The organism is Flammeovirgaceae bacterium, assembly GCA_015180985.1.
Classification (GTDB): Bacteria; Bacteroidota; Bacteroidia; order Cytophagales; family Cyclobacteriaceae; genus UBA2336.
The window spans coordinates 807,401-864,933 of sequence record CP054185.1; the positions used below are offsets into that span (position 1 = coordinate 807,401).

60 protein-coding genes and 1 pseudogene (2 of these 61 running past the window's edge) are annotated in these 57,533 nt (G+C 46.1%); 28 read left to right on the forward strand and 33 right to left on the reverse strand.

Features of this window, described 5'->3' with window-relative positions; translation table 11 throughout:
• The 9 genes in view from HRU69_03860 to recG are tightly spaced (at most 36 nt apart) and all read right to left on the reverse strand, a layout consistent with a single transcriptional unit that may run on beyond the window.
• On the reverse strand, window positions 1–389 hold the start of the coding sequence (locus HRU69_03860) for an N-formylglutamate amidohydrolase (GenBank protein ID QOI96675.1). Its footprint begins 415 nt before the window's first position; only the first 389 of its 804 coding nucleotides appear in the window; it begins with the start codon at window positions 387–389; its stop codon lies beyond the left edge, outside the window.
• Between the two features lie 2 nt (window positions 390–391).
• Window positions 392–667, reverse strand: a complete 276-nt coding sequence (locus HRU69_03865) for a hypothetical protein (GenBank protein QOI96676.1) — start codon at window positions 665–667, stop codon at window positions 392–394.
• A gap of 7 nt (window positions 668–674) precedes the next feature.
• The gene (locus HRU69_03870) at window positions 675–929 is read right to left on the reverse strand and encodes a hypothetical protein (GenBank protein ID QOI96677.1); all 255 of its coding nucleotides are present in this window, start codon (window positions 927–929) and stop codon (window positions 675–677) included.
• Between the two features lie 8 nt (window positions 930–937).
• Window positions 938–1,228 (reverse strand): hypothetical protein, encoded by a 291-nt coding sequence (locus tag HRU69_03875; protein QOI96678.1) that lies wholly within the window; start codon window positions 1,226–1,228, stop codon window positions 938–940.
• Window positions 1,225–2,454, reverse strand: a complete 1,230-nt coding sequence (locus HRU69_03880; GenBank protein QOI96679.1) for a glycoside hydrolase family 3 protein — start codon at window positions 2,452–2,454, stop codon at window positions 1,225–1,227. The genes HRU69_03875 and HRU69_03880 overlap by 4 nt, the downstream gene beginning before the upstream one ends.
• Window positions 2,454–3,749 (reverse strand): D-alanyl-D-alanine carboxypeptidase, encoded by a 1,296-nt coding sequence (locus tag HRU69_03885; protein ID QOI96680.1) that lies wholly within the window; start codon window positions 3,747–3,749, stop codon window positions 2,454–2,456. The genes HRU69_03880 and HRU69_03885 overlap by 1 nt, the downstream gene beginning before the upstream one ends.
• Window positions 3,746–4,261, reverse strand: coding sequence for a DinB family protein (locus HRU69_03890; protein ID QOI96681.1), 516 nt, complete (start codon window positions 4,259–4,261; stop codon window positions 3,746–3,748). Before HRU69_03890 ends, HRU69_03885 begins: the two co-directional genes overlap by 4 nt.
• 36 nt (window positions 4,262–4,297) lie before the next feature.
• Window positions 4,298–6,946, reverse strand: a complete 2,649-nt coding sequence (locus HRU69_03895; protein ID QOI96682.1) for a hypothetical protein — start codon at window positions 6,944–6,946, stop codon at window positions 4,298–4,300.
• Between the two features lie 29 nt (window positions 6,947–6,975).
• Window positions 6,976–9,081, reverse strand: a complete 2,106-nt coding sequence (recG, locus tag HRU69_03900; GenBank protein QOI96683.1) for an ATP-dependent DNA helicase RecG — start codon at window positions 9,079–9,081, stop codon at window positions 6,976–6,978.
• 107 nt (window positions 9,082–9,188) lie between these two features.
• On the opposite strand from recG, the gene HRU69_03905 reads away from it, so the two are divergent.
• On the forward strand, window positions 9,189–9,461 hold the full coding sequence (locus HRU69_03905) for a hypothetical protein (GenBank protein QOI96684.1): 273 nt from the start codon (window positions 9,189–9,191) through the stop codon (window positions 9,459–9,461).
• On the opposite strand, the gene HRU69_03910 is transcribed toward HRU69_03905, so the two are convergent.
• Complete coding sequence (locus HRU69_03910; protein ID QOI96685.1) at window positions 9,458–9,853, reverse strand: VOC family protein; 396 nt, start codon at window positions 9,851–9,853, stop codon at window positions 9,458–9,460. The two genes, HRU69_03905 and HRU69_03910, sit on opposite strands and share 4 nt — an antisense overlap.
• Entirely contained in the window at window positions 9,850–10,809 is a 960-nt protein-coding gene (locus HRU69_03915; protein ID QOI96686.1) for a nitronate monooxygenase, read from the reverse strand. The genes HRU69_03910 and HRU69_03915 overlap by 4 nt, the downstream gene beginning before the upstream one ends.
• Before the next feature lie 353 nt (window positions 10,810–11,162).
• Between HRU69_03915 and HRU69_03920 the strand changes: the two genes are divergently transcribed.
• The 9 genes and pseudogenes from HRU69_03920 to HRU69_03960 all read left to right on the forward strand — a co-directional run bounded on the left by HRU69_03920 (window position 11,163) and on the right by HRU69_03960 (window position 21,134).
• A complete protein-coding gene (locus tag HRU69_03920) occupies window positions 11,163–11,636 on the forward strand; it encodes a TlpA family protein disulfide reductase (protein ID QOI96687.1) in 474 nt (157 codons plus the stop codon).
• Window positions 11,637–11,662: 26 nt separating this feature from the next.
• Window positions 11,663–12,271 (forward strand): thioredoxin family protein, encoded by a 609-nt coding sequence (locus tag HRU69_03925; protein ID QOI96688.1) that lies wholly within the window; start codon window positions 11,663–11,665, stop codon window positions 12,269–12,271.
• Window positions 12,272–12,306: 35 nt separating this feature from the next.
• Entirely contained in the window at window positions 12,307–12,729 is a 423-nt protein-coding gene (locus tag HRU69_03930; GenBank protein ID QOI96689.1) for a hypothetical protein, read from the forward strand.
• Window positions 12,730–12,795: 66 nt separating this feature from the next.
• A complete protein-coding gene (locus HRU69_03935) occupies window positions 12,796–14,559 on the forward strand; it encodes a DUF4153 domain-containing protein (GenBank protein QOI96690.1) in 1,764 nt (587 codons plus the stop codon).
• Window positions 14,560–14,642: 83 nt separating this feature from the next.
• Entirely contained in the window at window positions 14,643–16,172 is a 1,530-nt protein-coding gene (locus tag HRU69_03940; protein QOI96691.1) for an alkaline phosphatase D family protein, read from the forward strand.
• A gap of 39 nt (window positions 16,173–16,211) precedes the next feature.
• A complete protein-coding gene (gene polA, locus HRU69_03945; protein ID QOI96692.1) occupies window positions 16,212–18,926 on the forward strand; it encodes a DNA polymerase I in 2,715 nt (904 codons plus the stop codon).
• A 48-nt stretch (window positions 18,927–18,974) separates the two neighbouring features.
• Window positions 18,975–19,043 (forward strand): annotated as a pseudogene (locus tag HRU69_03950) (pentapeptide repeat-containing protein).
• On the forward strand, window positions 19,040–20,197 hold the full coding sequence (locus HRU69_03955; protein QOI96693.1) for an ATP-binding protein: 1,158 nt from the start codon (window positions 19,040–19,042) through the stop codon (window positions 20,195–20,197). Before HRU69_03950 ends, HRU69_03955 begins: the two are co-directional and overlap by 4 nt.
• Window positions 20,175–21,134, forward strand: a complete 960-nt coding sequence (locus tag HRU69_03960) for a pyridoxal-phosphate dependent enzyme (protein QOI96694.1) — start codon at window positions 20,175–20,177, stop codon at window positions 21,132–21,134. The genes HRU69_03955 and HRU69_03960 overlap by 23 nt, the downstream gene beginning before the upstream one ends.
• Here the strand turns inward: HRU69_03960 and HRU69_03965 are convergent.
• From HRU69_03965 to HRU69_03990, 6 genes are all read right to left on the reverse strand, one after another.
• Complete coding sequence (locus HRU69_03965) at window positions 21,131–21,541, reverse strand: hypothetical protein (GenBank protein QOI96695.1); 411 nt, start codon at window positions 21,539–21,541, stop codon at window positions 21,131–21,133. The two genes, HRU69_03960 and HRU69_03965, sit on opposite strands and share 4 nt — an antisense overlap.
• A 146-nt stretch (window positions 21,542–21,687) precedes the next feature.
• On the reverse strand, window positions 21,688–22,413 hold the full coding sequence (locus HRU69_03970; protein QOI96696.1) for a hypothetical protein: 726 nt from the start codon (window positions 22,411–22,413) through the stop codon (window positions 21,688–21,690).
• Window positions 22,414–22,436: 23 nt separating this feature from the next.
• Window positions 22,437–23,624, reverse strand: a complete 1,188-nt coding sequence (locus HRU69_03975; GenBank protein ID QOI96697.1) for a hypothetical protein — start codon at window positions 23,622–23,624, stop codon at window positions 22,437–22,439.
• 160 nt (window positions 23,625–23,784) lie between these two features.
• Entirely contained in the window at window positions 23,785–26,004 is a 2,220-nt protein-coding gene (locus HRU69_03980; GenBank protein QOI96698.1) for a M1 family peptidase, read from the reverse strand.
• A 51-nt stretch (window positions 26,005–26,055) separates the two neighbouring features.
• Window positions 26,056–28,278 carry a M1 family metallopeptidase gene (locus HRU69_03985; protein ID QOI96699.1) on the reverse strand — a complete coding sequence of 741 codons (2,223 nt, stop codon included), beginning with the start codon at window positions 28,276–28,278 and terminating at the stop codon, window positions 26,056–26,058.
• Window positions 28,279–28,297: 19 nt separating this feature from the next.
• Window positions 28,298–28,885 carry a HupE/UreJ family protein gene (locus tag HRU69_03990; GenBank protein ID QOI96700.1) on the reverse strand — a complete coding sequence of 196 codons (588 nt, stop codon included), beginning with the start codon at window positions 28,883–28,885 and terminating at the stop codon, window positions 28,298–28,300.
• Window positions 28,886–28,985: 100 nt separating this feature from the next.
• Here HRU69_03990 and HRU69_03995 point away from each other — a divergent pair, with 100 nt between their 5' ends.
• Entirely contained in the window at window positions 28,986–29,462 is a 477-nt protein-coding gene (locus tag HRU69_03995; GenBank protein QOI96701.1) for a hypothetical protein, read from the forward strand.
• Window positions 29,463–29,468: 6 nt separating this feature from the next.
• On the opposite strand, the gene HRU69_04000 is transcribed toward HRU69_03995, so the two are convergent.
• The 7 genes from HRU69_04000 to HRU69_04030 all read right to left on the reverse strand — a co-directional run bounded on the left by HRU69_04000 (window position 29,469) and on the right by HRU69_04030 (window position 33,907).
• Window positions 29,469–30,509, reverse strand: coding sequence for a hypothetical protein (locus HRU69_04000; protein QOI96702.1), 1,041 nt, complete (start codon window positions 30,507–30,509; stop codon window positions 29,469–29,471).
• Complete coding sequence (locus HRU69_04005) at window positions 30,510–31,028, reverse strand: hypothetical protein (protein ID QOI96703.1); 519 nt, start codon at window positions 31,026–31,028, stop codon at window positions 30,510–30,512. It abuts the gene before it with no gap.
• A 78-nt stretch (window positions 31,029–31,106) separates the two neighbouring features.
• Complete coding sequence (locus HRU69_04010; GenBank protein QOI96704.1) at window positions 31,107–31,562, reverse strand: YHS domain protein; 456 nt, start codon at window positions 31,560–31,562, stop codon at window positions 31,107–31,109.
• Window positions 31,563–31,634: 72 nt separating this feature from the next.
• Window positions 31,635–32,102, reverse strand: coding sequence for a RecX family transcriptional regulator (locus HRU69_04015; GenBank protein QOI96705.1), 468 nt, complete (start codon window positions 32,100–32,102; stop codon window positions 31,635–31,637).
• Window positions 32,103–32,125: 23 nt separating this feature from the next.
• Window positions 32,126–32,602, reverse strand: coding sequence for a YcxB family protein (locus HRU69_04020; protein QOI96706.1), 477 nt, complete (start codon window positions 32,600–32,602; stop codon window positions 32,126–32,128).
• Between the two features lie 19 nt (window positions 32,603–32,621).
• Complete coding sequence (gene nadC / locus HRU69_04025) at window positions 32,622–33,482, reverse strand: carboxylating nicotinate-nucleotide diphosphorylase (GenBank protein ID QOI96707.1); 861 nt, start codon at window positions 33,480–33,482, stop codon at window positions 32,622–32,624.
• A gap of 32 nt (window positions 33,483–33,514) precedes the next feature.
• Entirely contained in the window at window positions 33,515–33,907 is a 393-nt protein-coding gene (locus HRU69_04030) for a DUF4783 domain-containing protein (protein ID QOI96708.1), read from the reverse strand.
• 368 nt (window positions 33,908–34,275) lie between these two features.
• Between HRU69_04030 and HRU69_04035 the strand changes: the two genes are divergently transcribed.
• From HRU69_04035 to HRU69_04055, 5 genes are all read left to right on the forward strand, one after another.
• The gene (locus tag HRU69_04035) at window positions 34,276–35,802 is read left to right on the forward strand and encodes a 2,3-bisphosphoglycerate-independent phosphoglycerate mutase (GenBank protein QOI96709.1); all 1,527 of its coding nucleotides are present in this window, start codon (window positions 34,276–34,278) and stop codon (window positions 35,800–35,802) included.
• Between the two features lie 7 nt (window positions 35,803–35,809).
• Window positions 35,810–36,403 (forward strand): hypothetical protein, encoded by a 594-nt coding sequence (locus HRU69_04040; protein ID QOI96710.1) that lies wholly within the window; start codon window positions 35,810–35,812, stop codon window positions 36,401–36,403.
• A complete protein-coding gene (locus tag HRU69_04045; protein QOI96711.1) occupies window positions 36,376–38,172 on the forward strand; it encodes an ATP-binding cassette domain-containing protein in 1,797 nt (598 codons plus the stop codon). The genes HRU69_04040 and HRU69_04045 overlap by 28 nt, the downstream gene beginning before the upstream one ends.
• The gene (locus HRU69_04050) at window positions 38,169–38,579 is read left to right on the forward strand and encodes a transcriptional repressor (protein ID QOI96712.1); all 411 of its coding nucleotides are present in this window, start codon (window positions 38,169–38,171) and stop codon (window positions 38,577–38,579) included. Before HRU69_04045 ends, HRU69_04050 begins: the two co-directional genes overlap by 4 nt.
• A 179-nt stretch (window positions 38,580–38,758) precedes the next feature.
• Window positions 38,759–39,721, forward strand: coding sequence for a TerC/Alx family metal homeostasis membrane protein (locus HRU69_04055; protein QOI98817.1), 963 nt, complete (start codon window positions 38,759–38,761; stop codon window positions 39,719–39,721).
• Here HRU69_04055 and HRU69_04060 read toward each other — a convergent pair whose 3' ends face one another.
• The 3 genes from HRU69_04060 to HRU69_04070 are packed head-to-tail and all read right to left on the reverse strand — an operon-like array spanning window position 39,722 to window position 42,664.
• Window positions 39,722–40,981: a TerB family tellurite resistance protein gene (locus HRU69_04060; GenBank protein QOI96713.1), complete on the reverse strand. Its 1,260-nt coding sequence runs from the start codon at window positions 40,979–40,981 to the stop codon at window positions 39,722–39,724.
• A gap of 34 nt (window positions 40,982–41,015) precedes the next feature.
• Entirely contained in the window at window positions 41,016–41,528 is a 513-nt protein-coding gene (gene purE / locus HRU69_04065; protein QOI96714.1) for a 5-(carboxyamino)imidazole ribonucleotide mutase, read from the reverse strand.
• Window positions 41,525–42,664, reverse strand: coding sequence for a 5-(carboxyamino)imidazole ribonucleotide synthase (locus tag HRU69_04070; GenBank protein ID QOI96715.1), 1,140 nt, complete (start codon window positions 42,662–42,664; stop codon window positions 41,525–41,527). Before HRU69_04070 ends, purE begins: the two co-directional genes overlap by 4 nt.
• 102 nt (window positions 42,665–42,766) lie before the next feature.
• Between HRU69_04070 and HRU69_04075 the strand changes: the two genes are divergently transcribed.
• On the forward strand, window positions 42,767–43,309 hold the full coding sequence (locus HRU69_04075; protein ID QOI96716.1) for a hypothetical protein: 543 nt from the start codon (window positions 42,767–42,769) through the stop codon (window positions 43,307–43,309).
• Window positions 43,310–43,316: 7 nt separating this feature from the next.
• Window positions 43,317–44,021, forward strand: a complete 705-nt coding sequence (locus tag HRU69_04080) for a PrsW family intramembrane metalloprotease (protein QOI96717.1) — start codon at window positions 43,317–43,319, stop codon at window positions 44,019–44,021.
• 8 nt (window positions 44,022–44,029) lie between these two features.
• Here the strand turns inward: HRU69_04080 and HRU69_04085 are convergent, their stop codons facing one another.
• From HRU69_04085 to HRU69_04095, 3 genes are all read right to left on the reverse strand, one after another.
• Window positions 44,030–45,583 (reverse strand): Rne/Rng family ribonuclease, encoded by a 1,554-nt coding sequence (locus HRU69_04085; protein ID QOI96718.1) that lies wholly within the window; start codon window positions 45,581–45,583, stop codon window positions 44,030–44,032.
• Window positions 45,584–45,794: 211 nt separating this feature from the next.
• Window positions 45,795–46,598, reverse strand: a complete 804-nt coding sequence (locus tag HRU69_04090) for a tetratricopeptide repeat protein (protein ID QOI96719.1) — start codon at window positions 46,596–46,598, stop codon at window positions 45,795–45,797.
• A 21-nt stretch (window positions 46,599–46,619) separates the two neighbouring features.
• The gene (locus tag HRU69_04095) at window positions 46,620–46,928 is read right to left on the reverse strand and encodes an integration host factor subunit beta (GenBank protein QOI96720.1); all 309 of its coding nucleotides are present in this window, start codon (window positions 46,926–46,928) and stop codon (window positions 46,620–46,622) included.
• 96 nt (window positions 46,929–47,024) lie between these two features.
• On the opposite strand from HRU69_04095, the gene mutY reads away from it, so the two are divergent.
• The 5 genes from mutY (at window position 47,025) to HRU69_04120 (ending at window position 51,727) form a co-directional block, all read left to right on the forward strand.
• Window positions 47,025–48,080 (forward strand): A/G-specific adenine glycosylase, encoded by a 1,056-nt coding sequence (gene mutY, locus HRU69_04100; protein ID QOI98818.1) that lies wholly within the window; start codon window positions 47,025–47,027, stop codon window positions 48,078–48,080.
• Window positions 48,081–48,192: 112 nt separating this feature from the next.
• Window positions 48,193–48,639 carry a single-stranded DNA-binding protein gene (gene ssb, locus HRU69_04105; GenBank protein ID QOI96721.1) on the forward strand — a complete coding sequence of 149 codons (447 nt, stop codon included), beginning with the start codon at window positions 48,193–48,195 and terminating at the stop codon, window positions 48,637–48,639.
• Between the two features lie 24 nt (window positions 48,640–48,663).
• A complete protein-coding gene (gldE, locus tag HRU69_04110) occupies window positions 48,664–49,977 on the forward strand; it encodes a gliding motility-associated protein GldE (GenBank protein ID QOI96722.1) in 1,314 nt (437 codons plus the stop codon).
• 4 nt (window positions 49,978–49,981) lie between these two features.
• A complete protein-coding gene (gene gldD / locus HRU69_04115; protein ID QOI96723.1) occupies window positions 49,982–50,572 on the forward strand; it encodes a gliding motility lipoprotein GldD in 591 nt (196 codons plus the stop codon).
• A complete protein-coding gene (locus tag HRU69_04120) occupies window positions 50,573–51,727 on the forward strand; it encodes an aminotransferase class V-fold PLP-dependent enzyme (GenBank protein QOI96724.1) in 1,155 nt (384 codons plus the stop codon).
• On the opposite strand, the gene HRU69_04125 is transcribed toward HRU69_04120, so the two are convergent.
• A complete protein-coding gene (locus tag HRU69_04125; protein QOI96725.1) occupies window positions 51,720–52,289 on the reverse strand; it encodes a 2'-5' RNA ligase family protein in 570 nt (189 codons plus the stop codon). The genes HRU69_04120 and HRU69_04125 overlap by 8 nt on opposite strands.
• A gap of 116 nt (window positions 52,290–52,405) precedes the next feature.
• Between HRU69_04125 and HRU69_04130 the strand changes: the two genes are divergently transcribed.
• Window positions 52,406–52,633, forward strand: coding sequence for a hypothetical protein (locus HRU69_04130; GenBank protein ID QOI96726.1), 228 nt, complete (start codon window positions 52,406–52,408; stop codon window positions 52,631–52,633).
• Window positions 52,617–53,099, forward strand: coding sequence for a hypothetical protein (locus HRU69_04135; GenBank protein QOI96727.1), 483 nt, complete (start codon window positions 52,617–52,619; stop codon window positions 53,097–53,099). The genes HRU69_04130 and HRU69_04135 overlap by 17 nt, the downstream gene beginning before the upstream one ends.
• A gap of 5 nt (window positions 53,100–53,104) precedes the next feature.
• Here the strand turns inward: HRU69_04135 and HRU69_04140 are convergent, their stop codons facing one another.
• Entirely contained in the window at window positions 53,105–55,267 is a 2,163-nt protein-coding gene (locus tag HRU69_04140) for a S9 family peptidase (GenBank protein ID QOI96728.1), read from the reverse strand.
• Window positions 55,268–55,474: 207 nt separating this feature from the next.
• Here HRU69_04140 and HRU69_04145 point away from each other — a divergent pair, with 207 nt between their 5' ends.
• Window positions 55,475–55,888, forward strand: coding sequence for a DUF1801 domain-containing protein (locus HRU69_04145; GenBank protein ID QOI96729.1), 414 nt, complete (start codon window positions 55,475–55,477; stop codon window positions 55,886–55,888).
• On the opposite strand, the gene HRU69_04150 is transcribed toward HRU69_04145, so the two are convergent.
• Complete coding sequence (locus HRU69_04150; GenBank protein ID QOI96730.1) at window positions 55,885–56,439, reverse strand: DUF2911 domain-containing protein; 555 nt, start codon at window positions 56,437–56,439, stop codon at window positions 55,885–55,887. The genes HRU69_04145 and HRU69_04150 overlap by 4 nt on opposite strands.
• Before the next feature lie 254 nt (window positions 56,440–56,693).
• Here HRU69_04150 and HRU69_04155 point away from each other — a divergent pair, with 254 nt between their 5' ends.
• Window positions 56,694–57,230: a TIGR00730 family Rossman fold protein gene (locus HRU69_04155; GenBank protein QOI96731.1), complete on the forward strand. Its 537-nt coding sequence runs from the start codon at window positions 56,694–56,696 to the stop codon at window positions 57,228–57,230.
• A 40-nt stretch (window positions 57,231–57,270) separates the two neighbouring features.
• Window positions 57,271–57,533, forward strand: the 5' portion of a protein-coding gene (locus HRU69_04160; GenBank protein ID QOI96732.1) for an aspartyl protease family protein. Its footprint extends 973 nt past the window's final position; the window shows 263 of its 1,236 coding nt (coding positions 1–263); its start codon is at window positions 57,271–57,273; its stop codon lies off the right edge, out of view.

Sequence of the window (57,533 nt, forward strand, 5' to 3'; positions counted from 1 at the left end):
TATGGGCGATAATACGCCTCTATCCGCCTCCTTATCTCCTTATCCTCTACAACTTTTCGGTCATCCCTGTAAATTGGCTCACCGAAAAAAGTTGTGGTGGGGCACAGCGTGGTAATGATTCTCCCATCGGAGTAAAGTGGTTTGTCGTTCGGGTTGCGGTTTAAATCAATAACCCAGCGGCTATACACAGCATGGATAAGCGTAATGCCCATGGCCGGGGCAAAATTATACAAGCGGTGAACAAACCAGTCGGTATCGTCAGGGGCGAAAGCAAGTTTTGGGTTGAATTCATTCTTTAATTCATCCGGAAATGCCGTTCCGCAGTGCGGTACGCTAAGCAGGATGGGCACACGCCCGGATGCAGGTTCAATAACCTGATAAGAACTCATGGCTATCTCCCCGATTTCTTTTTCTGCGCTTCTTCCAGCGCTTTTATGGCTACATCGCGTTGTCGATTCGCTTCCTGTAGTGCCCTCTCTAAGGCCTCCTTCATTTTTTCGATGCGCTCACCGGCTTCCTCAGCATCCACAATGGCTTCTTCGTATTTTGCTTTCCATTCCGCGGTTTCACGTTCAAGTTTGCTGGCCTTGCTGTAACTGTATATACCGAAAGCAAGTGAAAGGATGGTAACGCCTGCCAATATGGTGGTAACGAATTTTGAATTCATAGAAGTATTATTTCTTTGTTGATTTCTTTTGAACTTCCTCAATAGCCTGTTGTGCAGTTGCCTTTTCCTTTTCAAGCGCTGCCCTCAGTTTGGCTGCCTCCATGCGGGCGGCTTCGGCTTCCTGTTGCAGTGTTTTAATTTGGCGGTACAGGTCTTCCACTTTTGCCCGCTGCACTTCGGCCTCGTGCCTTTGCGAGTAGCCATAATAAATGCACAGCCCTGCAATCAAAAACATAACAATAGCCCTGATTTTATCTTTCATAGCGTTGACTATTTTAATTTTTTGGCTTCGGCTGCTTCAAGCCTTTCAACAGCCTTCCGGTAATTTTCTTCAACCCGCTGGCGTTCGGCCTCGGCAATACCTTGCTGCAGGGCTGCCTCTTTTTTCAATACCTCAAGTTGCATTTCTAATTGATTAACCCGAACACGCATTGCATCAGCCTCATTTTTTTTGATAATAGCATATACGAGCATCAAAAGAGAAAATACCGTTGCCAACCCAAAAGCAAGTGCAGTAGCACGTGCCCTCCGTAACTGAACTTTTGCTGGTTCGCCCTTCACTTTTTCCGTTTCTTTTTGCTCTCCTGCTTCCCGGCCACCTCAATTAAAGCCTCTTCAGCTTGTCTCAATCTTTCCTGGTTAAATAGCAACAGGCTGTCCTTTTCAGCAAGTTGTGCCTGCAACTGCGCCAGTTCATCACCATAATAACGCTCAGCTTCTCCACCCAGCTTTCGCTTAAGTGTTACTATCCTCCTGAACGATTCATCAATCCGCGAAACGGGTATGGTTCCATCCAGAACGAAATTACGAATTATTGCATGCACTTTGTCAACCGTGTGCTCCCGGCTTCCATGGATGTTGTTGGTAAAACAAAGAATATCAACCCCGGCCAGTATGGCCAGTTTAATGGATTCCTCAAATGTATAATGTTTGGAAATGGCGTGCATCTGCATGTCGTCTGAAAACACAACCCCATCATACCGCAGCCCTCTGCGAAGCAACCCGTTAATAATTTTGGGCGACAACGTGGCCGGGAGTTTATCCTGATCCAACCGTCCGTTAACAATGTGGGCGGTCATCACGGCATCAACCATTCCGTTCTGAATCAGTTTGATATACGGAGTGAGTTCCTGTTCCATCCACGTGTTGGTAATGTCAGTCATGTCCAAATGGGTATCGGTTTTTGAACTGCCGTGTCCCGGAAAGTGCTTGAGCGCAGTGAACACCCCCAGCTTCCGGTGTTCACTGATGAATGCTTCGGCATATAGCGCAACCGAGTCGGCATTTTTTGAAAACGCACGCTCTACTTTGGCAATGATGGGGTTATCAGGGTTTGAGGCCAAATCCACCACCGGTGCAAAATTCATGTTTATGCCCAGGCCGGCCAGCGTGGCGGCAGTAATCTCACTATAAAACTTTACCGAATCGAGTTTTGATTTGCCCAGCGTTGCTGCTGATACCGAGCGTGGAAATCCGTACTTCTCTTTAAGCCGGTTAACGCGCCCGCCCTCCTGATCGATGGCAATGAATAACGGTATGGGTGCGGCCTGCTGATAGGTCCATGTGATTTTCTTCAGATTCAGATAAGAATTTTTTACCGGAATGTTTTTTTCAAAAATGATTACTGAGCCAACCTTTCCTTGCCGGACAGATTCAAGCAGTTGCGGATCTACCTCGGCTTTCGGAAAACCGGTTAAAATCATCTGCCCGATTTTTATATCGAGACTGTCTTGCGTGTAGGCAGTTGTACTCACGACTATGAGCAGAATGATCAACCGGTTTTTCATCAGTAATTATCGCGAATGCGTTTTAATATGCTTTCCATTTCCCTGCGCAACTCAGCAACAGGTGCCGTAAAGTTATTATTCATAAAACTGAAAATAAGCGTACGACCCTTTTTTGTGATAAGATAACCACTTAGCGAATGGTTATTGCTCAGTGTGCCGGTTTTCCCGTAAATGTAGGGTACATCGGCCTTGTACCAGTTTCGCAGCGTTCCGGTTCGGCCGCCAGCGGCCAGCAACCTAAAAAGTCGGTCGTGTTCTGCTTCCGCATAAATCTTTTCCCACAGCGTTACAATGCTTCGCGGGGTAAACAGGTTATACCGCGATAAGCCCGAACCATCAACCCATACCGGTTTGTCGGGCAGGTCTGTCAGCCGATTCTGTTTCATGTAACGAATGGTTATCTCCGGTTGGAGCGTATCGCTAAGAAGCTGCGAGCACATCAGCAGCAGTTGTTCAGCGATGAAGTTATCGCTCTGCTGCATCATCGTTTTCAGCAAACTATCCGTGGGCACCGAAAACAATGTTTTCATTTCGCCCGCATACGGCCGGGAAAGGATCCGAACCTGCCGTTTCAGCGTATCGCTCAATAAATCGGTTACCAATACTGCGCTGGATTTAAAGGGAACTTCCCACTTTTCGGTAGCGCGATGATTCCTGCCCGGAAAGTAGTCTATCCGGTTCGAGCCGATCTCACGCGAAATTTCTGATCGTTGCGTGCTGTCGGCCAGCCAGAAGTATTTTTTAAAGTAGGCCGGTGATACAGAAAGTTTTTTGCCGGCATCGCGACTCACTACAAAAAAATTGCCGTACACCGGAAAGGCCGATCGCTCCACCGAATAACTGTACAAATAATCGCTCCAGGCCCAGCCGGGGCCAAGTGGTGAGGTGTTGAAGAGGCTCTCCGAATAGTAAATGTCGTGCGGTGTGTTTTTCAGAAAATCGTAGGCAACGGAATTCGAGAACGTATAGGGATAGAGAAAGGAAGGATCGCCTGTGCCTGCTATTATTAATGAATCGCCTCGCTGGATGTACCGCAAACCCGGCACCGAATCACCCAATATTGAGAGTGTAGCATAAAAGGTAAAAATTTTGGTATTGGAGGCGGGAGTAAAGTAACGCTCACCGTTATAAGAAAACAAGGTTTTCTTCTTCGCGGGGTCATACAAAACAAACCCGGCATGATGCTGAAACTTTTGCTCCGTTGACCTGAATTTTCTGGTGAGTTGATTTTTTGAAACAGACGAACACCCTATTGCTACCCAGGCCATTACTGAAGTGATAATCAGTCTTCTCATTTCAAATAACGCTCAATAAGAATGTTCCGGTGGTGCACTTCGTGCCCGGCAATTACGTAACCCAGGTTGATAACGGATATCAGGTTGTTGTTGGCTTTGCCGGAGCGTCTAAGCATTTCGGGCGTAAAACTTTCGAATAAGTCAATTGTTGAAACGCGCAATCTTTTAAACTCATCGGCCATTTGGTTCAGTGTGCGGCTGTGGGCATTGGCATGCGGGGCATACTGCGCTTCATCAAACCCTGGCAACTCAGTCTGGTCGTTGCGCGCAAAGCGAAGCGCGCGGTAGGCAAAAATCCGTTCGGCATCAAGCATATGGCAAAGCAATTCTTTAATAGTCCACTTATCCGGTGCATACCGGTAATCGCCTTTTGCTTCGGGTATCGAGCGGATGAGTTTATCGGTGGCAGCAATCGTAGTACGCAGGGCGTCCATCACATCCAGGTTGCTGACATTGGCTACATAGCCCTGGTAAAATGGAGGCAGCGTTGCCGGGTCTGGTGAAGTCTTCATGCCGGAAATTATACAAAAACTCCATTCTCTGATATGTTATTCAGCTATTCTCTTTTCAATGGATCGCAGCATAAACCTCCGGAGAAAGCCTTCGACCGGAAGGATAACAAAGGCAATGCCTACCTGAACAACAAATTCAACAACCGGCCCGCCACCGGTAGCAAAGGTTGAACCGGCAATGGTTTGAATAAACTCGATGAGAATAATTATGGAAAGCAGCGAAAGCACACGGCTCACAAAACGATACCGGTTACTGAGCCGGAAGGACGCAAACACCAGCAGCGTAAACACGGCAAACTCCAACGCGTAAAACCAGGGGCGCTTCCAGTAAGGCGGCAATACGCGGATGCGCACCGGCTCCATGTCGGCAATCCTTCCAAATATGTCTTTCGATTGAACGGCTAATGAATAATCGCCCGGAGGAAGGTATGGAAAATCAATCCGGTTGTTTGAAACCGACCAGCCCGACCAGTCATCGTTCAGGCCATTCATCTGGTAGCGGTATTCCACAGCATGTCCGCCAATGTAATCGGGTTTAACCACCTCCACCCGAACGGAATTATTATCCTGATCAAGCCTTAGAAAACTGGCACGGGTAAACGAAGTGTTGTTTTGTTCGATCCACTTCAGCAGCAACGGATAAGTCGTTTCAACCGGCAGGATGCGGGCTGTGTTGAAGTGCACCAATTCGTTATTGCCGGTAATCAGCCAGAGGTTTTCACCGTTGGCATCGGTAGTCATGTACCGGATATCCTGAAGCAGGTTAAGCAGCCTTATTTTTTGCTGATCGGCACTGCCCAGCACGTACCAGTTGTGCTCATCGCGGAACCAAAGCTTGCTGCCGGCTGCAAAACTTACCAGCGGACGCTCCAGCGTGTCGATGTGAACCAGTTGTCGGCCTGGTTCATCAAAGCTGTAAAAGCCTGCAGATGTGGCAAACATAACCTGTCCCTGATTAACATTACCAAGCACCCAATCATATGCCGTCAACTCGAAATCCAATGCCAGGAGTGGGGCCTTACCCGAAAGTGAAACGCGATAAATCCGGTCGATACCGCAGAACCAAAGGGCCGCTCCGGGTTCTTCAAAAACGTAGCTTACCGGATTATCAATAGTGCTGATTAGACTATCTTCTTTCCATGTGTTCTTATCAAGGCCAATGCAGTGCAGTTTGTCATCGTAAGTAGAAACAATCAGCGAAGCAAGGTTATCGGATGCAAAAAGAAATCGAACCGGGTCTTCAATTATCGGCCGGACGGTTTTATCATTAATTTCAAAAGCCCCGCTAAGCCCCGAAGCAATAAGCCTTCCCTTCCACACTGCAAGGCCGGTAACTTTAGAGTCAATTCCTTCAACGCGTTTATACTGATAATGCGAAGCGCGCAAAATGCGCTTTACGCGCTTTTCCCTTTTATAGCGAACCTTTTGTGAGGCAGCCGGCCTTTGCTGATCGACTGGTTGCTGTACGGTTTCAGTTTGTGTTTTTTTCTTTCGCAGAAACCCGAATAATCCACCCTTTTCTTTCGGCTGCTGCTTTACTTCAACCGGACCAGGAGTTTTTTTTATCGCCTCCGATTTGCCCGTCTGCTTAACCGGAACATCTACGTAGTAAATCAGTTCCTCATAAAAATCTTCCCGCTCAAGGCTGTACAGCCCGAGTGACGTGCCCACATATACTTTTCCGTTAACACGTTTGGCGCACAACAAATTACCCTGTAAACCCTGGTAATACCGGAATGACCGGAAGGGAAGAAACGGTGCGATGCGCGTAAAGCCATAGGCATGCGCTACCCATATATTTTGGTTTTTGTCGCAGGCAATGGCATAAATTTCATTATCGGGTAAACCCGTTGAGTAATTAATAATTTGCTCGGTTGCACCTGTTTTTGGATTGATGAACAGCACTCCGCCACGCAGCGTTCCCAATGCAACCAGATCAGCAGTAACCCAGGTTGCATTTACAATTACACTGGCCGATGCGTATGCGGCATCGGCCAAAACAATCTCACGCGGTTTAAGATTTTTACCATACAGGTAAATGCGGCTATCGGATGTACCAAGCAAATACGTATCGCCAAAGCGTTTGGCAAAAATCAAGGTAATGCTATCGGTTTCAAAAATAGTTCGTGGTTCTACCCGGTTATCTGCCAACGTACCGGTTATTTCGGCATCTGAACTTACCAATACCTGGCCGAACACTTCATTGAGGGCAATCCACCCTGTGTTGGTTGAGGCAACCAGGTTTACAGAGTCATTCTGGTATCGAAAAATATTACGGTCATTCAAAAAATACAAGGTCTCATCTGCTGTGTTGACCTGAAAGGAGAAAGCCGCCTGGGGATCTTCATAAACCGGCTGATAGGTTTCCAGGCCCGGGTCGTTAAGGTTTATCCGGCCAAATCCTTTCGAACCCGCAACGTACAGCAAGTCATCGTTAACCAGAGCGAGTGAATAAGCGGCCCCATTGGTGCGAATCTGATCCCAACTCCGGCCATCAAAGCGGAGCACACCGCGCTGCGTGGCAAAATAAAACAGGCCACGCTTGTCCTGCACGATGTCATAGCAAACTGTATTGCTTCTGTCTTGTTCGGGAGAAAAATGCGAAAGAAAATAGCTGCCGGTTTGAGCCAGCGAGATGGCCGAAAAAAGAATACCCGCCAAAAAAAGCCACCGCTTCGTTACCATACAGAAAACCAAAGTTAAAAAATCCCGGATTAGCTGATTCGGCTCCAGTTGGTAGAGGCATGCTGAAACAAAGCGACCTGATTCCGAATCAGTCGGTTTTCGGGCTTTGTCAATTCAGGATCATGCTTTAAAACAGCAAGGGCTGTCTCCCGTGCGGTTTGTAACAGGTTGCCGTCTTTGCTTAAATCAGCTATCAGTAAATCAAGAATGCCGCTTTGCTGCGTGCCCATCAAGTCGCCTGGTCCGCGTAACTGCAAATCAACCTCGGCAATTTCAAAGCCGTTGTTGGTACGCACCATGGTGTCAATGCGCTTTTTCGATTCAGCTGTAAGTTTAAAGTCAGTCATCAGCAGGCAGTAGGATTGCTCAGCTCCCCTGCCCACCCGCCCGCGTAGTTGATGTAACTGCGATAGCCCAAACCGTTCGGCATTTTCAATCACCATAACCGAAGCATTGGGTACATCCACACCCACTTCTATTACCGTAGTGGCAACCATTATCTTCGTTTCGCCTTTTACAAACCGCCTCATTTCATACTCTTTGGCTTCCGGCTTCATTTTGCCATGCACAATACTTACGGCAACATCCGGAAACGCGCGGCATACGCTTTCATAGCCGTCCATCAGGTGCTTTAAGTCAAGTTTTTCCGATTCATCTATCAGCGGATAAACAATATATACCTGCCTGCCCTTATCCATTTGTTCTTTCAAAAATCCGTTTACCTGCAGCCGGTGCGAATCAAACCGATGAATTGTTTTGACGGGCTTTCTGCCGGCAGGCAATTCATCTATTACCGATACATCCAAATCGCCATACAACGTCATAGCCAGCGTTCGCGGAATAGGCGTGGCTGTCATCACGAGTACATGCGGAAGGATGTCCGCATTTTTTTCCCAGAGTTTTGATCGCTGGGCAACACCAAACCGATGCTGTTCATCCACAACGGCCAGGCCAAGTTTATTAAACCTCACTTCATCTTCAATAAGCGCATGAGTGCCAATCAGTATTTTCAATGATCCGCTTTCCAGGCCGGCATGGATAGATGTGCGATCGGATTTCTTTATTGAACCGGTAAGAAGCGCAATGCTGATTCCCATCCGGTCAGCATAGCGTTTCAGATTACTGAAGTGTTGCTGAGCAAGAATTTCAGTTGGAGCCATCAACGCACATTGCGCACCGCCACCAATGGCAATGAGCATGCACACAAACGCAACGATGGTTTTACCGCTGCCTACATCGCCTTGCAATAACCGGTTCATCTGCTTGCCGGATTTCATATCGGTATAGATTTCGCGGATTACTTTTTTTTGGGCATTGGTTAACGGAAACGGCAGGTACTCGTTATAAAAAAGGGTTACCAGGGCAGCATCATTAAACACATAGCCCCGCGATTTCTCCTGCCTGACCAACCTGAGCATTAACAATCTCAATTGAATGTAAAACAACTCTTCAAACTTGAGGCGGTGACTGGCCTGGGCGAGGAGATTATGATTTTGCGGAAAATGGATGTTGATTAACGCAGTGCGCTTATCCATCAGGTTATGCTGTTGCAGGAGTTTATCCGGAAGCGTTTCACGTATTTTATCTTTAGCCAGGATAAGAAGTTCACGTTGCAGTTTCGAAATGGCTTTACTGTCGAGATATTTTAACCGCAGCTTATCGGTAAGCGGGTAGACGGGTTGGAGGTACCCGGTTTTTGTGTTGGCTTCTGTTTGAGGCTCAAATTCAGGATGGGCGATACTGAATTTTTTTCCGTACCGCACGGGCGAACCAAATACCACGTATTTAACACCCGCTTTAATTTTCTCCTGAACCCACCGTATTCCCTGAAACCACACCAGCTCCATCTTTCCGGTTTCGTCTTCGGCATAGGCCACCAACCTGCGTTTGCCTCCGCCTCCAGCTATTTCCTTGCCGGTTATTTTAACAACCAATTGTACTGCGGGCATCTCTTCAGTAAGTTCTGCAACTTTGTAAAACCGGGTGCGGTCCTCATAGCGAAACGGGTAATGCTGAAGGAGATCGGCAAATGTAAAGATGGAGAGTTCTTTATTCAGCAGGGCTGCTCGTTGCGGACCTACGCCTTTCAGGTATTCAACCGGTGTTTCAAAAAACCTCCTGGGGTCAGCCTCCATGCTAATGAATTTAACGGAAAGTTAATGGAGCGCAGAGATTAAACCATTGTTGTGCTGTTCTGTCTATCTTACGGGTTACTATCTTTGGAGTTCAGTAATTCACGTCTATGAAAGTTGGCCCTCAATCGTATCGTGGAATTGAGTTTGTATGCCTGGACGATTTGCCTTCCAGTCAGCAAATGCTGTTAAGCAGTTCACCCGATTTCCCGGAGCGCATCAAAATCCTCATCGACAACAAGACCGTTGAGAATTGTATTCAGTACAAAGACTACGAACAGTGGTTTTATGCTGTGTATAAGCGTTCGGTTGCCCCGCCCGAAAGCCTGAACAGGCAAACGGCCAAGAGTATGGGGGTAAAACTTGCCTTTGATAAAGCTTAACCAGGCCAGATGCCCGTATCGGGAACTATTTCCAATACATTGCCTTCGGAGTCTTCAAAATAAAACGACTCTTTGCCGCTTTGCCATACCACTTTGTCGGTAATTGTTATTCCTTTCGAGACAATCCATGCCTTGGCGTGTTCATACTCCTGTTCGCTTACTTCAAACGCCACGTGTTGCTTGCCTCCGCCATAATGGGGTGGCGGACTGGATTTTGATTTTGAATCATCAGGATTGAACAGTAATAATACCGAAGTGCCGGCTTTAAAGAAGGCGTGTTTTCCGGGTATATACGTAATCAGTGGAAGTTGAAGCACCGACTCATAAAAACTCTTAGCCCGTTCCAGGTTAACAACATACAGGCAGGTCTCTTTTATCTGTTTAAAATTCATTGGCTGGCCGGCTTGCACAAGGTTTTTTTTAAGGTGAGATACTCAGTCCACATGGCGTTTAAAATTTCGGCTGCCGGCTTAATCTCCTTAATCGCAGCGGCCACCTGGCCTATTTCCAGTTCGCCCTCGTCCAGGTCGCCTTCAAACATGCCCTTTTTTGCGCGGGCACGACCCAAAAGTTTTTTTAATTCATCGGCCGATGCGCCCCGCTGTTCGGCTTCGGCCACCTGCTGGTAAAATTTATTTTTGATTAGCCGTACGGGCGTTATTTGCTTTAAGGTAAGGATGGTGTCGCCTTCGCCTGCTTCGACAATTTTTCGTTTAAAATTTTCATGAAGCGATGCTTCAACACTTGCAGCAAACCGGCTGCCCACCTGTACGCCCTCGGCACCCAGTGCTTCGGCCGCCAGTATACCGCGCCCATCAGCAATGCCTCCGGCAGCCAGCAGCGGTATGGAAACCGCATCGCGCACCAGCGGAATCAACACAAAGGTGGTTGTTTCCTCCCGGCCGTTGTGGCCTCCAGCTTCAAAACCCTCAGCAACAACCGCATCCACACCGGCCTGTTCGGCCTTACGTGCAAACTTTACACTTGAAACCACATGAACTACCGTAATGCCCTTGTCTTTCAAGTAGGAGGTCCAGGCTGCAGGATTGCCCGCGGAAGTAAAAACGATGCGTACTCCTTCTTCAATAATGATGGAAACCAGTTTATCAATATCAGGATACAGCAGGGGTACATTTACTCCAAAAGGTTTTGTGGTTGCCAACTTGCACTTCTGTATGTGCTCGCGAAGCACATCAGGGTACATCGATCCGGCTCCCAGCAAACCTAATCCGCCCGCATTGCTAACAGCCGAAGCCAACCTCCATCCGCTTGTCCATACCATACCGGCCTGGATTACGGGTACATCAATATTAAATAACTGTGTAACCCGGTTATTGTATTGCTCCATGTGGCTGAAAATACCAAAAGACCGCTGAAATGATGGTGTATCATTCTGAATATCTGAATCTTATTTAAACAAAGAGCCTTCAGATACCCGGATTTAGTTGTCCACAAAGAAATGATTGATTTTATGTTGTATAATTAACTGTAAATCAATTGTTTAACTGTAAACATTCCGGTAATGTGGACAACTGCTCTTTTTTGTGGATTTCTTTTTGGCAGATTTTACACCATTTCTAAGTACCTGAATTTTAGGCATTTTGCCGTTCATCAAATTGTGTGGAAATAACCCGGCCAAACATCAGCCTTGTCATTATTAAATTGGGAACAACTTTTGCCCAATAGCCGTTTTTGAACCTGATGAAAACCACCTTACTACCTCTACTGCTTACCGTAACACTGGCCGCCAGCGGCCAAAATGCCCCTCTTATTAAACTGCCTCAGTTGCAGCAAATGATGACCCGGAAGGGCGACCATATACAGGTTATTAATTTTTGGGCTACCTGGTGTGCCCCCTGTGTAAAGGAAATACCACTATTTGAAAAACTGGGGCAGGAACGCGCGGATGTTAAAATAACCCTGGTGAGTATGGACCTGGATCTGGATCCAAACCCGGAAAAAGTTTACCGGTTTATTGCCAGGAAAAAACTCCGGTCGGAAGTGGTGATACTGGACGAAAAAGACCCGAACAGCTACATTAACCAGATTGATAAGAACTGGTCGGGGGCTATTCCGGCCACCATCATCATCAACAGTCGTACCGGTAAAAGAAAATTTGTTGAAAAAGAACTTCACGAAGGAGAACTTGAAAAACTTATTGCTGAAGTAGAATAAACCGTTAAACCAAAAACCAAGTAGATATGATCAAAACATTGCTTACTGCCGTTGCTTGTGTAGCGCTGTTAACAGCCGGTGCCCCGGTTAAATCAGGATACGATGTTGGCGATAAAGTAGCCGACTTTAAACTGAAAAATGTGGATGGAAAGATGGTGGCGCTCTCCGATTACAAGAATGCCAAAGGTATTATTGTAATTTTTGATTGCAACACCTGCCCGTATTCACAAAAGTATAATGATAGAATTATAAACTTGAGCAGAATTTACTCGAAGAAAGACTTCAACCTCATAACAATACAGCCAAATGATCCCAAAATTTCTCCCGGAGATTCCTATGACAAAATGAAAGAGTTAGCAAATAGGAAAGATTATGATTTTCCATATTTGTTTGATGAAACCCAACAAGTAGCAAGAGCATTTGGTGCAACTAATACCCCCCAAGCCTTTATACTTAAACGTAGCGGTAATGATTTTATAGTAGCTTACATCGGAGCGATAGACGATAATGCTAAAGATGCTTCAGCAGTAACCAACAAGTACGTGGAAAATGCAGTCAATGCTTTGCTAACTGGAAAAGAACCAGAAGTAACCAAAACTAAGGTTTTAGGTTGCACTATTAAGTGGAGAGAATAAAGGTTTTAAATTTCGGACTTAAAACCTAACTGTATATGAGAAAATACTTGTTTATTTCTACATTAATCCTTTTATCATGTAATGATAATATTGAGCAGTTTAAAGACATTGAAATAATTAGAAATGCCGTGGTTGATGTTGATAAGTACTACAGTTCTAATGAAGCTAAGTCTGCAAGCATTGGCCAAATGCATTCTAAAATATACCAAATATCTCAAATTCACGATGTAAAAATCATACCATTAACATATGCTCAGTACCTAGATTTTTATTACAATTGGAATTCTCTTAGAGTCCAATCATGCAGCGGTCAGCCCGTTTCTATTGAGGTGGTCGATGAAGGAAATGGTTGCATAGGAATTGTACGGAAGTATTCTGATTATTCCGCATCAATAACAAGCTATTGTTTTAGTAATGGCTCCGTGTCAGCGATTGGAACAACTTGTTATTCTGAATAGGAAAATTGTTGACACATTAATACAAAACCCCGCTTAGGTTGCGGGGTTTTGTATTACCCTCTTGCTATGAAACTCCCTTCTTTTCAAACCCTGCTTGGCGGATTTTTTGTAGTTGCCAGGCGATTTCCCCTTGAACTGGCGGCCGCGCTGGCAGGTACGGTAAGCGCCATGTTACTTTTTGAAGAGGCTTATCCTGAAAATCAGGAACAACTCATCCTGTTGTTGTTATGCAGCAACCTGGCACTTACGCTGTTTTTATCGGTTTCTGTTTTTACGGAGTCGAGTCAGCTTGCCTCAGCCGGTCGATTAGCCTTAAAGCTCGCTGGTGTTGTTGTAATGATTATTATATTCTTTTCACTGGAGCCGATTTCAGATGAAACCAACATCTTTCGTATTGCATTTTTGGTTCTGGCTTTTCACCTCCTGGTGTCATTCGCACCAGTTGTTTTCAGGGGCTCAGTGGAAGGTTTCTGGGAGTATAATATGCGTATATTCATACGCATTCTTACAGCGGGGTTGTATAGCACTGTGCTTTATGCCGGCTTAGCGATAGCTTTACTTAGTGCGGATGCCTTGTTTGATCTTAAAATCAGGTCCGAAATTTACGGCCATTTATTTGCCATCATATTCGGACTATTCAACACGGCTTTTTTTCTGGCCGGCTTCCCTTCCGATTGGAAGAACCTGGAAGAGCCACAGCCTTATCCGAAAGGATTAAAAATCTTTACCCAGTATGTGCTTATACCACTGGCCACGGTTTACCTGGCAATTCTACTGGCCTACGAGGGGAAACTGGTAATAGAATGGTCACTACCAAAAGGATTGGTAGCAACACTGGTGTTGGGCTATGCCGTTTATGGCATGTTGTCCATCCTGCTGGTACACCCGGTACGGTTTGACCAGGGCAATCGGTGGATAATGACTTTTTCGAAATTTTTTTACCTTCTGCTCATCCCGCTGATTATCCTTTTAGGTTCAGCTGTATATCTTCGGGTTAATCAATACGGTGTAACTGAAAGCCGCTATGTTCTCATTGTGCTAAGCTTTTGGCTTACCGGTGTTACCCTCTATTTTCTTTCCAGCCGGTTGCAAAACATAAAGGTTATACCCGTTAGCCTGTTTGTGGTGGCATTACTGGCTGCCTGGGGGCCGCAAAGTGCTTCGGCTGTTTCCAAACAATCGCAACTGAAGCGCCTGTTTTCATTTTTTGAACAAAAAAGTTCAGTCATAAACGGTAAACTTGTACCGCTTACCAATACCTCCGGAAGCGGAGAGGCAACAGAAATACTCCGTTACCTGGTTAACCGGCACGGCCCCGGAGCGCTCCGCGGATATTTACAGGTAGATCCCGATTCACTTACCCGTTCGGCCGATACACTCAAGTATCGCTACGCGCGGGAGTATGAGCGCTTTGAACTGCTCAGACGGTACCTTAAACTGCAATACAGTTATGAAACGGCTGAAGAGATTCATTACTATTCAGCCGAGACCACTACTGGCGACAGTCTTTCTATTTCGGGCTATCGGCATTTGGTTAAGGTGCAATATCCTGTTTACTATACCGATGCTCCCTATACATGGAATGTTGATGAAACCCGGTTCAGCCTTAACGGAAAATCTTACCAGGCAACATTTGATCTTCGTCCTGTAGCCGAACAGGTTGTGAATAAATGTACAGGCGAGGTTCGCTACATCAAAGTGCCGGTGGGCGAACTTTATTGCATGGACGAAACAACCGGCCACCGGCTGATTATTGAGTACCTGAGTTTTCGGCTGGATAACGGGAAGCCCGAAATCCAGAATTTTAATGGTGTTCTGTTGCTGCGATAACAGTGTTGGAATTTAATTAAGTTTTAATCACCTCATAGTTTTGTGGCAACCTTGCTACATTAGCTTTCGGAAAATTAATTGTTATGCGTAACCTCACCAGCCTGGTCGTTTTAATTTTCATTTTTGGATGCTCCCCCAAAAAAGAAACCTATCCCGTATTAAAAGAATCCGTATCGGGCTTGTATGAACCTGCGCTGGCGCCCTTCTATCACGGTGTGGCATCAGGAGATCCGCTAGCCGATCGGGTAGTTATCTGGACGCGCGTAACGCCACCTGATTCATTACCAAAGATTTCGGTTACCTGGGAAGTTTCAACCGACAAGGAATTTGCATCAATTATTAAATCAGATACCCTTAGTACTTCACCCGCACGCGATTATACCGTAAAAGTTGATGTAACCGGTTTGACTCCCGATAGGTACTACTACTATCGCTTTAAAACATTAAATGCCACCTCGCCAACCGGGCGAACCAAAACCACACCAACGGGCACACGCGACAGCCTTGTGTTTGCCGTGGTGAGCTGCAGCAACTGGGAGTGGGGCTACTTCAACGCGTACGCCAGCATTGCCGATAAAAATGTGGATGCCGTATTACACCTGGGCGATTACATTTATGAATATGGCGTTGGGCGTTACGGTGATACAACCATTGGCCGTTTTAATTTACCACCATATGAAATTGTTTCATTGCAGGATTACCGCACCCGTCATTCACAATACCGGCTCGATGCCGGCCTACGCGCCATGAGTGCGGCCCATCCGCTCATCGCCATCTGGGATGACCATGAAGTTGCCAATAATTCTTATAAATCAGGCGCACAGAATCATCAACCCGATAAAGAAGGCGATTATCTTGCAAGAAGGGATGCTGCCCGCAAAGCATATTACGAATGGATACCCATCCGCGAAAGCGATAAACACTACCGGTCGTTTTCATTCGGCCAGCTGGCCAAACTGATTATGCTTGATGAACGCCTCGAAGGTCGCGATGAACCTCCGGCAACGCCCGAAGAAGCACAACAACAGCGATCCATGCTCGGAGAAGAACAACTACAGTGGCTGCTCGATAACCTGAAAACCGATGCCCACTGGAAAATAATCGGCAACCAGGTTATCTTTTCGGATGTTGATTTGCGGTCCGTCTATCCGAAAATGCCGCGCAATCTTGATTCGTGGGACGGCTACCTGACGGAAAAAGAACAAATCAAGAAATTTATTCTTGCCAATAAACTTAAGGACATCGTCTTTGTTACAGGCGATACGCATGCCGCCTGGGGTATAGAGGTGGCTACCGATGTAAGCAAAACCTATAACCCGAAAACTTCAGCTGGTGCTTTTGCGGTAGAGTTTGGCGCTACCAGTGTAACCTCGGCTAACGATAATGAATACAAAAGCACCGATACAGTAAAGATGATGGAGAGGGTTATGCTGGCCAATAATCCGCACATCAAATACCTCAACGATCGCGACCACGGCTACTTGCTGGTAACACTAAAACCGGATAAAGCAAAAGCAGAATACTATTTTATGGAAACGCTTCGCCAGCCCGATAAGCGCGAACGGCTTGAAAAAACACTGGAGGTGAAAAGCGGGGCTACCAAACTTAACTGAATCCTTCCTATTATGGCAGGGGTTTCCTAAGTTGCCCTCATGGCTGAAACGAAAAAACTTTTCCTTCTGGATGCGTATGCCCTTATTTACCGGGCTCATTTTGCCTTTACCAAAACCCCGCGCATCAATTCAAAAGGAATAAACACCTCGGTACCGTTTGGTTTCACCAATACGCTGCTGGAAGTCATCCAAAAACAAAAGCCCACCCATATTGGCGTTGCTTTCGATACGGCAGCCCCGACTTTCCGCGATGAAATTTTTGAAGACTACAAAGCTACCCGGCAGGAAACTCCGGAGGATATCCGGTACGGACTGCCAAAAGTAAAGGAGATCATCAGGGGTTTTAACATACCCATTCTTGAACTTGACGGTTATGAAGCCGATGATATCATCGGCACCCTGGCCAAGCAAGCTGCCAAAAAAGGCTTCGAGGTGTACATGATGACGCCTGACAAGGATTTCGGCCAGTTGGTTACCGACAAAATAAAACTGTACAAACCCGCGTACATGGGCAATGCGGTGGACGTGCTGGGACCGAAAGAAGTTTGCGAAAAATGGGACATCCGTGAGGTATCTCAGGTTATTGATATGCTGGGCTTGCAGGGCGACAGTTCCGATAACATTCCGGGTATTCCGGGTGTCGGGCCAAAAACTGCAGCAACCTTGCTGAAACAATACGGCAGTATCGAAAACATTTTAAAGCATACGCACGAACTGAAAGGCAGGCAAAATGAATTGTTTGAACAGTATGGCGAGCAGGCCCTGCTCTCGAAAAAACTGGCTACCATCATAACCGATGTGCCCGTAGAGTTCAACCCGAAAGAACTGGAGTACTCCGGGCCCAATCCTGAAATCCTCAAACCAATTTTCCAGGAACTGGAGTTTAAAACTATCATGGCCAGAGTGTTTAATGAGCCGGTTTCATCACCTGTTAAGCCGGTGGGCGCCCAGCTTTCCATGTTTGGTGGCAGGACAGCGCCAGCCGCTGAAGAAATGGATGACGAGTCCACTGTACACGAACCGGACTCAATAACAACAGGCACGATTGCCACTACAAGCGTTGAAGAAACAAGTAACACGAAATCCGTTGTTGATGCGCTTAAAAAAGCAAAAACTTTTTCGGTTGAAGCAATAACCAACAAGGATGAATTGCAGGCCCTTGCATTTTCGTGGCAGCAAGGCAAAGCTGTGGTTGTGCCAGTGGATGCTGACAAAACGCTCGCTACGCTGGAGTTAATACTTGGTGATTCAGCCTTGTTGAAATGCGGTCATAATCTGAAGGCCACCGTTTTGGCATTAAAATCGGCTGGTAAAAATTTAGCGGGCCCGCTTTTCGACACATTGATAGCCCATTACCTGGTTGAACCCGAATCGGCACACGATTTAGCTACACTTGCAGGGTTCTATCTCAAGACTCAACTTCATGACGAAACACAGGCAACGAACGAACAACTCGCTGCAGAAAGAACTGACATAACGTTACAACTTAAAAGCAAACTGGAGGCCGACCTGAAAGCACGCGGGCACACCAAACTGATGGAGGATGTTGAAATGCCGTTGCTTGAAGTATTGGCCTCCATGGAATACGAAGGTGTTAACCTGGATACCGATGCACTGGCCGTGATGTCGGATGAGTTGCGTAACGCCAGCGAAAAGTTGCAGATGGAGATTTACAAACTGGCCGGTGGTGAATTTAATATTAACTCACCAAAGCAGTTAGGTGAACTGCTGTTTGAAAAACTGAAACTTGGCGATAAGCCAAAAAAAACCAAAACAGGCCAATACGCAACCGGTGAAGATGTGCTGCTTAAACTGGCCGGTGAGCACGACATCGTGAAAAAGATACTCGACTTCCGCGAATACGAAAAACTTCGATCTACGTATGTGGATGCACTGCCTAAACTAATCAGCCCGCGTGACAGCCGCATTCACACCGATTACCGGCAGGCCGTGGCAGCAACAGGAAGGTTGAGTTCCAACAACCCCAACCTTCAGAATATTCCCATCCGCACAGAAAAAGGAAGGCAAATACGCAAGGCGTTTATTCCACGTGACAAAAATTACCTGTTCATGTCGGCCGATTATTCGCAGATTGAATTGCGCATTGCCGCTTCGTTTGCCAAAGACCAAACCATGATTGACGCCTTCCGCAACAAGCGCGACATCCACACCACTACGGCTGCAAAAGTTTTTAAAGTGCCCATTGAAAGCGTAACGCCCGATATGAGGCGCAAAGCCAAAGAGGTGAACTTCGGGATTTTATACGGCAGCACGGCCTTTGGCCTTTCGCAGAACCTGAACATACCGCGCTCGGAAGCCACCGAAATCATTCAGTCGTACTTCCATGAATTCCCGGCCATTAAGCAATACATGGACAACGCCATTCTGAAGGCCCGTGAACTGGAATATGTGGAAACCATTTTAGGCCGGAGGCGCTACCTGCGAGACATTAATTCACGCAATATCGCTACACGCGGCTTTGCCGAACGCAACGCCATCAACGCGCCCATACAGGGCAGCGCTGCCGATATCATTAAAGTGGCCATGGTGAACATCCACCGTTGGCTGCAAAAAGAAAAACTGAAAACGAAAATGATCATGCAGGTACACGATGAACTCGTGTTCGACCTGCATAAAGACGAGGTGGATGTGGTAAAAGAAAATGTGGTGGCGCTGATGAAAAATGCCGTTCAGTTGGAAGTGCCCATGGAAGTGGAGGTGGGCATCGGCAAAAACTGGCTGGAGGCGCATTAGGAGTTTCTTGTAAAGTAACCCCAAAAATCCGGTGAGGACCATAGACCCAACTTACAAAAATGTAACTTACAAGGTTGTAACTTACAATCTTGTAACTTATCTTTGGCCTGGCCATGAAAAAGACGCTTGTTCCGTTTGTCTATGGACGCATTGTAACGGGTTATGAGTTTGTAAACCGCGAAAGTGAGGTAGAACGACTAAGGTTAAACCTGACTTCAGGGCAGAATACCATTCTCATCTCCCCGAGGCGCTGGGGTAAATCCTCCCTGGTGCATCGGGTTATCGAGAAGATAGTCGGGGAAAATGACCAGATTAAAGTTTCTCAACTCGATTTGTTTAATATCCGAACAGAACGGGATTTCTACGAAAGTTTTGCACGCGAAGTGCTGCGCAGTACCTCAACAAAATGGGAAGACTGGATTGAAAATGGAAAGAAATTTATCAAAAGCATAACTCCGCGATTCAGTATAGGGATTGACCCGGCTCATGACTTCAGCGTATCGTTTGATTCGCCCCCGGCCAAAAAGTCTGCTGAAGAAATACTCATGCTGCCTGAACGAATTGCTCAATCAAAAAAAATTAGAATCATTGTTTGTATTGATGAATTTCAAAATCTTTCTCATTACAAACATCCCCTTGAATTTCAGAAGCAATTACGGGCGTCCTGGCAAACGCAAAGCAGGGTATGCTACTGCTTATTTGGCAGTAAGCGCCATATGATTGCCGATTTATTTGAAAACAAATCCATGCCGTTCTATAAGTTTGGTGATTTGATATTCCTGGATCGAATACGCGAATCGCATTGGATTGAATACATCAAGTCTTCATTTAAGAAGACGGGGAAAACTATCCAGACCGAGGCAGCACAAGCCATTGCGCAGGCCGTTAAAAATCATCCGTACTTTGTTCAACAACTGGCGCAAAAAACGTGGATACTTACATCCACAGAAGCAACTCCAAACACGGTTTCTGTTGCCCTGGAAACCATGCTCCACGAAAATTCAATTCTCTATCTTAGAGAAATTGAAAACCTGAGCAACACCCAGGTTAATTTATTAAAAGCACTATGCGATGGTGTGCAGCAACTGAGTGCATCGGATACGCTTCAACGGTATAACCTGGGAACCTCCGCTAATGTATTACGCATAAAATCTGCATTGGAACAACGGGAAATCATCGATTTTCTTGGTCCAGAACCGGAATTTGTTGACCCTGTTTTTGAACTTTGGCTGAAACGTATTTATTTCCATGATTACCCGCGAAACCATTAACCAGGCCCACGAACGAATCAAACCCTACATCCACCGTACACCGGTGATGACCTCATCGGGTTTGAATGAACTGGCAGGCTGTACGCTGTACTTCAAGTGCGAGAACTTTCAGAAGATTGGCGCCTTCAAAGCCCGCGGAGCGATGAATGCCATCCTTTCTTTAATCCCTGAACAACAGACAAAAGGTATTGCCACCCATTCGTCCGGCAACCATGCGCAAGCGGTAGCCCGGGCCGCTAAAATTGTTGGTGTACCCTCCTATATAGTGATGCCCAAAACCGCACCAGAAATAAAGAAGCGGGGTGTTCGGGGCTATGGCGGACAGATCTTTGAATGCGAGCCTACGGTTGATTCACGCGAAAGCATGCTGGCCGAAGTTATCCGGAAAACCGGGGCCACCGAAGTGCACCCGTTTAACAATTACGATGTGATGGCCGGCCAGGCAACCGCAGCCAAGGAATTAATTGAAGACGTAAACGAAAAACTGGATGTTATTCTCGCACCTGTTGGTGGAGGTGGATTACTAAGTGGCACACTGCTCGCAGTAAAATACTTTTCACCAGAAACCATAGTCATTGCCGGAGAACCGGCCGGCTCAGACGATGCGTACCGGTCGCTGCAAAGCGGAAAAATAGAAACAGCCCAATCCAACACCATTGCTGACGGGCTGCTTACTTCATTGGGCGACAAAACCTTTCCGATTATCCGCGACCACGTAAATGAAATCATTACCGTTACCGATGCCGAAATTGTTGGGGCCATGCGGCTTATCTGGGAACGCCTGAAAATTATTGTTGAACCCTCGTGCGCGGTACCCTTTGCCGCGGTGTTAAAGGCGAAGGAAAAATTTGCCGGTAAAAGGGTGGGCATCATCCTTTCCGGAGGCAATGTGGATTTGGAGCGGGCGTGTAATCTGTTTGCCGGTAGCAAAACTTAGTTTAACCGGAAGCGCGCATTTACTCCCAGAACCGTAATATCCCCAAAAATCTCATAGCTGTAAATCTGCAGCAGTCCGCCCACAGCAACTTTCTGTGACATAAACCGCCCGCCTTCCAGCGAAAGACCGTAACCGAATTTGCTGATAACTAAAGTTTGAATATAGTTGGGTTCAATAAAAGAGGTGGAATGAAAATAGGACAACCCACCTGAGATCCTTACATAATTACGGTTTTCAGCAAAACGGGCGGTGTGATTTAAGTACACACCACCCGAAAGGCATCCATACGACACGAAGCCGTTACCAAGATCATCAAAATGAAACCAGGGCATAGAATAAAAAAAGCCAATCCGGCCGGAAACCGAAAACCGTTTACTTATAAAGCGCTCGTACTCTGTGGTGAGCATGAACCCGGGGTTGCCAATATTGTTCTCGCTTCCATAAGAAAAGGATGTGGAGATTTCCCAGATCTTATTTGGTGCTGATGTTAACTCACTAGTTTGGCCATGCAAAACCAACCATGAGAAAGTGAGTAGAAAGACAGAAATCCCTTTCATTTGCTGGTCTTGAAAATGACATAACTAACTCCCAACGACCATGATTGCATGCGCGTGTTCATAGGAAAATGTGTTCCGTTATAATACACATCGTTGAAGATGCTTGTAAGGCCTTGTTCATAGTAAAAGTAAATATGCATGGGGCCAAAAACATAAGATGCCCGCACGTAACCACTAAGGACGAACCTAGAAAAGGCATCAGAAAGTATTTGATTTACATTTTCCGGACGGGGAGGCTGACTGGGATAACCTGAGGGGTCCTCACCAAATGATTTCTCTTTTAATTGATAGGACCCAACCAATCCGGCATCCAGGGTAATATTTCTAAATATCCTTGTGCCATATCCAGCATTCAGCTTGAACATTCTGTGCTGGTGCTGCAGCCGGCCAGGCCAGCCTGGAAATGCGGTGAGCGTATCCGGCTTTAAATCCAGGTAGGCTTCAACTGACCAACATTGAAAATAAGACAACTCTGTCACAACGAAACCTTTCCCTTGTATTAATCTTGCAAACGTACCAATACGAAAACCATCAAGATTTTCTTCAGGGTCAAAAATATAATAACGGTCAGCAATAATAGCGCTTACCAAGGTGTTTACATTGGCTGCATATTCACTTAACAGGCCAAATTGAAATTCTCTCTCCTGCCTCTGAGCAAAGCTTTCCAGGGTTGCAAAAGCAACGAATGACAGAAAGATTAACAAGGATCGTATTCCAATCATTCTGTATCAGCAACAGCGAAGCCTTAATAGCAACTTAGTGGTAATGAGTACCGTGTCACAGAGTGTATACTGCCTGTCCAGGAAGGCCCATAACCCAAAATATACTCAGGGGTGTTGCCAAACTGTGACTGAAGAGACACTAAGTAACTCCTTAACCAGCGGTCATTTGAAATAAGTGTATTCCTCGTTCTTACATTAATTGAGTAATTCGAAGTAATCGTTTGCCCTGCAAGATTGATCCATTCGAGAGTACCAGTAAATGTTTTAATATCGTGCGTTGGGTCCTTTTCATATACTGCAAAAAGTAACCGGGGATAAGCAGTACTCCAACTTGTTTCTAAATCCTCCCATGCTTCTGTCCAAATGGCATTCCTTGCGTTGCGTCTTCTCACATAAACTTGAATCTGCTTTTCAAAACTGGTAACTGTTGATCCATTCTGGCTTCCACGTGCAAGGCCAATCCTAATCTCTGCACCTCCACCATCATTAAACGAAACAAATGGATCGTATTGATGATAATAAATTTTAACATATCCGGCCGAAACTTTGAGGCTATTACCTTGACAATTCTGTTGGTTGGCCTGTGGATAGATTTCCACTCCTCCGTCTCCAACAACATGCGTTTGATACAACTCGGCATAATTATCGTTCACAAGTGTCATATGTCCTGGAGGATTTATGATGTCCGGCTCAGGACCATAGGGCTGATATGCCCAGGCCTCATCTGCTTCAACAGTAGCGGGCACAACTACAGGTATTTGGTTGTACCCTGACGTTTGCTCATGATATGGAAAGTAGATATAAATATCGCCATTATAAAAATAATCATCATTCATCTGCCGGGCATTCTGATTTCCAAGGGCCTCTTCAAAGTATTGCTTAAATAGTCCGGCCTGTACTCCTCTTGCCCGCGCTCTCTCTTTAAATGATTCCATTTGGTATACAGGGCTTGTTTCAGGATTCAGTAAATCCTTCAGCATAATGGTTTCATCAACATAATAACCCGTGGCCACCGCAGCATTCACTTCCTCAACAACTGAACGATTTCTGTATATTTCACGAAGTACCTTAGTAACAGTATGGATTCGCTCCGCTTTTAGCTTATCATCATCCGTTATTACAACTGCCGGGTCGATAAAATCAGGAGTCTTTTTAATAGTCTCTTCTCCAGAGAACTGGGACTCATTACACGAAAACGGAAGCAGGATCACTAATAGTAAATAAGCTACCAATGTCCGCCATTGGGGGGGGGGGGGGTATTTGTGTTTTCATAAAAGGGGGTTTTGGTTGTTAAAAATAACGTCTTAAATGAAAATAAGCAATACGTCCCTGGTATCTGAAGACAGACAATAAAGGTCCTAAATCCGGTATTTAATTCGTCCCCTTCTTAAACTGATCAAACTTTGATTCGGCCTGGCGTTTTGGAAATACGTTGTCGGCTGTGTTTACATCGGCTGTTTCAAAGTTCGGGTCAATCACGATGTTGGTCACCTCTTTTTCTTTGATGAACACCTTGGTTACTTCGTTCTCGTTGGTGCGCCAGATTTCGGCCGGTATGCGCTCAATTTCCTTGCTGCCGTCTTTGTAGGTCCATTCAATAACCAAAGGGGTTACCAGGCCACCTGTATTTATGAACTTCAGTTCGTAAATATTTTTGCCGGTCAGTTTTTGCCGCACGGCATTGTCGTCAATGCGGTTACGGAATTCCCGGTACGCATCATCGGGTGTGTTGAGTACTGTTATCTCCTGGGGGCCGTTGCTGAAATCCGCAGGCTTTCCGGTGTTCTTTGCTCCTGCAGTCAGCTCGCCCTGCTTTGCTTTTTTGGTTTTGTTTTCCGGATCAATCGTTTCGTTTTTCAGCCTGAACCACTTTACTTCATCCAACGTAACATCCACATGATCGGTGGTGAAAAACCAACCGCGCCAGAACCAGTCCAGGTCAACAGCCGAAGCATCTTCCATGGTGCGGAAGAAGTCAGCCGGCTTGGGGTGTTTAAAAGCCCAGCGCTGCGCGTATTCTTTAAATGCTTTATCAAAAAGTTCGGGCCCCATAACTGTTTCGCGCAATACCGTTAGTGCCGCTGCCGGTTTGGAATACCCATTGTTGCCGAAGCTGGATCCTTGCGTATCGGAAGAGGCCATCACCGGGCGCATCACACTCTTATCGCCTTTCATAAAATTCACAATGGCTTTTGGCGTATTGTCGGTATAATTCAGGTGCGGGTAACGCTCGCGCATGGTTTCTTTTTCAAGAAAAGAATTAAGCCCTTCGTCCATCCAGGTGCATTGCCGTTCGTCTGAGTTGATGATCATCGGAAAATAGTTATGACCCACTTCGTGCACAATAATATACACCATGCGCACACGGGTACGCTCTGAAATGGTGCCATCTTTTGCGGGCCTTCCGCCATTGAACGATACCATCGGGTACTCCATGCCACCGCCAACCCAGTTTACTGAATAAGCGGTTGGGTACGGATAATCAATAGTTCGTGCCGAGTAAACATCCAGCGTATTCTTAATAGCCAGTGTAGATTCCTGCGCCCACAACGGGTTGCCTTCTTTCGGATACAGCGATTGCGCCAGCGGGGTGTTGTTGCCGTTTTTCACGGCCATGGCATCCCAGATGAACTTGCGCGATGAGGCAAAGGCAAAGTCGCGCACATTGTCGGCATGAAACTCCCAGGTTGATTTTTTCTTCGAACGCTCCTTCTCTTTTTTTCTCGCCTCTTCTTCGGTTACGATAAACACCGGCTTATCAAAGGTTTTGCGGGCTTTTTCAAAGCGGTCCAACTGCTCTTTAGTCAATACGTCTTTCGGATTTTGCAACCAGCCGGTGGCACCCACAATGTGGTCGGAAGGAACTGTTATGCGCACTTTGTAATTACCAAACACCAACGCAAATTCACCTGCGCCTAAAAACTGTTTATTCTGCCAGCCTTCGTAATCATCAAACACGCACATACGCGGAAACCACTGGGCGATAAAATAAATATAGTTGCCGTCCTCAGGGAAGTACTCCATGCCGCTGCGGCCGCTTACTTTCATCATGTCGTTGATGTTGTACTTCCACTCCACCGAAAAGGAAACCTGTTCACCCGTTTTCAGTGTTTGCGGCAAGTCAATGCGCATCATGGTGTTGTTTATGGTATAGGGCAGCGGTTTGCCTGCAGCATCAGTTACTTTGCCAATCGTGTATCCACCGGTATAATCGTGCAGGTTAAGAGCTCCGGCAATAAAGCGGGCAGCAATGGAGTCACGAATAACCGATGAACGGGTTTTAGCTAGCGAATTGTCGGGCGAATTGATGTTCTGATCAAGCTGCAGCCACAGGTAAGTAAGCGTTTCGGGCGAGTTGTTGTAATAGGTTATGGTTTCGCGGCCCGATAACACCTGGGTGTCGTCATTGATTTCCACATCAATAATGTAATCGGCCCGCTGCTGCCAGTAAGCCGGTCCTGGAGATCCGGAGGCGGTACGGTAACTGTTGGGCGTTGGCAATAGCTGATCGATCTGCTCAAATTTTCCCTGCCATTGCTGTGCTTGTGCTGCACCGGTAATTAAACCAAGCATGATTAATGCGTACTTCATTTTCAGCCTATAGAATAACCTTAAAGCAAATTTCATCCGTAACGCGGTGTTTTAGTTTCCTTTTTTAAAAGTATCAAACTTCGATGGCTCGCTTCGCTTCGGAAACACGTTGTCGCTGGCATTCACATCCGTTGTTTCCTTAAACGGATCGAGTACAACCGATACCACTTCTTTCTCTTTAACAAACACTTTAGTTACTGTTTGTTCATTGGTACGCCAGATTTCGGCCGGGATGCGTTCAATTTCCTTGCTGCCGTCTTTAAAAGTCCATTCAATGATCACCGGCATCATCAGCCCGCCTTTGTTCGAAAGTTTGATTTCATAAATATTCTTATTCTGCAGTTTATTGATAATAGCCTTGTCGTCAAGCCGGCTGCGGAACTCGGTGTAAAACCGTTCATCGGTTGGCAGCACGGTTAGGGGTTCAGGGCCTGCTGAAAAATCGGTATAGGTTTTGGCCCCGGTCGAAGCGGATGCACTGCTCTTTTTTACAGAAACATTTTTTTCGGGAGTAGTCTGTTCATTTTTAAGTTTATACCACTTCACATAATCCACCGTCTGATCCACATTATCGGTAGTATAAAACCAGCCGCGCCAGAACCAGTCCAGGTCAACAGCCGAGGCGTCTTCCATGGTGCGGAAGAAATCAGCCGGCATGGGGTGTTTAAAGGCCCACCGTTGCGAATACTCCTTAAAGGCTTTATCAAACAAATCTTTACCCATCACCGTTTCGCGCAGAATGTATAAACCCGTTGCCGCCTTCTGATATTGCTCAGCACCGAACTGCAGCACCTGTTCGGAGTTGGTCATTAGCGGGCGCTGGTAACTGCGGTCGCCTTTCATATAGTTAACCAGTGCTTCGGGTTTACCGCGGCTCCAGTCGTCTTTCGGGTAGCGTTCCAGTTCGGTAACCAGTTGCACAAAACTGTTAATGCCTTCGTCCATCCACGTCCACTGGCGTTCATCGTTGTTGATGATCATGGGGAAGAAGTTATGCCCAACTTCATGCACGATAACGCCTATCATCCGCAATCGATCGGAATTGGAGTAACTGCCATCTTTTTTCGGCCTGCCGAAGTTGAAGCAAATCATGGGGTACTCCATGCCGATAGAAGCAGCATGTACCGAGATTGCAACCGGATACGGATAGTCTATGGTCATCCTTGAGTACACCTCTATAGTATTTTTAACCGCCAGTGTCGACTCCTTTTCCCACAGCGGGTTACCTTCTTTCGGATAGAATGACATGGCCAACGGTGTGTTGTTACCGATTTTTACCGCCTGGGCATCCCAGATGAATTTTCGCGAAGTGGCAAAAGCAAAATCGCGCACATGGGTTGCATGAAACTCCCACGTTTTTTTATCGGTTGCCCGGGTCTTTTCTTTTTTGGTTGCCTCCTCCTGGGTAACAATAATCACCGGTTTATCGAACGAGGTTTTGGCTTTTTCAAAACGATCCTGCTCCGTTTTGGTAAGTACCTGCTGCGGGTTTTGCAGCATACCGGTTGCTGCAACAATATGATCGGACGGCACGGTGATTTTCACTTTGTAATCGCCAAACGGAAGGGCAAACTCTCCCTGACCTAAAAATTGTTTATTCTGCCAGCCGTTCACATCATCGAACACGCACATGCGCGGAAAAAACTGGGCAATGGTGTACACATAGTTGCCGTCTTCCGGAAAATATTCCAGGCCACTGCGCTGGTTGTCGCGCATCCGGTCGCCAATGTTGTAAAACCATTCAATGGAGAACTGATACCGCGAGCCGGGCGCCAGTGGCTGGGGCAGATCCACGCGCATCATGGTGTTGTTAATAAAAAACGGCAGCGCCTTTCCGACAGCATCGGTTACGGATTTTATCTTATGGCCTCCATCAAAATCGTAAAGAGCCAGTGATCCTGCAACCGTTTTTGCTGCCACGGAGTCGCGCACACGCGTAACCGATGTTTTCTCCGTCATGTTGCCTTTGGCCAGGATGTTCTGATCCAACTGCAGCCAGAGGTACTTCAGCGTTTCCGGTGAGTTATTATGATAGGTGATGGTCTCTTTACCCGTTATGGATTGGTTGTTGTCGTTCAACTCAACGGCAATTTCATAATCGGCTTTTTGCTGCCAGTATCTGGGGCCGGGTGAACCGGAGCCGGTGCGGTATTCATTGGGTGTGGGCAATAGCTGCTCCAACTGTTCAAACTTACCTTGCCATTTGGCGGGTTCCTGCGCCCAGGTTGTTGCAGTGAACAATGCCATCATTAAAATTCCTAATCCTCTATTCATTTTATTTAATTGATTTTTACTACCAGAAAATTTTATCCTTCATCAGCACCAATGCCATGCCGGCAATTAACGATGACACCACCAGTTTCCAGTCTCTACGGTTTACCGTAAACAAATCCACTACAATAAACGCTGTAGTTAAGAACACGATAACAATTATTATCTGGCCGAACTCAAGGCCTACATTAAAGGCAAATAGCTGGGATACAATGCTGCGATCTTTACCTAAAATACTGCGCAGGTAGTTGCTAAAACCCAGGCCATGAATTAAGCCGAAGAAAAGCGCATAGCCGTAACTCAACCAAAGCGAGCGGTCAGACAAGTGCTGCTCATTTTTAAACAGGTTTGATATAGCGGTTATAAAGATGGTTAGCGGAATGAGGAACTCAATCAACCCGGCATTAACTGAAACAATGTTGAGCGTTGCCAATGCCAGAGTTACAGAGTGCCCGATGGTGAAGGCCGTAACCAAAATCAAAACACGCTTCCAGTCGCGCCAGGCATACAGTACGCACAAGGCCACAACAAACAAAATATGGTCGTACCCGTTGCTGTAATCCAGTATGTGATTTTTGCCTAAGCCGAAGTAAAGCTCAAATTCGCTCATTCAACTGATTTTTCAGCCAGCAAACATACGGATTAAATGAAAATACCATGGCGAGGTTTAGCCTTCGGTTTTGGACTTTCTTTTGTTGTAATATTGAGCAATGGTTCTGTCGTTTATTACCTCCATCATTCTTGCCTTGCATCCGATACACGTATCGGTAACTGATATTGTACACGATGAGCAGGAACGCGAGCTTGAAATCATCATGCGGATTTTTACTGATGACCTGGAGACATCCATCCGTGCCCTGAAGAATAATCCGGAGCTCGATTTGTTAAACCCGGACCAATCCACAACCGATGAACTGGTTAAACAGTATGTGCTGGAGCGGTTTGCTGTTTCGCTGGATGGCAAAAAGCAGGTGTTGAATTTTTTAGGCACCCAGCAAGAAGATGACGCCTTGCTTTGTTTTATCCAGGTACGAAGTGTAAGAAAGTGGAAGACCATTGAGGTTATGAACAGCGTTATTACCGAAACTTACGATGACCAGTCGAACCTGGTACATGTTACTGTTGGCGAAAAGGTGCGCAGCCTGCGGCTGATGAAAAATAATCCTTCGGGTAAACTGAGTTTTTAAGCAGGCCTAAGTAACAGCTGCCTTATACTTCCGGTAAACAGCTAATCCTTCTTTAAGGCTGGGATATTTTATACCGTGCTTCGCATGATGTGCACTAATGCTGTACATCTCGTCCCAATGGCGGAAGATGGTACGCCAGGCTGTAGTTAAGGAGAAACCGGGTTCATAGATATGGGCTGGTTCAGCCCCGCAGCCGTTCAACTCAAGGATTTTTACACGCCCCTGATAAAGCGCTTCAAGGTTTTCGCATCGCAAATCAAACCGGCCGAAAAAAAAACCATCAACCTGTTTGCTGATGGCATCAAAACTGCGCTCCAGTTCGGGTGTAATGTATTGTTCTCCGTTAATAAACTTTGTACCCAGGCAATGATTGCCAATGGAGTTGATTTCCCAGCTTTCACCGGCCGCCAGAATGGTTTCCAGTTTATCGTGGTATTTCACGCGTAAACGCTCCCACTGCAGTTTCGATCGTTCATTGTCAAGAATCAGTTCACGTAACGTTCGCCTGCCATCGCCTGTAACGGTTAACATCTCTTTCAGGTTAAGCGAAGTTACCCGCCCGGTTGTTTCAGTCGGCTTACGTATGTAAAACACGCCACACTCAACAGGCAGATCAACCAATTCCTGAATAATAAAATCAACTTTAATTTTTTTGCAGTAAGCCTTTACATCATCGGCCGAAAAAATCCGCTCCACCATAAAGCCGCGCTCACCTATATCGGGTTTAAACACAAGCGGAAATTTGAGTCCGTTTTGATCAAGCGCCAGCATCACCTGTTCGTACGAGACCGGGAATTTCATCAGCAGCATGCCGGGTCGTAAGTGCGCAGGTAATTTTAACAGAATATCATATTTGGATTCGCCAAACATGCCGCCCATCGGGATACCGGGGTTGGAGGCAGCAAAAAACATTAGCGAGCGCGCTTTAACCGATAACCAAAGCCAGTACAGTATTACCGGGAACTGAAAAATTTCGAAAGGCCAGTATTCCCAGCGTCTTAATCGGATAAAAAAATTGCTGTTCAGGATTTTTCGGAAGAGGCGCATTCAGGATGAAGCCAGGGCAGTTTTTTCCTGGTACCGGATGGTAGAGGCCGCAATACCGAATTCAGCCGGCAAGGTTATATAAGGTGCTGCTTCGCGGATGCCGATTTTCATAATAGCCATGTGGTGTACGGCATGTTCAATGTTGTACACCAGCTCGCGGGTAAAGTTGGTTTGCACAACCGTAGCCTCATCGTTTTTCAGATTATAGCCCACCTCAAGTTGCAGGGGTTTGTCGGCTGGCTGAACCGTTACGAAATCTTTAATCCTGGTAAGCGCTGATAATGCAATAAACTTATCGCTTTCGATAAGCTTATCGTGCTGTCGTTTATCATAATTTACAACCCCTTTCTCGTACCCGTTCTCCAGGCAAATAAAAAATTCAAGCGTATGCCTGAGGTGCTGCCCGATGGTGCTATTGCCAAGTGCGGCAACAGGTTTTGAAAAATCCTGCGGGGTAATCTGTTCAACCAGACCTGTAAGCTGCTGTAAGATGTCGCAGCAGGCGGTAGTAAGCTTCATAGGTGTATATAGATTCTGCAAAGATAACGTAAAAGAAAGCGCAAAATAAAAGCATTTAGCCATGGACAATTTTTTCTGCTAACGGATGATTTTAGCCCAATTCCGGTCGGCTGCTTCTTTCAAAAGCTTTTCGTTTTTATTCCAGGAGGCAAGGGTATTGGTTGTCCAGAAATTATAGAACAGGTATACCTTGCCATCAACGATTTTATATGTTTCCGGATCGATCTTGACTTTTTCACCGGTTTCGCCCATGGCATAAGCGCACCAGCCGCCATAAGCAGGTTCATATTTTACAGGATCAATTTTAAATTTTTCAAGATTGGCCCGGGTAAGAAACCGATAGGTTACCCCCTTGTAACGGTATTCGATATCCTCCTTGCCTTGCTGGGGTTTGCCTGTAAAGTAGGTAACAGGATCGTACCCTTGAATGGCCAGGCCATTTTTCAGGTTAAACTGCTTTATTCGCTGTTCATCGTTTTGTGAGGAAACAACACCAACCGCAAACAGAAGCAAAACAATAAATGACGCCTTCATACTTTTTCTGCTTTAGAAAGCAAAAATGGCAGCAATTCGGCTACTAAAATGTCGCAGAGATTACAAAGATCATTATCCCGGGAACTGAACTTTTATTTCCTTCCACACCAGGTCAGGTTCATATCCTTTTGCTATAACTGCTTTGGCCACTTTATCGCGTAGCCGGTATGGATTAACTTCGGCTGTATCCCTTATTTTTTTTCTTATCAGCCTTACTAAGGTCTGTCTGTATTCCTGTTCATCAATCTCTTTCAACCCGATCCGGATGCACGTAGCGGTAAGTCCGCGGGTCTCCAGTTCATGAACAATTTTCAGCCGGCCCCATTTTTTCAATCTGAATTTTCCACCGGCAAAGGCTTTGGCAAAACGTTCTTCATTAATAAACCCTTCGGTAATCAGGTGGGCAATCAATTCATCAACCTGGGCGGAACGCAATCCCAGTTCAAATAACTTATTTTGTACTTCACGGTGGCACCGCTCCTGGTATGCACAGTACCGATAGATCTTTTTTTTGGCTTCTTCGAATGTAGTATTCATCATTCTGCCAAAAACAACCTCATTCCCTATTTAATGTATCCTTTTGTTTTCAGTATGCTCGCCAGAAATTTGCGCTCGTTTTCTGTGTTGAAAATTTTAAACGGCAGGTAAATAAGCTGGGCTTTATTAACAAAAAGTACAAAATAATCCTTGCCGATGGCTGCTCGTTTTATCTGATCCCACTTTAGGGGCATGCCTTCGCGCGGGTTGAGTTTCATAACAATTTGCTGGCTGGTAATTTCATACGAAAACTTTTCAAAGAGCATTTTGCCCTGCTCCAGTTGAGTTACGCCAAAAAACTGTATCCACCAGAACAGCACATATAACCCCAACCCGGTGATGGCTACGATAAACCACCAGATGCTCGGTATCCAGAAATAGCAGGCGCTGATAGCTGCAGCTGCCAATACGGCAATCCAACCCTGTTGCTTCAATACACTCTTTAGCGCCAGGCGGATGTAGGTTTTCTTTTCGAGTTTATAATTTTTTGTTTTAACAATCATAGCATCTAATCCACATCGGTTACGAACACACTTTCAAACTCATATCAAGGCTTTTTGCCGAATGGGTAAGGCCACCCACGGAGATAAAATCAACACCACATGCGGCCACCGCAGCAATGGATTGCCCGGTAATGCCTCCACTGGCTTCCGTAAGGCATTGGCCATTAACCAGGCTAACAGCCTCTTTCATATCGGCAAGGCTCATGTTATCCAGCATGATGATGTCCACCCCGCCAGTTGCCAGTACTTGTTTCACTTCAGCCACATTTCGAACCTCCACTTCAATTTTCAAGTTGAGATTACGGGCGCGAAGATACGCTTTTGCCCGATTGATCGCCTCGGCCACACCCCCGGCCATATCAATGTGGTTGTCTTTTAGCATAACCATATCGTAAAGCCCGATGCGGTGGTTGTGCCCCCCGCCAAGGGTAACCGCCCACTTTTCAAGCAGGCGGAAGTTGGGTGTTGTCTTTCGTGTATCCAGCACACGGGCGTGTGTACCTGCCATGCTGTCAACCAGTTTTCGGGTTGCCGTAGCAATGCCGCTCATGCGTTGCATGCAGTTAAGCACCAGCCGCTCGGTAGTAAGAATGGACCGGGCCGGGCCGCTTACCGTAAAGGCTATTTCACCGGGTGTTATCTGATCGCCATCATGCCGGAGCACAGTTACCGTTAAGGATGAATCATACCGTGAAAAGATTTCTTTTGCCACATCCACACCGGCAAGAATGCCCTGCTCTTTTATTAATAGGCGGGCAGTGGTTTGCTTGCCGGCATCAACTGCGGCCAGGGTTGAATGATCGCCATTGCCAATATCTTCGGCAAGCGCTGCTTCTACAAACTGCGTAAGAAACTGTTCGGTAATATACGGTGGCCGCACCGCGCAAAAATAGAGGGCCCCGGGCAGGAAGGCTATTGCTTCACAAAAGAAATTTCCTGGATAACCTGCTGATTATCGGTTGCTTTAAGTTTCATCCAGACACGGTATGTTTCGTTCTGGCTTTTGTATTGGCCTATGGCAAACGGCTGCCCGCCTTTAGACTGACCCTGATGAATAATGCTGAATTCGCTGGGTGGGTGCGCCTTAAAAAAATCGCGCAACACAAACTCAGCCTGCGCCTTACTGTAATTTTCCACCTTTCCTTCAATGGTCACATCCACCGTTGGATTTAAGTATTTGGTAAGCTCTTTGGCACTACCCGCTTTAATGGTTTCAGTAATCTGGGCGATAACATCAGCATTTTGCGCTACCGATGTAAAACCGATAACCATCAAGATAAATAAACCATACAAAGCCCTTATCATAACATGCAAATTAACCCAAAATTATGCCATAACCGATGGAATCTAAGCCGGAATTAATTGGTTAAGAACCCGACCCGTGATCCTTCATGCCCACAAAGAACACAGGTAACCCCCAGGGTGGGGCATAACCGGTATATTTGAGTTTTAAATTTTACGATAGTCCGGAATCATACCTAAAGGTTTAATCTTTTTCAGTATGTTCAGACAACGCCTTGGCCAATCTTTGGTCTGGCAGTGGCATGTGCGGATTGGGCACAGCGTTGGATGAACATACGGGGCCATACGGCCCCGGAGCCTAATCACTTGAACCTTCATACGAATATCATATTTAGGTAAGTTTGCGGATTATCAGATTAAATTTAAACGGAATGAATAAGAAGGTACTGCTGATGATTCTGGATGGCTGGGGAATTGCCACAAATAAAAAGGTCTCAGCAATCGATAATGCACACACTCCGTTTATGGATTCGCTTTATCCCCATTATCCCAACAGCCGGCTGCAGGCCTCCGGCCTGGCTGTGGGCCTGCCCGAAGGGCAGATGGGGAATTCCGAAGTGGGGCATATGAATATCGGAGCAGGCCGGGTTGTGTATCAGGATTTGGTGCGCATTAACAAAGCCATTGATGAGAAGGAACTGGATGGTAATCCGGTATTAAACGATGCATTTAATTACGCCTTGAAGAATAATAAGAATGTACACTTTATCGGACTGGTTTCTGATGGAGGTGTGCATTCACACATTTACCACCTTAAAGGCCTGTGCACCCTTGCTCACAACAAAGGAGTTAAAAATCTCTTCATCCATGCCTTTACCGATGGGCGGGATACCGACCCGAAAAGCGGCCTTGGGTTTTTACGCGATCTGCAAAATCACCTTGCCAGAACATCAGGCAAAATTGCCAGCATAATCGGCCGCTATTATGCCATGGATCGCGACAAGCGCTGGGAGCGAATCAAACTCGCGTACGATTTGCTGGTGCACGGCCGGGGGAAAGAAGTTGCTGATCCGCTTCGGGGGGTGGAGCAATCTTACTCTGAAAACATTACAGATGAATTTATCAAACCCATTGTAGTTTTTGAACAGGGTAAACCGGTAGCCGTAATTAAAGAAGGTGATGTAGTGCTGTGTTTTAACTTTCGCACCGACCGCGGCCGGCAGATTACGATGGCATTAACCCAGCAGGATTTCCATGAGCAGAACATGGCCGCCCTGAAACTTTACTACATTACCCTGACCAACTATGATGATACGTTCAGGGATATAAAAACCATTTTTGATAAAGATAACCTGGCGAATACACTTGGCGAAGTGCTGGCGCAGCATGGTAAAAAACAAATACGCATTGCCGAAACCGAAAAGTACCCGCATGTTACCTTCTTTTTTTCAGGTGGCCGGGAAGAAATTTTTCAAGGCGAATCGCGCATTCTGTGCCCTTCGCCAAAAGTGGCTACCTATGATCTAAAGCCGGAGATGAGCGCACATGATATTAAGGACAAAATTATTCCGGAACTTGAAAGAAAAGAAGCAGATTTTATTTGCCTCAACTTTGCCAATCCGGATATGGTAGGTCATACGGGTGTGTTTGAAGCTGCTGTAAAAGCCTGCGAAACGGTTGACTTCTGTGCCGGCAAGGTTACCGAAGCTGCGCTGAAGAACGGGTACACCACATTGATAATTGCTGATCACGGAAATGCCGACTGTATGATTAATGATGACGGCTCGCCCAACACCGCACATACCACCAGCCTGGTACCGTGCATCCTTGTTGATTCAAACTACAACGGAAAAATCAGCGATGGAAAACTGGGTGACCTTGCACCGACCATTTTAACACTAATGGGGTTGCCCATTCCAAAGGAAATGACAGGCCATGTGCTTATTGAACCGAATTAATCTTTTTATGTTTGCAGGGGTTCTCCTGGTTGCTTCATCCTGCAGGCAAGCCGGAGGTGAAGCATCACCCTATTACCCGGTTGACAGCCTGATTCGTGCCCAGGCGCACCAGCTTGCATTGTGGCAGGCAACACTCACCAAGCAGGCACAAATTAACGGTGTTGACGAAACAACCACTTTTACCCCGGCCGATTCAACAGCCTGGCTAAAGGAACTTGATATTTTTACCACACTCAATGCCATCAACAAACCGGTATTCAGGAGTTATTATACCGTAACCATTGAGCCTGATAAGGAGCGTGATCTTACGGTTTGTACCTATACTGCAACAACCGATTTGCCGGTGGCCTGGCTGAAGCTATTGTACCAAGATAACCGGCAAAACATCCGGGGCATTGAAGCCCTTTACCGTGAAGAGAGTTCCTTGATGAAAGGCACACGCATGCTGGTGATGCAGTTTCAGGAGGTAAACAATAAAATCAGCCTTACTTCCTACTCTCTAGAAGGAGGGCAGGAAATATTTCTTGGAAAACCTGTTGAATTTACACTTACAGGAACAATAACAGTATCATCATGGCAAGAGGCAAGCGCGTACCGCTAAGTAAAGAAGATAAGCGGGCCATCAACCCGTCAAACCTGAAGAAGCTTTTCGGGATTTTTCGCTTTGTGTGGCCTTACCGGTGGCTGTTTATATTGGGCTTAACTTCCCTGATGCTTTCAAGCGCTACGCTGCTTTCATTTCCTTATTTCGCGGGGCAGTTGCTTGATGTAGCCTCCGGTAAATCAGTTCCGTACTTCAACAACATAAACCAGATTGCCCTTTTATTGCTGATCATCCTGTTTGTGCAGGCCATTTTTTCGTTTACGCGTGTTTATACATTCAGCATTACCAGCGAGCGTACACTGGCCGATCTGCGCAAGCGCGTGTATGAGAACATCATCTGGCAACCTTTAAGTTTTTTTGACAGCCGAAGGATCGGTGAGTTAATGAGCCGCATTACTTCTGATGTGAGTACCCTGCAGGATACATTTACATTTACACTGGCCGAATTACTCCGTCAATCGCTTACTCTCCTTCTGGGCGGAATAATTATTTTTTACCTGGCGCCCACACTTACAGCATTTATGCTGCTTACCTTTCCGGTGTTGGTCGTACTGGCGCTGCTGTTCGGCCGGTACATCCGTAAGCTTTCCAAAAAAACACAAGACAAACTGGCCGATGCTAATGTAGTGGTTGAAGAATCGCTGCAATCCATCCAGGTGGTAAAGGCCTTTACCAACGAATTGTTCGAGATAATCCGTTACGGCAAATCATTAGGCGAAGTTGTAACGGTTGCCGTGCGAACGGCCAAGTTCCGCGGATTATTTATTTCGTTTTCCATTTTCGCTTTGTTCGGGGGTATTGTTGCCGTTGGTTGGTTTGGGGCCGCCCAGGTTCAAAACGGAACGCTGTCGGTCGGTATGCTTTTTTCATTTATCATTTATACTTCGTTCATTGGAGGCTCCATTGCCGGGCTGGGCGATATCTATACGCAATTGCAGCGATCGATTGGCGCATCGGAACGACTACTGGAGTTGATGGAGCAACCGGGAGAAACCGATGGGATTCAGCAGCCTGCTCTCCGTTTACGGGGCACTATTCAATTCAATAATGTTTCGTTTAGCTATCCTTCGCGACCCGATTTTCCGGTACTGAAAAAACTAAACTTCCAAATACAGCCGGGCGAAAAAGTTGCGCTGGTAGGCAAAAGCGGTTCCGGCAAATCAACTATTATCAACCTGTTGATGCGATTTTATAACGCTACTTCCGGAGAAATAAATGTGAATGGCAAAAACATAAACACCTATCCGCTTACGGCTTACCGCAGCAACCTGGGCATTGTACCACAGGAAGTAATTCTGTTTGGCGGCACCATAAAGGAAAATATTGCCTACGGCAAAACCGGAGCTACAGATGAAGAGATTTGCGAAGCAGCCCGTAAGGCCAACGCACTTGAGTTTATTGAAAGTTTCCCTGAAAAATTTGAAACCCGGGTGGGTGAACGCGGTATTAAACTTTCAGGAGGCCAGCGGCAACGCATCGCCATTGCAAGGGCAATATTAAAAGATCCGGCCATTCTGATATTGGATGAAGCCACCAGTTCGCTGGACGTGCACGCTGAAATACTGGTACAACAAGCGCTGGAGCAACTCATGGCCGGCCGCACTACTATTATAATAGCACACCGGCTGAGTACGATAAAAAAGGTTGACCGTATTTTTGTGATAAACCAGGGCGAGCTTGCAGAAATGGGATCGCATAGTGAACTTGCACAGTTAACTAACGGCTTGTACAGCAACCTGCTTAAACTTCAGTTACACGAACAATGACTGGAACAAAACGGCTATTAAAAGAGTATCAGCTTCGCTTTACACCCAGCCGCCAGGCCATCCTTAATTTATTTCTGAAAAAGAATTTTGCACTCTCGCATGGCGATATTGAACGGGCGGTGCCAAGCAGTTTTGACAGAGTAACTGTTTACCGAACTTTAAAAACCTTTTTGGACAAGGGCCTGATTCACAAAGTGCTGGATGATGAAGGCGGAATTAAGTATGCCTTATGTTCGGCCGCCTGCTCGGCAACCGGTCATCACCACGACCATGTACATTTTAAGTGTACCATATGCGGACAAACCAACTGCCTGAGTGTGAACATTCCATCGGTAAAATTGCCGCGGGGGTATAAAGCCAACGAGCTCAACCTGCTTATACAGGGAGTATGCGAAAATTGTTCATGATTGATAAAAACAGGGGTTTCCTTAACCGCCTGTATCTGATTAATCGCGATACTGATTTTTGCCTTTGAAAAATAGTTGTACTTTTGAAACCTCCGGGGCTCTGAGTGCCTTGATAATGAAGGGTTTAGACCCGGCAAAAGAACCTTTGAAGACGAACGTAGTTGGATAACCCTCTCAACATACTATTATTCTCTCTGTTTGGCGGTAATGAACGAGAGGTAATCCTGTTTGCCATATTCGGGGCTATCATCATTTTGTTTTTGGTGCTCGACCTGGGCCTTTTTCATAAGCAGGCCCACAAGGTCTCTACCAAGTCAGCCCTGTATCAATCTATTTTCTGGGTAACCGTTTCGGCTCTTTTCGGGTACTTCATCTATGTGTATGACGAAAGCGGAGCCGTTGGCGCTGTAGAGTATTTCTCGGCTTACTTAACCGAAAAAGCCCTATCGGTTGATAACATCTTTGTTATCCTGCTTATCCTCAAATATTTTCAGGTAGATGAAACATACTATCATAAGATACTCTTCTGGGGTATTCTGGGTGCAATTGTGATGCGCGCCATCTTCATTTTTGTTGGCGCTTACCTGATACACAAATTTCATTGGATACTTTACATCTTCGGGGTATTTCTTATCTACTCCGGTATCCGTATTTATTTTGAAGACGGTGATGAAAAAATTGAACCGGAAAAGAACCCGGTGCTTATTTTTTGTAAGAAGTATCTTCCAATTACCACCGATACGAAAGATGGTAAATTTCTGGTATTCGAAAACGGCAAACTCTGGTTTACACCCTTATTCCTCGTTATCGTGCTAATTGAAACAACCGACCTGATTTTTGCGGTTGACTCCATCCCGGCAGCCTTTGCCATTACCCAAAACGAATTTTTGATTTATACCTCCAATATTTTTGCCGTTATGGGGCTGCGCGCCATGTTCTTTCTATTGTCAGGCATCATTGATAAATTCTACCTGTTGCAAAAAGGCCTTTCTATTATTTTGTTCTTCATAGGCGCAAAAATGATTCTGGAGATCTTCCAGATTGATATAAACGTTTACTTATCCTTCTCGGTAATCATCGCTACACTTACTTTGTCCATCATCTTCTCCGTCATCATCCCGCGAAAGTCAAAAATTGTTTGATTACGATTGCCCGGTGAATAAATTCTTGGGCAGTATTTTCAGCAACACGGGCAGTGTTAAAAAGTTCTCCGGCAACGCAATGATTGCAAATGTAGGTATTGTTTTAAGCGCCCGGATAAGATGAAGACGAACGGCCTGACTTTCATCGGCTGTTAACACTTCGGCCTGCGCTTTCAATAACAGGTTCATTATCGCCTTATTATCCTGGATTTCTTTCAAAAGCCTGCCGCGGTTTTTATCGGCAATGCGGGCCACGCGCGAAATAAAATGTTCACTCACCCGCTCGTAGTTTTGTTTGTCTTGCAGGTATTCCAGTTCCTCCCAGTGTTCCAGAACAAAGCCTTCAATGGCAATCAGGCTGTTTTCCAGATCATCCTCAGAAAAACCCATGTGCGTGCACAATCGCTTCAGAAACTCATGCTCACTGTCTTCCACCCTGCGGTCGGCCCACATGGTCAGGATGGCTACTTCCAGATAAAATTTGCGGAGAATCCACGAATTATCGGCTGGCAGGTTGATGTCCTGAACGGCCACCCCCGATTTAAAGATGCTCAACGCCTCCTTTCTTCGCTCGGAAGGTATTTCAGTGCCCTGGATAAAGTATTCAAACAGTTTTTGCTCCTCAAAATCAAGCACGTTATCGGAGTGTGCGGCAGCGGCAATTACTTTTATAACTGAAAAGCGGAGTTCTTCCCGTTCGTACCGGAAAAAATCGGCTACAATTTTATCGGCATTGGTATGTATCCACTGCCCGAAAATGAAAATGTCAAGGAACAGGATACTGTTGTGAAAAAAATAAACCCAGAAATTCCCCCGGTGTTCAAATGTGCGATCAATGCGTTTCTCAAGAATACGCTCGGCCAATTCAACGGTTGATCGTTTCTTGCCAAACAGAGTTTTGGTGGGTGTAGCCAGTTCCGGAAAAATAGTGTTGTAGAAGGTGGTTATTTTTTCGAGCACCCGCGTAAACAAATCGGCCAGCTCTTGCTGGTTAGCAATGGGCTTGCCGTGAAATAAAATTGAACTGCTGATAAGGCTTTCGGCCAACAACACCTTCATCCGGTCCTTCTCATCCCAGGAGGCAGCATCCGGATGGTTGATGTTGCCTACCGATTGCCCGTACATTAACCCCGTGGGTTGTATAATCCGGTACAGCGCATACTCCGGGTGAGAGTCCTTGCGGTGATCTGCAAGCTCGTTAAACAGATCTTTTCTAAAATCAAGATACTCGCTAAGCCAGCCTTTATTACTTGGCTTCATAACAAGGTGAAGGTACCCAAATTTCTGAACAATGTCAGGCGAGTTTGCGCCATCCCTTCTTTTCGATATCGCGGGCTGATGTTTCTACTTTTGTTTGAAGACTTTTTTTAAATGCATCCAGTTTGCCGGCTACAGTCTTATCAACCGAGCCAATAACCTGCGCGGCCAGAATACCCGCATTACGCGCACCATTTAAGGCTACCGTGGCAACCGGCACGCCTGAGGGCATTTGCAGAATGGATAATACGGAGTCCCACCCGTCAATGGAGTTGGAGGATTTAACCGGCACACCGATTACCGGCAACGAGGTGATGGAAGCCACCATGCCGGGCAGGTGAGCCGCACCGCCTGCTCCGGCTATAATAACTTTAAGACCTTTTTTGCGGGCATTTGTTGCATACTCAACCATGCGCAAGGGCGTACGGTGTGCCGACACTACGGTAAGCTCGTAAGGCACCCCCAGTTCTTCAAGTGCTTCAGCCGCTTCTTTCATCACCTTCAAATCCGACTGGCTGCCCATGATTATACCCACTACCGGTTTTTTCATGCAATAACTTTAAGAGTTCGCTTTACAAAGTTCACTTTCTCGCGCAAACTGGCAATATCCGGATCTACAATCGTTACATGGCCCATTTTGCGGAATGGTTTAGTTACCTTTTTTCCATACAAATGCACGTGCACACCGGGCGTGCCGATTACTTTTTCAAATCCCTTATACCGGGCCGGGCCGGTGTAGCCGGGCTCTCCCAGCAAGTTCACCATCGCACTCGGTAACAGCAGGTGGGTCTCGCCCAACGGAAGGCCGAGTAGTGCCCGCAGATGTTGTTCATATTGCGATGTGGCGTTTGCTTCGATAGTATGATGACCGCTGTTGTGGGGACGGGGCGCGATTTCGTTGATTAGAATTTCGCCTTTTTTGGTTACAAACATCTCCACAGCAAGCAGACCCACCATTTTTAGTTCATTAATTGTTTTGCACGCAACAGCTTCTGCTTCCTGCTTAATGGCCCGATTGAGTTGAGCAGGCGCATAAAGGTATTCCACAAGGTTTTTTTCCGGATGAAAAACCATCTCCACAGGAGGGTAAGACTTTATTTCTCCATGCTCGTTCCGTGCAACGATAACCGAAATTTCCTTTTCAAAGTCAACAAACTGCTCAAGCAAACCCGGAGCGTCAAATGCCTTACGCAGATCTTTTGTTGAGCGGATAACCTGAACACCCCGGCCATCGTAACCTTCGCGTCCGAGCTTATGAACGGCCGGTAAAAAATCCTTGTACTTTTTTACATCCGCACGGCTTTCAGTAAGGTAAAAGGGCGAAGTGGGCAGGCCGCATTCGCGATAGAAAATCTTTTGAGTGCGTTTGTCTTGTATCAGTTCAATAACTTCGGGCTGCGGGTAAACTCTTTTGCCTTTTTTTACCAGCTCCTTCAACGCCCGGGTGTTTACATTTTCTATTTCGATGGTGATAATATCGCAGGCCTCACCAAATTTCATCACGGTACGGTAGTCAGTAAGTTTACCTTCCCGAAATGGGGCCAATCCGCTGCAGGGCGCTTCGCTGTCCGGATCGAGTACACGAAAGGAAAGGTTAAAATCTATGCCCGACTGGATGAGCATGCGGCCAAGCTGGCCGCCCCCCAGGATACCAATGGTAAAATTTTGTTGAAACTGCCGGCTCACCTTGTAACTGTGGCCTAAATTTAGAGAGTTTCAGTTATAACTCGTTATGAATACCCAGTGTAATGCCTAATAGTATTTTTGATCTTTTCATTACCTTCAACCATGAAAAGACCAATTCTTATTATACACTTTGCATTATTGTTTTTAGCACCGGTTTCGGCACAGGTAATCGGCACTACTTTTCCATTAATGGAAGCTGAAACCGTGGAAGATAAAAAAGTGACGTTGCCAGAAGCAGTTAAAGGAAAGTATACGTTGCTTGGACTGGCCTATTCCAAAAAATCTGAAGATGAGTTGAATACGTGGTTTCAGCCGGTATTTGAAAAGTTTATTCAGAAGAACAAGGGCTTGTTTGAGGGATTCGGGTACGATGTTCACGTGTACTTTATCCCCATGTTTACCGGTGTTAATGCGGCCGCTACAGGTACAGCCAAGCGCAAGGCCATTAAAAATGTTGATCCGCAGCTGCTGCCATACATCCTTTTTTACAAAGGAGAACTAAAGCCCTATAAAGATGCACTTGATTTTGAGAAGAAAGACATCCCGTACTTCTTTGTGCTGGATAAAGAAGGTAAGATTCTTTACGCCACCAGCGGTAAGTACAGTGTTTCAAAAATGGATGAAGTAGAAAAAGTCCTCGAATAGGTATTCAATGGATATCCTTATCCTGCTTGCGCTTGCTTTAGCCCCCGGTATTGCCATTGGGATCTATATCTACCTTAAAGATCATCATGAACGGGAGCCGATTGGTTTATTGCTCACCAGTTTTTCCTACGGTGCACTGAGTACGCTGGTAACCTTTGCCATAAGCTGGCCGCTGGAATTCCTCGTCTTCCTAAAAGAAGATAGCGTAACCGATCAGTTTACCAATGCCTTTTTCAAAGTTGCATTGGTTGAAGAGTTCAGCAAATTCATTTTTATCCGGTTTATTCTCTATCCAAATAAAAATTTCAATGAACCGTTTGACGGCATTGTGTATGCCACCATGGTGGGCATGGGGTTTGCAACTTTTGAAAACATCCTGTATGTTTTTCACTATGGCGTGCCCACAGGCATTCTTCGCATGTTCACTGCAGTACCCGCGCACGCCTGCTTCGCGGTGCTAATGGGGTATTTTCTCGGTAAGGCTAAGTTTACACACCGTAAAGAAATTTACTATTCGATTGTTGCTTTGCTGGTTGCTACTGCTTTTCACGGAGCGTACGACTACTTCTGGTTTATTTCTTTTGTACCAGGTATTTGGATTGGTGCGATAATATCTCTGATTGTTGCGTTGGCGCTCTCTAAAAAAGCCATCTTGCTTCATCAGCAATCTTCACCGTTTATTAATGCAGACTCAACCCGAAACAATTCGTAATAAACTGCTCAGGAGTTTAGCTCAATCTCCTCCCCTTCCTTACTGAGGAATTTAAACTCCGTTATACCCACCGAAGAATCAACCTCCATGTTCACCCAGCGTTTGTATTTAAAAAACCATTTCACCCGTTGCGAAAAAATGCCTTTGGTAAAATAGGAGTGTAAATACGGATGAAGTGCCAAAACCAGTTGCCGCTGGTTTTGCTTCACCAGCAGGTAATCCAGCGTTTTCTCAATCTGGTCCGATACCAAAATTGAGGCGCCAATTTTACCGGTACCATTGCAGGTCGGGCACACTTCTTTGGTGGCAATATTTACCTGAGGGCGAACCCGCTCACGGGTAATCTGCATTAATCCGAATTTCGAAAGCGGCAGAACGGTGGACTTGGCTTTGTCTTTTTCCATCTCCTCTTTCATGATCTTATGGATCTGCTTTTTATTATCGTGGTTCTTCATGTCGATGAAATCAACCACAATAATGCCTCCCATATCGCGCAGGCGAAGCTGGCGGGCAATTTCTTTAGCCGCCTCTATGTTAACCGAAAGAGCTGTGTTTTCCTGGTTCTCTTCGCGGTTCGATTTATTTCCGCTGTTCACATCAATTACGTGCAGGGCTTCGGTGTGCTCAATAATCAGATACCCTCCGCCTTTTAAACTCACCGTTTGACCAAACGCTGATTTGATCTGCTTTTCAATGCCGTAATGTTCAAAGATTTTAACCCGTCCGGTATAGAATTTTACAATCTTCTCCTGTTCTGGTGAAATGGTGCGGATATAAGCCCGGATTTCTTCATAAATCTTCTTGTCATCAACATGAATGTTGTCGAACGATTCGTTTAATAAATCGCGTACCAGCGAAGAGGTTTTGTTCAACTCGCCAATCAGTTTGTCGTTCGGTTGGGCCGTGGGCAGCCGGGTGATGCCTTCTTCCCAGGTTTTAACCAGGTTGCGCAGGTCGCGATCCAGATCGGCCACTTCCACGCCCTCGGCAACTGTGCGAACGATCACACCGAAATTTTCGGGTTTAATCGATTGGATAAGGCGCAGCAGGCGCTTGCGTTCATCGCTGCTGGTAATCTTTTTTGACACGTTAACCGTGTTGGAAAAGGGCACGAGCACCAGGTAGCGCCCGGCAAGGGAGAGTTCACAGGACAGTCGCGGGCCCTTGGTCGAGATAGGTTCCTTTACAATTTGCACCGGTATGAGCTGGCCCTTGGCCAGTTGCTGGCCTATTTTGCCATGCTTGTCAATATCCGGTTCGAGCGTAAATTTTTCCAGCTTGCCGAAAATTTTCCGGGCACGCACCAGTTTGGTAAACTTCTGTAGCGAACTGAACTGCGGTCCCAGGTCGAGGTAATGAAGGAATGCATCCTTATCATACCCCACATCAATGAAGGCTGCGTTTAACCCCTGCACCACTTTTTTAACGGTGCCCAGGTAAATATCACCCACGGTGAACTTGCTGCCCTCGGTTTCCTGATGGAATTCAACAAGTGTTTTATCCCGAAGAAGAGCTATACGACATCCGTCCTGAGCATTGCTTATTATTAGTTCATTGCTCACAACGTATCAGATTAAATGTGTATAGATTTCGGATAAGCCACCCGCCAGCCGGGCGGGTGGCTTCCCTGGCTTACTTCTTCTTATGTCTGTTCTTTCTCAAGCGCTTTTTACGCTTGTGCGTAGCCATTTTGTGCTTCTTTCTTTTTTTTCCGCTTGGCATAATTGTTAATGTTTTAACCCATGCCCGCTGTGGCAGGGGTTGGTTTTTAATTTATTTCAAGTCGTTCAGATACGAATCTGCGGTTGCCTGCACTGCAGGATCGGTATCCAGTTGTTTTACTTTTTCAAACTGTTCACGGGCTTTCCTCCTGTCGCCTGTGTTCATGTAAGCCACCCCCAACAACAATAACCCCTGCACATGGTTTGGGTTTACCACAGTAAGCTCCGTTAACCGTTCTATGGCACGGTCATACTGGCCCGACTGGATGGACAACATGCCCAGGTTGAACAAGGCCGTTTCGTTTTTCGGATCGGCCGCCAGCACTTCGCGCAGCAGGGTAATGCCCTGCATGGGGTTGGCCGATGACATATAGGTCATCGCCAGTTTTGATTTTACATCCAGGTTAGCAGGTTGCGCTGCCAACACTTTTGCAAAATACTCCTGTGCTTTTTGGGCCAGTTCACCTTGCCTGCTTTCGTCCGTAGCAAAGGTATAGGCCTCGTAATAGGCGTTTCCGGCTTTTGCCCAGCTTTCCAGTGTATTAAAGAACGTTGCAGCCTTTTCAGCAAACCAGGCAGCACTATCAAACCTGCCTGCTTTGCTGTATAATGCTGCCAGCGAATCGGCAAAGATAGCATTTTTTTCTGCGGTACTGGTCTGATAAGCCCTTCTTACCTGGACAATAGTCTGTTTCAATTGCTGCGGTACCTGGTGTGGATCGGTAGCTGTAGGTTGACCGGATGAGTCGGACTGAATAGTTTGTTCATCGTTGCGAACAACTGCTTTGGGCAGCATAAATAAGGCAGCGATCAATGCGGCACTGATCACGACAAGGATAATTCTGTTTTTAAGCATGGGGGTTCAGCGGGCCTGTGGTCAGGCCTTTTCAGCAAGCTGTTTTACTTTATCGCTGTTTTTGATTTTGCTCACAAAAATCTTGGCGGGCTTAAAACTGGGCACATAGTGTTCATCAATCACCAGGGCTGTGTTACGCGAAATGTTCCGGGCAATTTTTTTCTTCCTTTTTTTATTAATGAAACTGCCGAACCCACGAATGTAAATATTGTGGCCGTTGGCCATGTTGCTTTTAATAACACTGAAGAAGGCTTCTACCGAAGCCGTTACATCAGCTTTATCTACTCCGGTCTTTTCAGCGATTTCGTTAATAATATCTGCTTTGGTCACAGTGGTAAATTTTAATTTCTGCTTTTTCGGGAGGCCAAAGTTAATTTGTGGCTTCAGATTTAAAAATGAATATTGAAAAAATTGATAATCAGGAGGATGGACAATCGTTATTTCTCTCAAAAAGTCGTTGAATGGTACCTGAAAAACAAACGGAATCTACCCTGGCGCAACACTACCGACCCGTATAAAGTCTGGCTTTCCGAAATAATTCTGCAACAAACCCGCGTTGAACAGGGCCTTCCTTACTACAGCTTGTTTATCAAAAAATTCCCTACGGTAAAGGCGCTGGCCGCTGCACCGGCACAACTGGTATTGCGGGCGTGGCAGGGGCTTGGCTACTACACCCGTGCCCGTAACCTGCACCGGTGCGCGCACATCGTTGCGCAGCAGTTGAACGGAAAATTTCCCGACAATTATGCCGCCCTGCTTACGTTGCCGGGCATTGGAAACTACACAGCCGCTGCCATTGCCTCCATTTGTTTTAATGAACCCGTTGCCGTGGTGGATGGAAACGTTTTTCGCGTATTGGCCCGGGTGTTTGGTATTTATGAGCCGATTAATTCCGTTTCAGGTAAACAACGCTTTAATGAGTTAGCCAATATACTGATTGATAAAGAGCGGCCCGCTTTATTCAATCAGGCGATAATGGAATTCGGAGCGCTGCACTGCACACCGCGAAATCCCCTTTGTGCAGATTGCATATTTAAAAAACAATGCGTTGCCTATGCCGGTATCCTGCAAACTGAGTTGCCGGTGAAGATTAAAAAGAAACCCGCACGTAACCGGTACTTTACATATGTGGTTTTTCGTAAGGGAAACTTTTTATTTATGAATAAGCGATCGGCCGGTGACATCTGGCAGTCGTTGTATGATTTTTATCTTGTTGAAGGGCGGTCTCAAAAGCTAACTTTGGCATGGTTTAAAAAACACCATACCGAACTTGCTCCGCTGCTAACGCAAGTAAAACAACCCGGGGCAACCCGGTGGTACCGGCACAACCTCAGCCATCAAAAAATATTTGCCCGTTTTCTGGTGGTTAACGGAGTTCCCGATAAAAAACTCGGACTGCGAAAATTCAGTCTGAAAACCGTGGAAAACCTGCCAAAACCCGTGCTTATCAGCCGATTTTTGAAGGACGCTCAACTTTTATAGTTGCCCCCGTATTGGTATTTTTGCTGCCCAGTTGGTTGTCATTGCAGGGCACACAGGCACGTATGCCGGGCAATGACTTCTGTTTTATAGCACGAAATGAAAATATACCCGTATGTCAGGAGTAAATAAAGTAATACTTGTTGGTAGGCTCGGAAAAGATCCGGAAGTGAGGAATTTAGAAAGTGGCGTTTCAGTAGCAAACTTTACAGTGGCTACCTCAGAAACATACCGTGACAGAACCACAGGCGAGAAAAAGGAAATTACGGATTGGCACAATGTTGTGTTGTGGAGGGGGCTTGCTGAAGTAGCACAAAAATACCTGCATAAAGGCGACCTGGTGTACATCGAAGGAAAACTGAAAACCCGTTCATGGGAAAAGGATGGTGTAACACGCTACACAACCGAGGTTGTGGCCGATAATATGACGATGCTTTCAACCCGCGGCAGCAATACCGCTGTTTCCTCTGAAAATCAAGGCTATGCTTCACCCAAAAATACCAGCACCGAAAGCATGCCGCTCCCGGCCGACACGGGTGGTACGGACGACTTGCCTTTTTAAGTAAATCCTTAACGCTAAAAACCGTTGGACGAGCCTCCCAGTCAACCCTTGTTACAAGTGTTATCGGGTATTAACCCGATGGTGGTGATAAGTCTGGCCGTTATTTTTCTGCTGCTGATTATCTCGGGGCTGGTTTCCGCCTCCGAAGTGGCTTTTTTTTCACTTAAGCCGGATGACCTGGATCGGTGCCGCGACCGCAACTCAAAATCCGACCGCGCCATCATCGATTTATTAAATAATCCGCGTCAGTTGTTGGCCACCATTTTAATTATGAACAACACGGTAAACGTGGGGATCGTAACCATATCAACTTTTCTGATGTGGGAACTGGCCGGCACCCGCAGGCCCGAGGAATTGATTGTGCTGGGCGTAACCCTGGCCGTAACCATTGCCATCACCTTTTTCGGTGAAATCCTCCCGAAAGTATATGCTACCAAGCACAACATCAGCATGGCACAACTGATGGCCGGGCTGTGGCGTATTTTAATTGCTTTGTTTAAGCCTGTGGCCACACCGCTTATGAAGATGAGCAACCTTGTTGAAAAACGATTTGAAAAGAAGGGCTACCAGGCTACCGTGGAAGAACTGCACCAGGCCCTTGAAATTGCCACCAGCACCGATGAAACCACCCGCGAAGAAAAAGAAATTCTGAAAGGCATTGTAAACTTTGGTACGATAACCGTTAAGCAAATTATGCAATCGCGGGTTGATATTGCTGCAGTTGACATGGAGAAAAATTATCATGAACTGGTGGACTATATCCGGGGTTATGGTTTTTCGCGGATGCCGGTATATCGGGAAACACTCGATAAAGTAGAGGGCGTGCTGCATATTAAAGACCTGCTGCCCTTTATTGACCGGGAGCCCGGTTTTAAATGGCAGTCGTTGATAAGGCCCGGGTTTTTTGTTCCTGAAACCAAAAAAATTGATTCGTTGCTGAAGGATTTCCAGGAAAAGCATGTGCATATGGCTATTGTGGTGGATGAGTATGGGGGGACCTCCGGCCTGATTACGCTTGAAGATGTAATTGAGGAAATTATTGGGGAGATAAACGATGAGTTTGACGAGGCCGGTCAGAAATTTCAACGGTTAGACGAGCTAAACTTTATCTTTGAAGGACGAATTACCCTTCATGACTTTTGTAAGGCCCTGGATATACCTGCCGATACATTTGATGATGTACGCGGAGAAAGTGAATCACTGGGCGGGCTAATCCTTGAATTAAACGAAGGGTTTCCTGCAGTGGGCGATCGCATTGCGTATCGCCAGTTTACCTTCACTGTTGAATCGCTTGATAAAAAGCGAATCAGGCGGGTGCGCGTAACCATATCGGAATAGCCACATGACCATCACAAAAATCTCATTGGTACTGTGCATGATTTGCCTCGTTACCGGCTGCCAGCGCGAATTCCTGCCAAAACCCATCGGCTACAACCGCCTTGTGATGCCTGACCCTGAGTACCTTCCGCTACCCGATTCGCTGCCGTACTCATTTGAATATTCCCGTCATGCCCGGCTGCTGGCCGATACTTCGGGTTTCAGTGAACGGTACTGGATTGAACTGTATTATCCTCTTTTAAAATCAAATATTCATATCACCTACAAGCCTATTCAAAACAGCGAGCAACTGCTGAAAGAGTTTGTAAACGATGCCTACACGTTAGCGGCCAAACACCAGATAAAAGCCTACGCCATTGATGAGGTGATTGTAAAAACACCTTCGGGCAAAACCGCGGTGGTGGTAGAGTTACAGGGCGAAGTGCCCAGCCAGATGCAGTTTACCATTACCGATTCTACCCGAAATTTTCTACGCGGTGCGCTTTACTTCAACACCAAAGTGCACAACGATTCACTGAAGCCGGCCATTGAGTATATGAAAAAAGATATTATGCATTTGATTAATACCTTCGCCTGGAAACCTGTTAAAAAGTAAATGTTTACATCCAAACGCAACAAGTTTACTTTACCGCCCGCCATTGTATACCTCAACTGCGCCTATATGTCGCCCCTGCTGAAAAGCGTGGAGAAGGTCGGTATCCGAGCGATTCGGAAAAAGAGAAATCCGGCAATGATAACGGTTGATGATTTTTTCACAGACACTGAATTGCTGCGTGCTGCATACGCTCAGCTCATCAATGCACCGGAGCCAAGGCGCATCGTTATTATACCCTCCGTTTCATATGGAATGGCCAATGTGGTTAAAAACCTGCCGATCAAACGCGGTGAACATATTATTGTAGCCTCCGAACAATTTCCCAGCAATTATTACCCCTGGAAAAGCTTATGCGATGACACGGGTGCAGAGATAACCGTTGTATCACCCCCTGATGGGTTTGTTAATCGTGGCAAACAATGGAATGAACGCATCCTTGAAACCATCAACAACAAAACAAAAGCAGTGGCCATTGGCCATGTGCATTGGGCTGACGGTACCCGTTTTGATTTGGAGGCCATCCGCAAACGTACCAGAGAGGTTGGCGCATTGCTGATAATTGATGGAACCCAATCGGTAGGCGCGCTGCCATTTGATGTGCAAACTATCCAGCCCGATGCGCTTATTTGTGCCGGCTACAAGTGGCTGCTCGGCCCGTACTCTATCGGCCTGGCTTACTATGGAGAATTTTTTGACAATGGTAAGCCGGTGGAAGAAAACTGGATAAACCGCAGTGCCAGTGAAGATTTTGCCGGGCTTGTGAATTACAAAGACACCTACCAGCCGGGATCACTCCGCTATGAAGTTGGAGAACACAGTAATTTCATTCTGGTGCCCATGCTGCTAAAGGCCATTCAGCAACTCAATAACTGGAAGCCTGACAGAATACAGGAATACTGCAGCCAGCTAAGCGCTCCCGCTATCGATTCGCTAAAGCACCTGGGTTACCGGATTGAAGATGCGAACTGGCGGGGCGGCCACCTGTTTGGCATTCGATTACCGGATACGGTGGCCATGGAAAAAGTTAAACAAGCGCTCCTGAAAAACAAGGTGTTTGTTTCGTACCGGGGCAATGCCATCCGGGTGGCTCCGAATGTTTATAATACCGATAATGACTTACGTAAACTGGTCAGGGTTTTAACAAAGTTCAGATAGACTGGCCCAGGTCAAACTCCTGAAAGACTTCCCAGATTTTTCCGTTATGCTTTAGCAAAGCAATTTGCTTCGCTAAAAATTCACCACCGAACGGTTTATTCTTAAACTCCTCCCACGCCATTTTAAAGGCTGTCTTTTTTAAATCGCGGAAAGCCAGTGTTACGTGTGGATGAAACGGATTGTCTTTGTGTGTGGCATTGAACAGGTTCAGCACTACTCTACAAAACCGTGAAAGTTTCTTATGCAAATTTTCCAGCGGTTCTGATTTTTGGATATCAATAAATAGTACACGCGGTGGAAAACACCCGAAGTTTTGAAAATGAATCTGAACAGGAGAACAAGCCGAAAAAAAATCACTCAGTTTGTCGGTAAGGACTTTCTCCTTTCCAGGCCGCCACTGAAACGGCATGTGCAGGGTAATGTGGGGCGGAGAATTAAGTGAAGCCCTGCTATTGTACTGGTTACTGAAATGAACTTTTAACTCCTGCGCTAATTCATGGTAGGGCTCGGGCAGTATAATTGCTATGAAATAAAGGGCTGTGCTTGTCTGATTCTTTTCCATCAACTCTTCAAAAACAAGATTTCGTTGTCTCAGGAGGAACTAAAATATACCACAAAAATCACATTGCTCTCCAACTCTTCTGCGGCTAATTTGGCCAGTATTAAACCCAAAATGACATGAGATACACTATGTTGACCTGGGCAATGGTAATAGGTTTTGCCATTTCCTGCAGTGATGATGAGGAGAAACCATACCAATGCACAGACTGCGCACTTACACCAGAAGCCGTGGCTGCGAACGACAATTCCGGTAAAGGAATTTACAAAGGACTTGTTGTTGGTTCCAGCGGCACAATTAAGTTCAACATTGCCAATAGCGGATCTACGATTGATCTTAATTCTTGACGGTGTTACCATTCCGCTGACGACTACAGCAACCTACGATATTGCCAATGGCTTTGAGGGCTACTTTACCAACTCTACCAGCAGTGTATCCATTGGATTTTACGTAACTGCCGATGGTTTGGATTATGCCGTATTTGATCTTGAGATTGACGGACATCCAGATGCCATGATTGAAGTGGTTAAAGAACTTTCAACTGCTTTGGTTAAAGTGTTCGAAGGAACCTACTCCGGTGACGGAAATGGCGCATTCAATATGCTTGCTAAGGGAAGTGAATGGGAAGTTCTGATTGATGAGGGATACCTTTTTTCAGGCGCTATAGATGAAGGCGGTAATTTATCCTGTGATTTTGATGATTGCGAGTTCATAGAAGTTACGGGCAAAATCATTGGCGATACCGCTTCCGGTAATTGGAGTTCAAATTTCGATGACGATAACGGAAAGTGGAAAGCTGAACGAACCCTATAGCTGTTCTACAGTTTTTCCAGGATGAAGTCCGTCATCATGGTGTACAGGTGGTGCCGCCTTTTGGCACCTCGTACTCCATGCGGGTCATCCGGATAGTAGAATGACCTGAATTGCTTGCCGGCATTGATGAGGGCATCCTGTAAGGCCACGGAGTTTTGAAAGTGTACATTATCGTCACCCGTTCCGTGAATGAGCAGAAAATGCCCCTGGAGCCTGTCGGCATATTTTATGGGCGAGTTGTCATCGTAGCCGCTGGCATTGTCTTTCGGCAATTGCATGTAGCGCTCGGTATAAATGTTATCGTAGTACCGCCAGTTGGTAACCGGTGCCCCGGCAATACCCAGTTTATACACGCCTGCTCCTTTTGTCATTACCAGCGATGCCATGAATCCGCCATAACTCCATCCGTAAATGCCCAGGCGCGAGCCATCCACATAGGGCAATGAAGCGAGGTATTTTCCGCCAGCCAGTAAATCCTCCAGTTCCAGCTTGCCCATTTCTTTATAGGTTTGCTTTACAAACTTTTCTCCGCGGTAGCCCGACCCGCGGGTATCCAGCGTAACCACCAGGTAGCCCTTTTGAACAAGTAATTGGCCCCAGGTATCCGGGCCGTATGCCTGGCGCACACTGGGTGCACGCGGGCCGCTGTACTGAAATACCATAACGGGGTATTTTTTTGATGGATCAAAATCGCGCGGCTTCATTATGGTTGCATCCAGTTGGGTTATGCCATCAGCCGATGGATAGGTAAAGAACTCCCGGCCTACAAGTCCGTATTCTTCCGCGCGTTTGCTGAGCGCCTCATTGGTCTCAATCACTTTCACCTGCTTGTTTCCTTTTACCTGAAACAAGGTTACCTGCAGTGGCTGCGAAGCGCTGGTAAAGTAATCAAGGTAGTATTGGTAGTCGGTGCTGAGATTGATGGTGTGCGTACCTGGCACCGAAGTTAAAGCCGTTTTCTTCTTGCCGTCATAGCTGATGGCAAAGAGCTGTCGGCCAAGGTGACCTCCTTCTGTAGAGATGTAGTACAGCGTCTTTGACTTTTCATCGGCACCCAGAAATTCAGTTACTTCCCAATCGCCCCGGGTAATCTGGTTAACCGGTTTGCCGTCAATCGTGTAGAGGTACAGGTGCTTGTACCCGCTTTGCTCGCTGGAGTGAACAAAATGCTTTCCATCATTCAGGTAGGTAAGATCATCGCAATAGTCGATATCAATATACTTATCGTTTTTTTCGGTTAGCACTACTTTGCTTGTTCCTGTACTTGCATCGGCATGAAGTATATCGAGCACATTCTGGAGGCGGCTTAACCTGCGGATAGAAAGGGTGTTTGGGTTGGTTGTCCATTTAACCCGAGGAATATAAATATCGGTTTCACTACCGATGTCGGCTTTTATTTTTTTGCCGGATGCCAAATCATAAATCCATATCTCAACCACTGAATTAGCTTCACCGGCTTTGGGATATTTAAACACGTAGTCTTCCGGGTACAGTGCACCTTTATTCCACTTTTGCATGGTGTATTGCCTCACGTTCGATTCATCGAAGCGATGGTAGGCCAGTTTCTTCCCATCGGGCGACCAGTAGAATGCTTTGGCGAAACTAAATTCCTCTTCATACACCCAGTCGGTGCTGCCGTTAATGATGTGGTTAAACTTCCCGTCATCGGTAACCTGTACTTCCTTCATGCTTGAAAGGTTAACATAAAACAGGTTGTTGCCGCGCACAAAAGCCACGTTGGCTGCATCGGGCGAAAGGGCGGCATACGATTGCTTGCCGTTTGGCGATAACTTTTGTACTGTTTTAGTTGCTAAATCATAGATGTAATATTCGGCTTTGAAGGATCTTCTGTAAATACCTTCGCGTTCCGTCATCAGCAAAAGTTTTTTCTCATCGCTGCTGAATTCATAATCCTGAATAGAAATTTTCGGTGTGAGTGCATCACCATCGCAAAGCATTTCCTCGGCCTGGCCGGTGGTTATGTTAATCCTGACAATCTTATTTCCATCCTGAGAAGAATAATACTTGCCATCTTTCATCCAGTTAATACCATACACCGAGCGTGTGGCAAACGTGTTTCGGAGGGTAAAGTCATCAACGGTGATTTGTTTTTGAGCGCTAATAGCAAGCGACTGAAGTATGAGCAGGGCTGTGATTAATTGTTTCATCCGTTAGAGGTTTAATTCTGTCTTCAAATTTTGCATTAAAAAAATTGAAATAGCAATTCAAAGGTACAGGCGGGTAAATTACCGGACGAACCGTATTGCCAATTTGCTCAACCTTGGTTACAAACAAACTGGTGTGGCAAGGAAAGATTCAATAAATACATTTGACTGTTAGCCAGGAGAACACACGTTCTTACTACTTTTAGTTCCATGAAACCCGAAAAACAGTCTGTTGATGAGATCATTACTGATTTACCCATACATGAACAGGTAATCGTGAAACGGCTTCGTTTACTTATTCTGGAATGCCTGCCTTACGCCAGGGAAAAGAACAACTACGGTGTGCCATTTTATACACGCAACCGCATGATCTGTTTCATCTGGCCGCCCAGCGTGTATTGGGGACCAAAAAAACAAGACTATGCTAACAAGGGTGTGACACTTGGATTCTGCCAGGGAAATTTAATGGCCAATGAAAACAATGTGCTAAAGGCAGAAGGACGCAAGCAAGTCTTTTGCATGTATTTTAAATCCCCGAATGATATTGATGAAAAAGTAATCCGGTCTCTGTTGTTCGAGGCTGGACTCATTGATGATGGATTCTCGAAAAAAAGAAAGGCTTAATATTCAATTGGCACAGCCACCACGATTTGATCCCACAGTAAAATCATTTCCACCTCCTCGCCCATTTTTTCAAACTGAATAGTAAACTGCTCAAATACGCGTTCCTGCTTCACGGCATGAACAGGAACGGAGAGTACATCAAGTGCCGGATCGCGGTTGGCTTCCATCTTGCTGTTAACGCCCCACTGCCCGTATTCTGAGTTAAAAATAACCGTCCAGGTTACCGAGTCGGGTATCGTCCACAGGCTGTACTTGCCGGCTGGCAATTTTTTTCCTTCAATGGTTAAGGCTTTGTTGGTTTCAAATACAGTAGCCTCGTTGGCACCGGTGCGCCATACCTTGCCATACGGTACCAACGCCCCGAAAATTTCACGGCCTTTTTTATATGGGCGATTGTATAGCACCCGCAAGCGCAACCCATTTTCTTCAAAAACCACTTCCTGCTCCGGACTAAACGATTTGGTGTGTTTGTAACGGATGTACTGAACCGTGAGCACCAGCGCAATAATGAGCACCGCGCCCACAGCCGAAAAGATCAGAAATTTCTTCATAGAATAGGGTTGTTTTGAGGGATGAACCCGGTTACTAAGCTTAAAAACAATTTCCAATTCTGCTATAAAAATTATCCCGTCAGGGCTATTTTTACAGCGCACAACCAATTTTCGCAGCTATGGATGCATCCTGGACTCCCTTTTACGTAGTTATTGCCTTGTTTGTTCTGGCCATTATCTCGCCCTGGGTTTTCCCAAATAAAATGGTGAGCAAAGACGAGCACGACAACAAGTACTAAGAGCAACCTACCCTTATGAACATTGCCGTTTTCTGCGGCTCAGCAACGGGTAAGAATTCTGTTTATGCTGATGCCGCACGAGAACTGGGTGTTTTGCTGGCGCAGCGCAACCACACCCTGGTTTATGGCGGTGGCAACATCGGGCTGATGGGCATTCTGGCCGATGCTGTATTAAACCACCATGGCAAAGTAATCGGAGTAATTCCCGGATTCCTTTTTGCAAAAGAAGTGGGCCATACCGGCCTCAGCCACCTTGAAATTGTGGGCAGTATGCATGAACGTAAGCAGCGGATGGCCGACCTTGCACATGCTTTTGTTATGATGCCGGGCGGGTGGGGCACGCTGGATGAAACTGCCGAGATTTTAACCTGGCGACAATTGGGCCTCATTAACCTTCCGGTTGGTATTCTCAACATTAACTCATTTTATAACCCGCTGATTGCGCAGATGCAGCGAATGACGGATGAAGGCTTTCTAAAACCCGTTTACCTCAATTCCGTTATCATTGAAGATTCACCGGCAGCGCTGCTCGATCGGTTAAGCCTCCTGTAAAGAAGGGCATTAAATTTAATTACCTTGTCGTAGAAACGACATGAAAAATTTTTTATTCGCTTCGCTTTTAATCGGGGTATGCCCTTGGATTACCGCTGCGCAAAATCTCGGTTTCACTATTGCAGACGGCAGGCAGCGCGTGGATATACCCATCGAGGTGGTAAACAACCTGATTGTTGTTCCGGTCATTCTCAATGAAACACTGCCGCTTAAGTTTATTGTTGATACCGGTGTTCGCACGGCCATCCTCACCCAAAAGGCATTCTCGGATATTCTTCAACTGGAATACAGCCGCAAATATTC

Bases quoted from the DNA above. Each gene is read 5' to 3' on its own strand.
- HRU69_04000 (QOI96702.1), bottom strand. From the start codon at position 30,509: ATGCGCCTCTTCCGAAAAATCCTGAACAGCAATTTTTTTATCCGATTA.
- HRU69_03995 (QOI96701.1), top strand. From the start codon at position 28,986: ATGGTTCTGTCGTTTATTACCTCCATCATTCTTGCCTTGCATCCGATA.
- HRU69_04010 (QOI96704.1), bottom strand. From the start codon at position 31,562: ATGAAGGCGTCATTTATTGTTTTGCTTCTGTTTGCGGTTGGTGTTGTT.
- HRU69_03905 (QOI96684.1), top strand. From the start codon at position 9,189: ATGAAAGTTGGCCCTCAATCGTATCGTGGAATTGAGTTTGTATGCCTG.
- HRU69_03910 (QOI96685.1), bottom strand. From the start codon at position 9,853: ATGAATTTTAAACAGATAAAAGAGACCTGCCTGTATGTTGTTAACCTG.
- HRU69_04020 (QOI96706.1), bottom strand. From the start codon at position 32,602: ATGATTGTTAAAACAAAAAATTATAAACTCGAAAAGAAAACCTACATC.
- HRU69_03940 (QOI96691.1), top strand. From the start codon at position 14,643: ATGCGTAACCTCACCAGCCTGGTCGTTTTAATTTTCATTTTTGGATGC.
- HRU69_03985 (QOI96699.1), bottom strand. From the start codon at position 28,278: ATGAATAGAGGATTAGGAATTTTAATGATGGCATTGTTCACTGCAACA.
- HRU69_03915 (QOI96686.1), bottom strand. From the start codon at position 10,809: ATGGAGCAATACAATAACCGGGTTACACAGTTATTTAATATTGATGTA.
- polA (QOI96692.1), top strand. From the start codon at position 16,212: ATGGCTGAAACGAAAAAACTTTTCCTTCTGGATGCGTATGCCCTTATT.
- HRU69_03970 (QOI96696.1), bottom strand. From the start codon at position 22,413: ATGATTGGAATACGATCCTTGTTAATCTTTCTGTCATTCGTTGCTTTT.
- purE (QOI96714.1), bottom strand. From the start codon at position 41,528: ATGAAAAAACCGGTAGTGGGTATAATCATGGGCAGCCAGTCGGATTTG.
- HRU69_04120 (QOI96724.1), top strand. From the start codon at position 50,573: ATGTTTACATCCAAACGCAACAAGTTTACTTTACCGCCCGCCATTGTA.
- HRU69_04080 (QOI96717.1), top strand. From the start codon at position 43,317: ATGGATATCCTTATCCTGCTTGCGCTTGCTTTAGCCCCCGGTATTGCC.
- HRU69_03965 (QOI96695.1), bottom strand. From the start codon at position 21,541: ATGCTCACCACAGAGTACGAGCGCTTTATAAGTAAACGGTTTTCGGTT.
- HRU69_03885 (QOI96680.1), bottom strand. From the start codon at position 3,749: ATGAGAAGACTGATTATCACTTCAGTAATGGCCTGGGTAGCAATAGGG.
- HRU69_04125 (QOI96725.1), bottom strand. From the start codon at position 52,289: ATGGAAAAGAATCAGACAAGCACAGCCCTTTATTTCATAGCAATTATA.
- HRU69_03930 (QOI96689.1), top strand. From the start codon at position 12,307: ATGAGAAAATACTTGTTTATTTCTACATTAATCCTTTTATCATGTAAT.
- HRU69_04155 (QOI96731.1), top strand. From the start codon at position 56,694: ATGAACATTGCCGTTTTCTGCGGCTCAGCAACGGGTAAGAATTCTGTT.
- HRU69_04050 (QOI96712.1), top strand. From the start codon at position 38,169: ATGACTGGAACAAAACGGCTATTAAAAGAGTATCAGCTTCGCTTTACA.
- HRU69_04005 (QOI96703.1), bottom strand. From the start codon at position 31,028: ATGAAGCTTACTACCGCCTGCTGCGACATCTTACAGCAGCTTACAGGT.
- HRU69_04145 (QOI96729.1), top strand. From the start codon at position 55,475: ATGAAACCCGAAAAACAGTCTGTTGATGAGATCATTACTGATTTACCC.
- HRU69_04045 (QOI96711.1), top strand. From the start codon at position 36,376: ATGGCAAGAGGCAAGCGCGTACCGCTAAGTAAAGAAGATAAGCGGGCC.
- HRU69_04060 (QOI96713.1), bottom strand. From the start codon at position 40,981: ATGAAGCCAAGTAATAAAGGCTGGCTTAGCGAGTATCTTGATTTTAGA.
- HRU69_03920 (QOI96687.1), top strand. From the start codon at position 11,163: ATGAAAACCACCTTACTACCTCTACTGCTTACCGTAACACTGGCCGCC.
- HRU69_03990 (QOI96700.1), bottom strand. From the start codon at position 28,885: ATGAGCGAATTTGAGCTTTACTTCGGCTTAGGCAAAAATCACATACTG.
- HRU69_03865 (QOI96676.1), bottom strand. From the start codon at position 667: ATGAATTCAAAATTCGTTACCACCATATTGGCAGGCGTTACCATCCTT.
- gldD (QOI96723.1), top strand. From the start codon at position 49,982: ATGACCATCACAAAAATCTCATTGGTACTGTGCATGATTTGCCTCGTT.
- HRU69_03925 (QOI96688.1), top strand. From the start codon at position 11,663: ATGATCAAAACATTGCTTACTGCCGTTGCTTGTGTAGCGCTGTTAACA.
- HRU69_03980 (QOI96698.1), bottom strand. From the start codon at position 26,004: ATGAAGTACGCATTAATCATGCTTGGTTTAATTACCGGTGCAGCACAA.
- recG (QOI96683.1), bottom strand. From the start codon at position 9,081: ATGGAGGCTGACCCCAGGAGGTTTTTTGAAACACCGGTTGAATACCTG.
- HRU69_03870 (QOI96677.1), bottom strand. From the start codon at position 929: ATGAAAGATAAAATCAGGGCTATTGTTATGTTTTTGATTGCAGGGCTG.
- HRU69_03880 (QOI96679.1), bottom strand. From the start codon at position 2,454: ATGAAAAACCGGTTGATCATTCTGCTCATAGTCGTGAGTACAACTGCC.
- HRU69_04130 (QOI96726.1), top strand. From the start codon at position 52,406: ATGAGATACACTATGTTGACCTGGGCAATGGTAATAGGTTTTGCCATT.
- HRU69_04030 (QOI96708.1), bottom strand. From the start codon at position 33,907: ATGATAAGGGCTTTGTATGGTTTATTTATCTTGATGGTTATCGGTTTT.
- HRU69_04075 (QOI96716.1), top strand. From the start codon at position 42,767: ATGAAAAGACCAATTCTTATTATACACTTTGCATTATTGTTTTTAGCA.
- HRU69_04015 (QOI96705.1), bottom strand. From the start codon at position 32,102: ATGATGAATACTACATTCGAAGAAGCCAAAAAAAAGATCTATCGGTAC.
- HRU69_04140 (QOI96728.1), bottom strand. From the start codon at position 55,267: ATGAAACAATTAATCACAGCCCTGCTCATACTTCAGTCGCTTGCTATT.
- HRU69_03955 (QOI96693.1), top strand. From the start codon at position 19,040: ATGAAAAAGACGCTTGTTCCGTTTGTCTATGGACGCATTGTAACGGGT.
- HRU69_03935 (QOI96690.1), top strand. From the start codon at position 12,796: ATGAAACTCCCTTCTTTTCAAACCCTGCTTGGCGGATTTTTTGTAGTT.
- HRU69_03960 (QOI96694.1), top strand. From the start codon at position 20,175: ATGATTACCCGCGAAACCATTAACCAGGCCCACGAACGAATCAAACCC.
- HRU69_03895 (QOI96682.1), bottom strand. From the start codon at position 6,946: ATGGTAACGAAGCGGTGGCTTTTTTTGGCGGGTATTCTTTTTTCGGCC.
- HRU69_04150 (QOI96730.1), bottom strand. From the start codon at position 56,439: ATGAAGAAATTTCTGATCTTTTCGGCTGTGGGCGCGGTGCTCATTATT.
- HRU69_03890 (QOI96681.1), bottom strand. From the start codon at position 4,261: ATGAAGACTTCACCAGACCCGGCAACGCTGCCTCCATTTTACCAGGGC.
- ssb (QOI96721.1), top strand. From the start codon at position 48,193: ATGTCAGGAGTAAATAAAGTAATACTTGTTGGTAGGCTCGGAAAAGAT.
- HRU69_04035 (QOI96709.1), top strand. From the start codon at position 34,276: ATGAATAAGAAGGTACTGCTGATGATTCTGGATGGCTGGGGAATTGCC.
- mutY (QOI98818.1), top strand. From the start codon at position 47,025: ATGGACAATCGTTATTTCTCTCAAAAAGTCGTTGAATGGTACCTGAAA.
- HRU69_04040 (QOI96710.1), top strand. From the start codon at position 35,810: ATGTTTGCAGGGGTTCTCCTGGTTGCTTCATCCTGCAGGCAAGCCGGA.
- HRU69_04090 (QOI96719.1), bottom strand. From the start codon at position 46,598: ATGCTTAAAAACAGAATTATCCTTGTCGTGATCAGTGCCGCATTGATC.